The organism is Aquitalea sp. FJL05 (genome assembly GCF_003852595.1).
In the GTDB taxonomy this organism is placed as follows: Bacteria; Pseudomonadota; Gammaproteobacteria; order Burkholderiales; family Chromobacteriaceae; genus Aquitalea; species Aquitalea aquatilis.
The window spans coordinates 55067-99041 of record NZ_QAJS01000019.1; the positions used below are offsets into that span (position 1 = coordinate 55067).

Genomic DNA, 43975 nt, shown 5'->3' on the forward strand with positions numbered 1-43975 from the left:
GTTTTCAAGAAAAGACCACTCAATTGAGTGGTCTTTTCTTGTGTGTACTGTGGTGCACGGTAGTACATACGTTCGGTTTGTTGTTCAGAACGTATTCCCTCGAGTCATCTATTTAGGGCCGCATTCTTTGGAATGTGGCCCATTCTTTTGCACTTCGTAAACGCCGGATAAAGAAAAAGCCGCCCTTGGGCGGCTTTTCATTGCAGTGCTGATCAAATGCGCTTTGCCAGTTCGGCAGCTTTGCCAACATAAGCAATCGGCGTCAGCTCCAGCAGGCGAGATTTTTCTGCTTCGGGAATTTCCAGCCCTTTGATGAAGGCAGACAGTGTCTCGCGCGTAATGCCGTCCTTGCCGCGGGTCAGCTCTTTCAGCTGCTCGTAGGGATTGGGCACACCGTAGCGACGCATCACGGTCTGGATCGGTTCTGCCAGCAATTCCCAGCTGCGGCCCAGTTCGTCAGTGATGGCCGCCGGATTGATTTCCAGCTTGTTCAGGCCCTTCAGGCAGGCTTTGAAGCCGAGCATGGTATAGCCGAAACCGACACCCATATTGCGCAGTACGGTGGAGTCGGTCAGGTCGCGCTGCCAGCGTGACAGCGGCAGCTTTTCTGCCAGATGGTTCAGGATGGCATTGGCCATGCCCAGATTGCCTTCGGAGTTCTCGAAGTCGATCGGGTTGACCTTGTGCGGCATGGTCGAGCTGCCAACTTCGTCCTTCTTTACCTTCTGTTTGAAGTAGCCCAGCGAGATATAGCCCCAGATGTCGCGGTTCAGGTCGATCAGGATGGTGTTGACGCGGGCCACTACCTGATACAGCTCGGCCATGTAGTCATGCGGCTCGATCTGGATGGTATAGGGATTGAAGGTAAGGCCCAGGCCGGATACGAAGCGGCCACACAGACTTTCCCAGTCAATCTGCGGATAGGCAACCAGGTGTGCATTGTAATTGCCGACTGCACCGTTGATTTTGCCGAGGATTTCCTGGGCGACCAGCTGTTCGCGCTGGCGTTTCAGGCGATATACGGCATTGGCCATTTCCTTGCCCATGGTGGACGGCGTTGCCGGCTGGCCATGTGTGCGGCACATCATTGGCAGGTCGGCCAGTTCGTGTGCCAGTTGTTGCAGCTTGAGGATGACTTCGTCCAGTGCCGGCAATACCACGGTATTGCGTGCGGTTTTCAGCATCAACGCATGCGACAGATTATTGATGTCTTCTGATGTGCAGGCAAAATGGATGAACTCGCTGGCAGCCATGACTTCGGTGTTGCCCGACAAGCGCTCTTTCAGCCAGTATTCAATGGCCTTGACGTCGTGGTTGGTGCGCGCTTCGATGGCTTTTACTTCTTCGCCGTGCTGCACAGTGAAGTTGCTAATGACATCATCGATTTCGCGGATGGTTGCCTCAGAGAAGGGCTTCACTTCCTCGATGCCTGGCTCGGCAGCCAGCATTTTCAGCCATTCCAGTTCTACCTTGATACGAAACTTCATCAAGCCATATTCGGAGAACAGGTTGCGCAAGCCTTCAACCTGGGCGGCATAGCGGCCATCCAGCGGGCTCAGGGCGGTCAGCGGGTTCAGATTCATGACGAGGTATTTCCAAGCGTGGTTTGCCAGTCGGGCTGGCAGGTTTCAGTACAAAACAAATCGTTTGGGTCAGGCTGGTATGCCAGCCTGCGTGCTAGTCCGGCAGCCAGTTTGTCGGCGGCTTCCGGTTTGAAGCGGAAAAACAGTTCGGGCTCGATCATCTCGACTTCCATCAAGGCAAGCTGCCCGTGGTTATCGCGAATGATATCGACACGGGCATATAGCACATCAAAAGGCAGTGCAGCCACGGTGGCTTCGGCGAAAGTGCGTTCTTCAGCAGTGGCTTGATGGGAATGGACGCTGCCACCATGGTCATCCTGCACCCGGAAGTCGCCTGCTTGTGGCAGCTTGCGGATGGCATGACTGAAAGCGCCATCGATAACCATCAGTGACAACTCGCCCTGACTCAGTATGTGCTGCTGGAATGGTTGCAGCATCATGGCTTCTTGCTGGATCAGCTCGGCAAAAGTACATTCCAGCGCCGTGCTGCTTCCTTCATCCAGCCGGTAGGTGTGGCGGGCAGAGCCCGACACTACCGGCTTGAGAATGGCATGCTCCCATGCGCAGTCCTGCAGGCACTGCTCCAGCGTACGGGTATCACCCTTCTCAATGTAGTGACTACTGACCGTGTTGATACCCTTTTCTGCCAGTATCGCCAGATAATGTTTGTCGATATTCCAGTTGATCAAGTCGGCACTATTGAACAGCGTGGTTTGCCGGGCGACCCGGCTGAGCCAAGGACTAAACTCGCCAAAGCGGTCAAAATAGTCCCAGGTGGTGCGAAACAGTATGCTGCGCGTCTGCGTCCAGTCGAAATCCGGGTCGTCCCAGGCCTTGCGCGCAACGCGTAGTCCTCGAGCTGACAGGGCTGCCATGACAAGGCCGTCTTCGTGATGAACCTGACGGCTATACCAGTCGGCCTCATTCAGCTGGAGTAGGGATTGCTTGGTTAGTACGACTACATCAAACTGCATGCATTTCCTTCACGTCAAGAAAAACGGGTGCCAGGCACCCGTTTCGCTTACATCCCGGGCATCATGCCCTTCATGCCTCGCATCATTTTCATCAACCCGCCCTTGGCGGAGAACTGCTTCATCATTTTCTGCGTCTGTTCAAACTGGTTGAGCAGGCGATTGACCTCCTGCACGGTCACGCCGGAGCCGGCGGCAATACGGCGCTTGCGGCTGGCTTTCAGTAGCTCAGGTTTGCGGCGCTCTTCCATGGTCATCGCGTTGATGATGCCCTCGATGCGGCGCATGGATTTTTCGGCTTCTGCGCCTTGGATACCCTTGGCCATCTGGCCTAGTTGGCCGGGCATTTTTTCCAGCAGATTGGACATGCCACCCATTTTTTTCATCTGCTGCATTTGCGCCTTGAAATCTTCAAGATCGAAGCCCTTGCCGGACTTCAATTTCTTGGCCATGGTGGCTGCTTCGTCCTGATCGATGCCCTTCTGGACTTCTTCAATCAGCGACAGCACGTCGCCCATGCCCAGAATGCGGCTGGCGATACGGTCAGGGTGGAAGGCTTCCAGTCCGCTGACTTTTTCACCTACACCGATAAACTTGATCGGCTTGCCAGTAATGTGGCGTACGGAAAGCGCAGCACCGCCACGCGAGTCACCATCCATTTTCGTCAGAATGACGCCAGTCAGCGGCAGGGCTTCATTGAAAGCCTGCGCGGTATTGACGGCATCCTGGCCCTGCATGGCATCAACAACAAACAGCGTTTCCACCGGATTGATCGCTGCGTGTACCGCCTTGATTTCCGCCATCATGGCTTCGTCAATGGCCAGGCGACCAGCAGTATCGACCATCAGCACATCAAAGAAATGGCGCTTGGCATGATCTACGGCGGCACGGGCGATCTCGACAGGTTGCTGCTGGCTATCGGAGGGGAACCACTCAACGTCTACTTGCTCGGCCAGCAGCTTCAACTGTTCAATAGCAGCGGGGCGGTATACGTCGGCGGATACCACCAATATCTTTTTCTTCTGCGTTTCTTTCAGCAATTTGGCCAGCTTGCCCACCGTGGTGGTTTTACCGGCACCCTGCAAACCTGCCATCAGTACGATGGCGGGCGGAACGGCGGCCAGATTGAGGGCGTCGTTTTTCTCCCCCATCAATTTGACGAGTTCGTCGTTGACAACACCAACCAGGGCCTGGCCTGGTGTCAGGCTACCCATGACCTCCTGGCCAAGGGCGCGCTCCTTGATCTGGGCGATAAAGGATTTGACGACAGGTAGTGCAACGTCGGCCTCCAGCAAGGCCATGCGAACTTCGCGCAAGGCGTCCTGGATATTGCTTTCGGTCAGGCGGGCATTGCCGCGCAGATTCTTGATGACGCCGGACAGGCGGTTGGTCAGGTTGTCTAGCATGCTGAGTCCTTCTGTCTGCCAACGAGGGACAGGTTGGTGTAGACTTTCAAACTGTCGATTTTACCACGAGCTGCCGGGTTGACGCCCGCAAATGATGGCGCTAACACCATGACTGCTTTTATTTTTGTTCTGACAATCCTGCTCATCTTCGCCTATGGCGGCCTTTCCTGGCACTTTATCGGTAACTGGAAAGGTGTTGCCAGTTTGCCGCGCAACCCCCGGTTCGAGCACACTCTGCTGGGTGTCATCTTGCTGTTGCATGCTTATGCTGTCATGTCGCCGCTGTCCGAAGGCAGCATGATTTCACTGGGGGTGGGGCGTGCCTTGTCGGTGGTGGTGTGGATGATGTTGGTGATCTACTGGACCTGCAGTTTTTTTTATCGGGTTGAAGGGCTGCAATTGTTCATGATGCCCCTGGCCATGACGACACTGGGATTTGCGCTGGTTTTTCCGGGTGAGCACATCATGCACGATCTGGGCAACCCGGCTTTCGCCCTGCATGTATTGGTCTCAATAGTGGCTTACAGTCTGTTTGCCATCGCAGCCTTGCTGGCAGTGCTGATGCTGTTTCTGGAAAAAGCATTGCATGACAAGCGCTGGTTGTCTCTGGTGCGGCAATTGCCACCATTGCTGTCGCTGGAAAAAATGATGTTTCAGGTGATTGGTATTGGATTCATGTTGCTCACTGTATCTTTGCTGACGGGCGTGGTCTTTTCGGAAGAAGTGTTTGGCAAGGTTGTGGCTCTTAGCCATAAGACAGTTTTTTCTGTTATTTCCTGGCTGTTGTTTGCAGGACTGCTGCTGGGGCGTCACTTCAAAGGGTGGCGTGGCAAGGTGGCCATACGCTGGACATTGGCTGGCTTCGCTGCTTTGCTATTGGCTTATATCGGCAGCAAAATGGTATTGGAGTTGTTGTTGCATCGTGCATGATCCAGTTGTTGTAGCGGGTTATATTTTTTGTCATCACTTTCATTAGTAATGAGGAGCTGCTTCATGAAAAAACTGTTTGCCATGATTTTTGGCCTGTTGTTTATCTGCGCTTCTGCCTTTGCTGCAGTCAATATCAACACGGCAACTCAGCAACAGCTGGAGTCGCTTAATGGTATCGGGCCAGTCAAAGCCAAGGCGATCGTCGACTACCGCACCAAGAACGGTGCCTTCAAGTCGGTGGATGACTTGAAGAAGGTGTCTGGTATCGGCGACAAGACGCTGGAAAAGCTGCGTAAGGATATTGCCGTTAGTGGGAGCAGCACCGTACCGGCAGCAGCGCCAGCCAAGGCGGCTGCACCAGCAGGCAAGGCTGTAGCAGGTAAGAAAGAAGCCTCCAAACCAGCGGCAAAGAAATAAGTATTGATCGCAAACAGCAAAGCGCCCCGTGGGGCGCTTTGTTTTTACCTAGCTCTTGTTCTTGCCGAATAATTGCAAGGCACGTTGTCGCTGTATTGCGTGGTCCACGATGGGGGCAGGGTAGTCGCGTTTCAATTTGAAGCCCAGTGGTGGATTTTTAGCCAGCCAGGGTGCATGAATGTCTTTGTTGTTAAGTGATGCCAGTTCTGGCACGTAACGACGGATGAACTTGGCTTCCGGATCGAATTTTTCTGACTGTGTTACCGGATTGAAAATCCGGAAGTAAGGCTGGGCGTCACAACCTGTCGATGCAGCCCACTGCCAGCCGCCGTTATTGGCAGCCAGGTCAAAGTCTAGCAAGGTCTCGGCAAAGTAGGCTTCACCCCAGCGCCAGTCAATCAGCAAGTCTTTGACCAGGAAGCTGGCTGCTATCATGCGCAGACGGTTATGCATATAACCAGTCTGCTTCAATTGCCGCATGGCGGCATCGACGATGGGATAGCCGGTTTGCCCTTCCTTCCAAGCTGTAAACCATTCCTGCGAATTTTCAAACTCAAGCTGGCGGTATTCTTCCTTGAAGCTGCTGCCCACCACTAGCGGGAAGTGCCATAGCAGCTGTTGGTAAAAGTCGCGCCAGATCAGTTCTCCCAGCCAGCACTCCGCCCCCTCTCCACCTTGCTGCCAGGCAAATTGCGCCAATTTCCGGACGGAAATGGTGCCAAAGCGTAAATGCGTGGACAGATAAGAGACGCCCTTTGTTGCCGGAAAGTCACGCCAATTCTTGTAATGACTAATGCGAAGCATGAAGTCGGCAAACAGTTGCTCTGCTGCTTCACCGCCTCCTTGCAAAACAGTGTGTGTGTGCGTGAAGCCGAGGGTTTCAAGTGATGGTGATGGCGGAGTTTGCCAGTCGCGGTCCAGCTGCTCCAGATGGTCTTGACTGAGGTAGGACTGCAGGGTGATCGGGGCCAGCCGCTTGAGCCAAGCATTCTTATAAGGTGTGAACACGGTATAAGGGCGGCCAGCCGCAGTTAACAGCTCATCTGTTTCGAAAATCACTTGATCCTTGAATAGCTCAAGTTGCCCCGATTGTTGTGCCAGCTTCTCGGCCACCAGTTTGTCGCGCACTATCGCCGCCGGCTCGTAGTCCCGGTTGGCGAAAACCCTATGGGCTCCCCATTGTTGTGCCAGGTTCGGAATGATGTCCTGTGCCCGGCCATGTGCCACATACAAATCACTGCTTGCAGCCGCAAGTCTTTGTTGCAGGGCTGCGACGCACTCCCAGATGAAGGCAATGCGCCGGTCAGTTGCCGGCAGTGTGGCAAGTATGTCGGTATCAAACACAAAAACACAGCGCACTGCTGCGCCAGACTTTAGGGCATGAAAGAGGCCGGCATTGTCATCAATACGCAAGTCTCGGCGAAACCAGAAAATATGTGTTTGAGGCATGGGTATGCGCGGCCTTGTTGATATGTTTAAGGGTGGATCATCCAATTTTTCATCATTTTTGCAACACATTCGAGGGGGTGTTGTATTTTTGGTTTGATGATTTTCATTGCTTTTTCTTTGTTATTTTCAATAAAAATCAATTGCTTACGATGTTTTTTTTCTCGCTGGTACGGGGGTAATCCTGAATCGCCTGCTGCGATGTTTTGTATTTTTGCAACGAGCGCTTTATATTTCAGCCAGCAACTCGCCGATCAATCGGCAGTGAAAAAATGTCCGGGGGCCTCAGATGTAAGGGGCAATCTAACAGGACTACATTAAACTGACTTCGAAAGGAATTAGCGATGAACAAGAAGCTGATCGCCCTGGCTCTGGCCGCTCTGCCGGTAGCCCACGCAATGGCTGATGTAACCATTTACGGCACCATCGAAGCCGACATGGAAAGCAGCAAGGCTTACTCCAACAGTGCTACTAGCGGTGGCAAGCTGAAGTCTACTACCCGTATCGACGACACCGGCTCCCTGATTGGTTTCAAGGGTAACGAAGATCTGGGCAATGGCCTGAAAGCTATCTGGCAGGTTGAGCAAGGTCTGAGCATTGACGGTACATCCAAGCCTACGACCGGTGCTAATGCCAGCAACACGTTTGCTACCCGTGACTCCTTTATTGGTCTGCAAGGTTCTTTTGGTAAGGTTCGTCTGGGTAATCTCAGCTCCTTCCTGAATTCCGATGCTGGTGCTCCGGACGCTTGGATCTATGGTAGTGGCGTGAATGGCCTGACCTATAGCTCGATCAATCAGTTGGATGATCGTTACAAGAATTCCATCCGCTACGATATTCCGGAATTTGTAGCTGGCCTGAGCGGTGCTATTCAGTATGGCGTTGATGAAACCAACGCTAACAACAAGCAGAATGTATGGAGCATTGGTTCTACCTACACCAACTCCGGCTACTTCGGCACTTTTGGCTACGTTCGTAAAGCTAACGCTATTGGTACCGACAAGGCTGCTAACTACTGGCGCGTTGAAGGCGGTTACAACGCCAATAACATCCTGGCTGCTGCTTACTACGGTCATTCCAAGCTGGATTCTGATGTTATTTCTAATAACTTTGCAGGGTCGACTGCTGTTGGTACTTCCGGCGTATCCCATAAGGAAGCTGGCCTGACCCTGGGTTACACCATTGGCGCTATCACCCCGAAATTCTCCTACGGTCGCGTATGGGGTGCTTCGGTTGAAGGTGGTTCCGATATCAAGGGTCACCTGAACCAGTACGTACTGGGTGCTGACTATGCTCTGAGCAAGCGTACCACTGCTTACGCTTCCTACGGCTACGTTCAAAACACCTATCGTGATTCCACCAACGACAAGTACTCCAACGAGCACACTGTTGCTGTTGGCGTTCAGCACAAGTTCTAATTCTCGCTTCGAGAGTTAAACTTAAGAAAAAGGACTGCTTCGGCAGTCCTTTTTTTATGTCTGTGTCGGCGTTGTGATCAGTAGCGATTTATGCCGAATCCACCTGGCTTGTAGGTGCTGACGGTGCTGCCACTTTGTGCCACCTGCGCATATAATGCCTGCAGGGTAGTGCAATGCTCTGTGCTACGGGCGCTGAGAATAGACAAAGGGATTTTATGGAAGCTTCTGCGGGGATATCTGGCCTGGGGCGGGCACTTGTTCAGAATAATGCCTTGCTGTTGCAGGATGCAGAGGCGATTCAACGTCTGGCGCAGGCTTCCGGTATCAGCTTTGTCGAGCAATTGATCGCCAGCAAGAAGATGTCGGCCGTGGAGGTGACGACCTTTGCCTCTGGCGTGTTTGGCTACCCTTTGCTGGATATGGGCGCGATTGATCCTGCCCTGTTACCCAAGGGTATGGTTGATGAAGAATTGATCGGCAGTCGCCGTCTGGTTCCCTTGTTCAAGCGTGGCAATAGACTTTATATCGGCACTTCCGACCCTACCCAGACCTCGGCCTTTCATGCCATTACCTTCAAGACCGGCCTGACGGTTGAAGTGGTGGTGGTTGAGGATGACAAGCTGTCCAAGGTGATCGGCAAGTACACCGAGGATGCTACTGCTGCCATCAAGGCCCTTGAAAACGAGGATTTTGGTGATCTGGAGTTTGTCGATCCGGATGCACCTACCGCACACAGCGAAACCAATCAGCCAGATGTCGATGATGCGCCGGTGGTCAAGTTCATCCATAAGGTGTTGCTGGATGCGATTACGGGTGGTGCTTCCGACGTTCACTTTGAACCGTATGAAAAATTTTATCGTATTCGTTACCGGGTCGATGGCCAACTCAAGGAAATTGCCCAGCCGCCCTTGCTGCTGAAAGAAAAAATCGCCTCTCGCATCAAGGTGATTTCCCGCCTGGATATTTCAGAAAAGCGAGTTCCTCAGGATGGCCGCTTGAAGCTGGTTCTTTCCAAGACCCACTCGATTGATTTTCGCGTGAGTACCTTGCCGACCTTGTATGGCGAGAAGATCGTGATGCGTATTCTTGATGCCTCCGCGGCATCGCTGGATATCGAGCAGCTGGGGTTCGAGCCGGAACAGAAAAAATTGCTGCTAGAGGCAATTGGTCGCCCGTATGGCATGGTGCTGGTTACCGGGCCAACCGGTAGTGGTAAAACAGTGTCGCTTTACACCTGCCTGAATCTCCTGAATAAGCCCGATATCAATATTTCCACGGCAGAAGACCCGGTCGAAATCAACTTGCCGGGCATCAATCAGGTCAACGTCAACGAAAAGGCAGGTCTGACTTTTTCTTCGGCCTTGAAAGCCTTTTTGCGGCAAGATCCCGATGTGATCATGGTGGGTGAAATCCGTGACTTCGAGACGGCGGATATTTCCATCAAGGCCGCGCAGACTGGTCACATGGTATTCTCCACGCTGCATACCAATAATGCTCCGGCCACATTGACGCGTTTGCTCAACATGGGGGTGGCGCCATTTAACGTGGCCAGCTCCGTACTGCTTATCATGGCGCAGCGTCTGGCGCGTCGTTTGTGCGGCCATTGCAAGGCCCCAGTGGATATACCTGATACGGCCTTGCTGAGGGCTGGGTTCCGGCAGGAAGAATTGGATGGCAGCTGGAAACCCTATGGCCCGGTCGGTTGCGATGAGTGCCGCGGTTCCGGCTATAAGGGTCGTACCGGTATTTATGAGGTGATGCCGATTACCGATGCGATGACCCGACTGATCATGCAAAATGGCACGGCGATTGATATCAATGATCTGGCCTTGAAAGAGGGCATGGTCGATCTGCGGCATGCAGGCCTGCTCAAGGTCAAGCGAGGGCTGACCTCGCTGGCTGAAATTGAGGCAGTGACCAACGACTAGATACAAGAAAGACAAGCATGGCGACCGTGGCGAAAAAGACAAATCCGGGGTTTATCTGGGAGTGGGAAGGCAAGGACCGGTCCGGCAAGGTCATCCGTGGCGAGCTGCGTGCGGAAACCGAGGCTGTTGCCAAGACGCAATTGCGGCGGCAGGGGATCAATGTACTCAAGGTAAAGCGCCGGCGCAGCGGTTTTGGTCGCAAGATCACCGAAAAAGACATCACGCTGTTTACCCGTCAGCTCTCCACCATGATGCGAGCTGGCGTGCCCTTGCTGCAGGCTTTTGATATCACGGCCAAGGGGCACAGTAATCCCGCCGTCACCAAGATGCTGCTGGAGGTCCGTGCTGATGTGGAGACGGGTCTGTCACTGGCGGAGGCCTTCCGCAAGAAGCCGCTGTATTTCGACAAATTATTCTGCAATCTGATCGCGGCTGGCGAAACCGGTGGTGTGCTGGACTCCTTGCTCGACAAGCTGGCCACCTACAAAGAAAAAGTGATGGCGATCAAGGGTAAGATCAAATCCGCCATGATCTACCCGACGGCGATTATTGCCACGGCCTTCATTATTACTGCAGTGATCATGATTTACGTGATCCCGGCGTTCAAAGACTTGTTCTCGAGCTTTGGCGCCGACCTGCCGGCACCGACGCTAGTCGTAATCTGGTTGTCAGATTTCTTCGTTCACTGGTGGTGGCTGATTTTCGGTTCCATTTTCGGTGGCATTTTTTCTTTTTTCTATGCCTTCAAGCGCACGCCCAAGCTGCAAGAGCAGTTTGATCGCATCTTGCTGAAGCTGCCCGTGCTTGGCGACATCATCCGCAAAGCGACCATTGCCCGCTGGTCTCGTACCCTGTCCACCTTGTTTGCTGCCGGTGTGCCGCTGGTCGAAGCGCTGGATTCGGTTGGTGGTGCCTCGGGTAATCAGGTGTATAGCGAAGCGACCAAGCTGATTCAGAATGATGTCAGTGCCGGTTCCAGCCTCAGCTATTCCATGCAGCGCACCGGGCTGTTTCCCAATATGGTGTTGCAGATGACTTCGATTGGTGAGGAGTCCGGCTCGCTTGACCAGATGCTCGACAAGATTGCCGATTTCTATGAAGAAGAAGTCGACAACGCGGTGGCCTCGCTGTCCAGTCTGCTGGAGCCGGCCATCATGGTGATTCTGGGTGTACTGATTGGCGGTCTGGTCATCGCCATGTACATGCCGATTTTCAAGATGGGTCAGGTGGTAGGTTAAGCATGACTGAAATGGCAAGTGTATTCGCTGGCAATGCCGGCTTGCTGGTGGTGGTGGTATTGCTGTTTGGTCTGCTGGTCGGCAGCTTTCTCAATGTGGTGATTCATCGTTTGCCCAAGATGATGGAGCTGGGTTGGCAGCAGGAGTGTGATGCTTACCTGGGACGGGAGCAGACGGTGCAGCCCAAGTACAACCTGCTGGTGCCCGCATCACATTGCCCGGTGTGCCGGCAGGAAGTCCGCCCCTGGCAGAATATTCCCTTGTTGAGTTATGCCTTGCTGCGTGGCCGCTGTCATGGTTGCAGTACGGCGATCAGCCTGCGTTATCCGGCTGTTGAGTTGCTGACCGGAGGCCTGTTTGCGCTGCTGGCCTGGCATTATGGCTGGAGTGTGCAGTTGCCTGCTTACCTGGCGCTGACTGCGGTGCTGGTGGCACTCGCGTTCATTGATGCCGATACCCAGTTGCTGCCGGACAGCTTGACGCTGCCCTTGTTGTGGGCAGGCCTGCTGTTCAATCTACTGACCGGTACTGTTGCACTGTCCGATGCTGTGCTGGGCGCGATGGCTGGCTATCTGAGCTTGTGGCTGGTGTACTGGCTGTTCAAGCTGGCTACCGGCAAGGAGGGCATGGGTTATGGTGATTTCAAATTGCTGGCAGCCTTTGGTGCCTGGCTGGGTTGGAGCATGTTGCCGCTTATCATCCTGCTGTCTTCTCTAGTGGGGGCGGTGGTCGGTATCGTACTGATCCTGCTGGCACGCATGGGCCGTGGCCAGGCCTTGCCATTTGGCCCATATCTGGCCGCTGCCGGCTGGATTGCCTTGCTATGGGGTCAAGACATTGTTGCTTGGTATCTAGGCATGTATGCCCATTAATATTGTTGGCCTGACCGGTGGTATCGGTTCCGGTAAAAGCGCCGCCGCTGCGCAGTTCGCTGAACTGGGCGTGCCGGTGGTGGATACGGATGTCATTGCGCATGCACTGACTGCGGCTGATGGTGCTGCCATGCCGCTGCTCGCCGCAGAATTCGGTAGCCAGGTGGTCGCGGAGAATGGCGCTCTTGATCGGGCGGCGATGCGGGCCTTAGCCTTTGCCGATCCGGATAGCCGCCGCCGGCTGGAGTCCATCCTGCATCCGCTGATCCGCGCCGAATCTGTCCGCCAGTTGGATGCCGCTCGCGGGCCCTATGTCTTGCTGGTGGTGCCCTTGTTGTTTGAAAATCCGGATTATCTGGCACTGGTGCGGCGTAGCCTGCTGGTGGATTGTGCGGAAGAGGTGCAGTTGGCGCGGGTGCAAGCCCGCAGTGGTTTGACCGCCGAAGCGGTACGCGCCATCATGGCGGCGCAGATGCCGCGTGTGCAAAGATTGGCACGGGCGGACGATGTCATTGATAATGACGGCTCGCTTGCGGCATTGCAGCTTCAAGTCGAGGCCAAACACCAGTATTATCTTGCAAACCTTGCCCACGGCCAGTGACAAGGCATTTTCCAAGCCACCAAGAAGGGCAAACGTCTTGTGATCAGTTTTGAGTTTCCTGTCACCGAGCGCACCCGTACCCTGCTTCGACTGGAGCAGCTGTATGACCGGCTGGCTTATTTTCTTGGCAAGGATCATCCGCTGGATCATCATGCCGGCCTGCTGGTGTTGTTCGAATTGCTGGAAACGGCGTCACGTGCCGATTTGAAGGCTGATCTGCTGCAGGAGCTCGAGCGGCAGAAACAGGTGCTGGAAGCGCTGCGTGAAAATCCCAATGTGGCGGAAGAAACGCTGGAAAAAGTTCTGGACGAAATCGAGCTGTCCTCCAGCCAGTTGCTCGGTGTGACGGGCAAGTTTGGCCAGCACCTGCGTGAAAACGAGTGGCTGATGGCCATCAAGCAGCGTGCAGGCATTCCCGGTGGTACCTGCCAGTTTGATTTGCCGTCTTATCACCTGTGGCAGCAGAAGCCTGCTGAGGAACGGCGGCGCGACATGCGGCGCTGGGCTGCACCGCTGATGCCGACTGCAGAGGCCGCGCGCATCCTGTTGCATCTGCTGCGCGATAGTGGCAAGACGCATCATTATGTTGCCCGCAATGGTGCTTTTCAGCAGATGTCCGGCGGTAAGGTGGTGCAGATGATTCGCATCGCTTATGACCCCAGCCTGAATGTATTGCCGGAATTGTCTGCCAACAAATATGCGATCAATGTCCGCTTCGTCAGTGCCGTTACCGGTGAAAGCCGGCCACGGCAGACAGAGTGTGATGTCGAATTTACCCTGACCAACTGCAAGTTCTGAGCCATGTCCCAAGCTGTTCGTACCGTACCTTGTCCTACCTGTGGCGCTGCCGTGCGCTGGGAGCCAGCCAGCCAGTTTCGTCCGTTTTGTAGCGAGCGCTGCAAGATGATCGATCTGGGCGAGTGGGCCAGCGAGACTTACCGTGTGCCGGCGCAGGAGGAAAGCCCGGACAGCGAGATCGATCCATCGCGCTACTCTTGAGCCATTTCGGCGATACCAATAACAAGGCCCGCAATTGCGGGCCTTGATCATTGCTGGAGGCACACTCAGGCGCGGGCGGCCAGTGCGGCTCCCTGAGTGAAGTAGGATTTGACGCCACTGAGGATGGAGCCAGCCATTTGCTGCTGGAAATCGCCATCCAGCAGGCGCTGCTCTTCTTCCGGATTACTGATGAAGGCGGTCTCGACCAGGATGGATGGGATGTCCGGGGCCTTGAGTACGGCAAATCCTGCTTGCTCCACCTGGGCGCTATGCAGCTTGTTCAAGCCACCCACCTTGCCCAGCATGATCTTGCCCAGCTTCAGGCTGTCGTTGATGGTGGCGGTCTGCGTGAGATCGAGCAGCGTGTGCGCCAGGAATTTATCCTTGCTGGCGATCTTCACCCCACCAATCAGGTCCGAGCTGTTTTCCGATTGCGCCATGGTCTTGGCAAAGGCACTGGATGCACCTTTTTCCGACAGGGCGAATACCGATGAGCCACGTGCACTGCGATTGGGTGCCGCGTCGGCATGGATGGAGATGAACAGGTCGGCATTCAGTTTACGTGCCTTGGCGACGCGCACACCCAGCGGAATGAAGATGTCTTCTTCGCGGGTCATGAAGGCTTTCATATTGCGTTCGGCATCAATCATGCGCTTGAGCTGCTTGCCAATGCGCAACACGATATCCTTTTCGCGGGTGCCATTCATGCCGATGGCGCCCGGATCCTCGCCGCCATGGCCCGGGTCCAGCATCACCACGATCGGCCGGTTCGCATCATTCTTCTTCGGTTTGACCTGGGGTGGCGGCTCGGTCAGCTTGCCCTTGTTGTAGTCGTCCAGCAGTGCCATCAACGGATCGTCTTGCGTGCCAGTGGCAGGGTAGAGGTCGACCACCAGCCGGTGCTTGTATTCGGCGACCGGATTGAGGGTGAAGGCCTGCGGCTTGACGTCGGTCTTGAGCTCCAGCACCAGTCGTACCGTGTCCGGGCTGAACTGGCCGGCGCGGGCGGTCTTGATGTAGGGGTCGGCGTCGGCGATCTGGCTGCTGATGTCTTTCAATACGCTGTTGAGCTGCACACCTTCCAGGTCAATCACCAGCCGGTTGGGATTGCTGATGGTGAACTGTTTGAACTTGATGGCATCGCTGGCTTCCAGCGTGATGCGGGTATAGCTGGAGGCCGGCCAGATACGGATGGCGACTACCTGGCTGCTGCCAGCGAAGCCAAGCTTGCTGACGCTGAGCAGGAAGGTGGCGGCAGCCGCGCCAATCAGGCGGCGGCGGGTGGGGTCGAAAGTCGAGTCAGGCATGACTGTCCGGTTTCTGTGCTTGCGGTTAAACGATACGTGCGACCCTGTCCGCTGACCTCTAGTTCCAGCGTCAGGTCAGCAATGGGCAATAAGTCCCCAGCTTTATCCGGCCACTCCACCAGGCAGACGGTGTCCTGGCCGAAGTAGTCGCGAAAGCCGGCGTCGTCCCACTCTTCCGGGTCGGCAAAGCGGTACAGGTCGAAATGGTGCACGGTCAGGTCGGCCAGCGGGTAGCTTTCAACCAGAGTATAGGTCGGGCTTTTCACCCTGCCTTGATGGCCCAGGCCGGCCAGCAGGCCACGGCTGAAAGTGGTTTTGCCGGCACCCAGATCGCCCTGCAGGAAAATTACCACGCCGGCTTGCAAGGCGCGCGCCAGCGCACCGCCCAGGGCGAGGGTGGCGGTTTCATCGGGCAGGCTGCCGCAGTGAACGCTGGTATCATCCATGGCCATATGACTGAGAAATCCTATCAAAACATGGATTATCCCGAATTGGCGCGCCAAATCAAAGCCTGGGCACGAGAATTGGGCTTTGCCGATGCCAGAATCGGCCATGCCCGGCTGCCCGCAGAGGCTGAGCACAAGCTGCAAGCCTGGCTGGATGAGGGCTGCCATGGCGAAATGGACTATATGGCGCGGCACGGTGCGCTGCGGGTGAAACCGGCCGAACTGCTGCCCGGCACCCTGACCATCATCAGCGTGCGCATGCACTACTGGCCGGCAGACGCGCAGGCAAGCGAGTCGGTGTTGCAGGATGGCCGGCTGGCCTATCTGTCGCGTTATGCGCTGGGGCGGGACTATCACAAGGTGATACGTGCCCGTTTGCAGAAGCTGGCCGATCAGATCCGTCAGGCCATCGGTGACTTCGGTTATCGGGTGTTCACCGACAGCGCACCGGTGGCCGAAGTGGCGCTAGCCGCCCAGTCCGGCCTTGGCTGGCGCGGCAAGCATACCTTGCTGCTGAACCGGAAGCAGGGTTCGCTGTTCTTTCTGGGCGAACTGTTTACCGACCTGCCCTTGCCGGTGAATGAGGAGGAGGATGGGCACTGCGGCCGCTGCACACGCTGTATTGATATCTGCCCGACCCAGGCCATCACCGCGCCTTACAAGGTGGATGCCCGCCGCTGTATTTCCTATCTGACCATCGAGCTGAAATCAGCCATTCCGCTGGAGCTACGGCCTTTGATCGGCAATCGGGTCTATGGCTGTGATGATTGCCAGCTGGTTTGCCCGTGGAACCGCTTTGCCGTCAATACCGCCGAGGCTGACTTTGCCGTGCGCCATGGTCTGGATCACGTCAGCCTGCTTGAGCTGTTTGGCTGGAGCGAAGCCATGTTCAAGGAAAAACTGGCGGGCAGTCCGATCTACCGTATCGGTTACCCCAAATGGCTGTCCAATCTGGCGGTGGGGCTGGGCAATGCGCCATACGATCCGGCTATCGTTGCTGCACTGGAAGGGCATCAGCATGCTGATGAAGCACTGGTGGCCGAGCCCGTGCGCTGGGCTTTGCAACAACAACGGCTGCGTGCTGCAGACAGCCAATGAAAAAGGGAGCCTTGCGGCTCCCCGGTGCATCACTGCGGCCAGCTCAGTTGAGCGGCTTGGTAAAGTGAAACGAGCTAATGCTGAATCCCTTGCGGAAATACAGGCGGTGCGCTTCGGTGCGCCAGGTGCCGGAATCCAGCACTTGAAAGCCGCAACCCAGCCGGCGGGCTTCGTCGGCACACCAGTCCAGCAACTGGCTGCCTATGCCTTGCGAGCGATGGGCTTCATCGCTGACCAGGTCATCGATATACAGCCGCAGGTCTTCATAGGTGTTTTCGTATACCCGGTACAGGGCGAGTCCCAGCGGCTTGCCGTCACCATCCAGCGCCGCCACCATGCGTGCGCCAAACGAGCAGACGCGTTGCATTTTTGCCGCATAGCTGTGGCCGTGCTCCGGCAGCATGGGGCGCAGCTGGCGGTGCAGGCTGCTGCACAGGGCCAGTAATTCCGGCTCGGTGACCTTGCCGGTTTCGTCAGTCAGCGGCACGATGCGCAAAGACAGGGCCATTTCAGTCGCCACGTGACGGTGCAATCACCAGTGATTCGCCATCCAGAATCACCTTGCCCTGCACCAGACACTGCGTTGCCAGCTTGACGCGCTTCTTCTCCGGGAAAATTTCCACTACGGTAGCGCGGGCGGTAACGGTCTGGCCGATACGTACCGGAGCCTTGAAGCGGGTGGATTGCGACAGGTAGATGGTGCCGTTGCCCGGCAGGCGGGTGCCGACCACGGTGGAGATCAGGCTGGCGGTCAGCATGCCGTGAGCGATACGCGTTTCAAACGGCGTGGTTTCGGCGTATTCCTGATTGATGTGCACCGGATTGTCATCGCCGGAAACAGCAGCAAACAGCAGGATATCGGCTTCGGTAATGGTTTTGGCGTATTCGGCAGAATCGCCGACCTTGATATCTTCAAAGTAGACTGTCATGAGGGAGCCTCCGGCTATGACGTTGAAATTGCTGCACTGCATTGTGCCATGCAGCAGACGAAATGCAAATTAAGCGGAAATGACGTAGTATCTGCAATCAGTTGTTTTTTTGCTACGTGCCACACACTAAAATTCAACCAAACGCTCGTTTGAAATGGCGTTGGGGCATAATTCGGGAAACACCACGGTAGCAAGTCCCTTCCGAGTTCGATTAACCCAGAGAGCTATTCGCTGGAGGAATATGAAAGTTCTAGTCGCTGTTAAACGCGTTGTCGATTACAACGTGAAGGTTCGGGTGAAGGCTGACGGGTCTGATGTCGATGTCGCCAACGTCAAGATGTCGATGAATCCCTTTGACGAAATCGCGGTGGAAGAAGCCGTGCGTCTGAAGGAAGCCGGCAAGGCCACCGAGATTGTTGTTGTTTCCATGGGCGTGAAGCAGTGCGAGGAAACCCTGCGCACCGCTCTGGCCATGGGCGCTGACCGTGCCATCCTGGTGGAAACCGATACCGAACTGCAGCCGCTGGCCGTGGCCAAGCTGCTCAAGGCCGTGGCGGACAAGGAACAGCCGCAACTGCTGATCGTCGGCAAGCAGGCCATTGATGATGATGCCAACCAGACCGGCCAAATGGCTGCGGCTTTGCTGGGCTGGGCCCAGGGCGCATTCGCTTCCAAGGTGGATGTTGCTGCCGAAACCGTCGACGTTACTCGTGAGATCGACGGTGGCCTGGAAACCCTGAAGCTGCGCCTGCCGGCCGTGGTCACTGCCGACCTGCGCCTGAACGAGCCGCGCTTCATCAAGCTGCCCAATATCATGGCCGCCAAGAAAAAGCCGCTGGAAAAGACCAGCCCGGCCGATCTGGGCGTCGATGTCACTCCGCGTCTGAAAACGCTGAAAGTGGCCGAGCCTTCCAAGCGCTCTGCCGGCATCAAGGTAGCCAATGCTGCCGAGCTGGTAGCCAAACTGAAAAACGACGCAAAGGTGCTGTAAGCCATGGCCATTCTCGTTATCGCTGAACACGACAACCAGGGCCTGAAAGCAGGCACCCTGAATACCGTAACTGCCGCCGCCAAGCTGGGCGAAGTGCATGTACTGGTGGCCGGCCACAATGCCGCAGCTGCTGCCGACGCCGCCAAGAGCGTGGTTGGTGTCAGCAAGGTGCTGCTGGCTGATGCGGCCCAATACGCCCACGGTCTGGCCGAATCGCTGTCCGCCCTGGTAGTGGACGTGGCCAAGAGCTACAGCCATGTGCTGGCTCCGGCTACTTCTTTTGGCAAGAACCTGCTGCCGCGCGTGGCTGCCTTGCTGGATGTGGCGCAGATTTCCGAAATCACTGCCATCGAATCGGCTGATACCTTTGTGCGCCCGGTATACGCCGGCAACGTGCTGGCCACTGTGCAATCGGCTGATGCCATCAAGGTGATCACCGTGCGTACCACGGCTTTCGATGCTGCGGCAGCTCAAGGTGGTTCCGCTGCGGTGGAAAGCGTCGCCGTGGCGGCTGATCCGCAACTGTCCAGCTTTATTGGCCAGGAGCTGACCAAATCTGACCGTCCGGAACTGGGCGCTGCCAAGATCATCGTTTCCGGTGGTCGTGCGCTGGGTTCGGAAGAGCAATTCAAGGCCGTGATCGAACCGCTGGCCGACAAGCTGGGAGCTGCCGTTGGTGCTTCGCGTGCCGCAGTTGACGCGGGCTACGCCCCGAACGACTACCAGGTTGGCCAAACCGGCAAGGTAGTGGCACCGCAGCTGTACTTCGCTGTGGGTATTTCCGGTGCCATCCAGCATCTGGCCGGTATGAAAGATTCCAAGGTGATCGTGGCGATCAACAAGGACGAAGAAGCGCCGATCTTCCAGGTGGCTGACTACGGCATTGTGGGTGACCTGTTCACCGTGGTGCCGGAATTGCTGGCCGAACTGGCCAAGTAAAGGTGTGTGGGGAGGGGCAGCCCTCCCCATCCGAGCAGGCAGCATAGCCGCCGGAATCAAAAAATAAAAACCGGCTACGACCGGTCTGCTTCATGGAGGAGCAAGCTTTCCCGCCGCAGCTCGCGGTGGGTAGGCATGCTCATGCATCAGGTGGACGGCGAGCCGGTTTTTTCATATCTACGACGATTGTAGTGCAGCAAGAATAAGGAGAGGCTGATGATTTATAACGCGCCAGTTAAAGAAATTCGCTTTGTTCTCAATGAATTGGCCGAGCTGACCTCGGTGTGCAGCCTGCCTGGTTATGAAGACTGCTCGGTGGAGCTGGTCGATGCCATTCTGGAAGAAGCCGCCAAGTTTGCCGAAGGGGTGCTGGCTCCCATCAACAAGCAGGGTGACAAAGGGGCCACGCTGAAAGACGGCGAAGTGACCGCCGCGCCGGGCTTCAAGGACGCCTGGCAGCAATATGTCGAATCCGGCTGGGTGGGCCTGCGTGCGCCGGCTGATTTTGGCGGGCAGGGCATGCCGGCGCTGGTGGCGATTGCCGCCGAAGAAATGTGGTGTTCGGCCAATCTGGCCTTTTCACTGGCACCGCTGTTGACGTTGGGTGCGGTGGAAGCCATTCACCATCATGCCTCGGAAGAACTCAAGGCCATTTATCTGCCGCGCATGTCCAGTGGTGAGTGGACTGGTACCATGAACCTGACCGAGCCGCAGGCCGGTTCCGACCTGGCTCAGGTACGCTCGCGTGCCGTGCCGCAGGCCGATGGCAGCTATCGCATCAGTGGGCAGAAAATCTTCATCACCTGGGGTGAGCACGATATGGCCGACAATATCGTCCATCTGGTGCTGGCCCGTCTGCCGGACGCTCCGGCCGGGGTGAAGGGTATTTCCCTGTTCATCGTGCCCAAGTTCCTGGTGAGTGCTGATGGCAGCCTGGGTGCGCGTAACGACGTACGTTGCGTATCGCTGGAACACAAGCTGGGCATCCACGGCAGCCCGACGGCGGTGATGAGTTTTGGTGATAACGATGGTGCCATCGGCTATCTGGTGGGCGAGGCCAACAAGGGTCTGGGCTATATGTTCACCATGATGAACCACGCCCGCCTTGGGGTGGGGGTGGAGGGCATGTCGGTATCCGAGCGCGCCTACCAGAAGGCAGTGGAATATGCCCGCGACCGCGTGCAAAGCCGGGCTGTCGGTTCGCCCGACCCGGCTGGTGTGGCCATCATCAAGCATCCCGACATCCGTCGCATGCTGATGACCATGCGCGCCCAGATCGAAGCCCAGCGCGCGCTGGCCTTCTACACCGCTGCGGCGCTGGATCGTGCCTCGCGCCATCCGGTGGCCAGCGAAGCAGCGCGCAATCAGGCGCTGGTGAATTTCCTCATTCCCATCGTCAAGGGTTGGAATACCGAGCAGGCCAATGAACTGACCAGCCTGGCGGTGCAAGTGCATGGCGGCATGGGCTTTATCGAAGAAACCGGCGTGGCGCAGTACTACCGTGATGCGCGCATCACCGCCATTTACGAAGGCACTACCGGCATTCAGGCGCTGGACCTTATTGGCCGCAAGACCTTCAGCGAAGGCGGCGCGACGGCCCGTGCGCTGTTGGATGAAGCGCGTGCCACGGCTGGCAAGCTGGAAGCCGCCGGTTACGCCAGTATCGCCGCCAATCTGCAGCAGGCTGCGGCCGAGGCCGAACGCTGCGTTGCTTTCATTCTCGATAGCTTCGGTAGTCAGCCGCAGCTGGCAGCCGCCGGTTCGGTACCTTTCCTCAAGCTGATGGGTATTGTGCTGGGTGGCTGGCAACTGGGCCGCGCCGCGCTGATCGCCCGCGAAAAACTGGGGGAAGACGGTGTGGATGAGGATTTCCTCAAGGCCAAAATCATCACCGCCCGCTTCTTTGCCGAGCATATGTTGCCGCAGGTCGGCGGCCTGGCCGCGGCCATTGTGGATGGTGCCGACAGCGTGCTGGAACTGGACGACAGCCTGTTCTAAGCTGAAGTCCTGCCAGCCGAAACAGCCACCTGCGGGTGGCTGTTTCTTTAAGTAAAGCTATTGGAAATTGTGCAGGGAAAATCAGGAAGTGATGCAAAAACAGGTGCTTGTGACTTGTTTCAACTGGCCGAAAGCGGTATGATTGAAAGGTTTAACCAAACGGGACAGGCGCAAAACGTCGTGTCCCGTTATTCACATAAAAATCCGCAAAAACATACAAGCGAAACGCAACAGGAGCTAGTCAGTGTCAACCGTACCAGCGATCCTCGTCTTGGCTGACGGTACCCTCTTCAAGGGCAGTGCCATCGGAGCCACCGGCCATACGGTCGGCGAAGTGGTATTCAATACCGCCATGACCGGGTATCAGGAAATCCTCACCGATCCCTCCTACACCAAACAAATCGTCACCCTGACTTATCCCCATATCGGTAATGTCGGCGCGAATTCGGAAGATACCGAATCACGCGCCGTTTTTGCATCCGGTCTGATCATTCGCGATCTGCCGCTGTTGCACAGCAACTTCCGTGCGGAAGATTCGTTGTCCGACTATCTGGCCAAGAACAATGTCGTGGCCATCGCCGATATCGATACCCGTCGCCTGACTCGCATTCTGCGCGAGAAGGGTGCCCAGCCTGGCTGCATCATGGCTGGTGCCGATCTGGACGAAGCCCGCGCGCTGGAACTGGCACGTGGTTTCGGCTCCATGGCTGGCCAGGATCTGGCCAAGGTGGTCAGCTGTGCCGAGTCCTACCAGTGGAAACTGGGCGAATGGAAGCTGGGTGCCGGCTATAGCGAACAGGCCGAAACCCCCTTCCATGTCGTTGCCTACGACTTCGGTGTCAAGCACAACATCCTGCGCATGCTGGCCGAACGTGGCTGCAAGCTGACCGTGGTTCCGGCGCAGACGCCGGCCAAGGATGTGCTGGCGCTGAATCCGGATGGCGTGTTCCTGTCCAACGGCCCGGGCGATCCGGAACCGTGCGACTACGCCATCGCCGCCATCCGCGACATCCTGGAAACCCGCCTGCCGGTATTCGGTATCTGCCTGGGTCACCAGTTGTTGGGTCTGGCCTCCGGTGCCAAGACCAGCAAGATGAAGTTTGGCCACCACGGTGCCAACCACCCGGTGCAGGATCTGGACAGCGGCCGCGTGATGATCACCAGCCAGAACCACGGCTTCCAGGTGGATGAGTCCACCCTGCCGGCCAATGTGCGCGTGACCCATCGCAGCCTGTTCGACCAGACCGTACAGGGCATTGCGCTGACCGACCGCCCGGCATTCTCCTTCCAGGGACACCCGGAAGCCAGCCCCGGTCCGGAAGACGTGGCCTATCTGTTTGACCGCTTCATCACGGCGATGAGCCAGGCGAAGTAAACGGACCAGAACGGAGAACAAGCATGCTGGGCATTACCGATATCACCACCTACCTGATTGGCACCATCATCATCGTGTTGCTGCCAGGCCCCAACTCCATGTATGTGCTGTCGGTGGCGGCACAGCGCGGCATCCGCCGCGGCTTTGTGGGGGCCTGCGGGGTATTTGCCGGTGATGCAATCCTGATGACGCTGGCCGCCACGGGGGCGGCAGGGGTGCTCAAGGCCAATCCGGCCCTGTTTGCCGTGGTCAAGTATGCCGGTGGTGCTTACCTGACCTGGCTGGGCCTGCAGATGCTGCGTGGCGCCTGGCGTGCCTGGCGCAGTGCTTCCCGTACGGAAGACGCTGCGCCGCAAGCACAGCGCGAAGTGGACGCCAGCCGTCCCTTCGTCAAGGCGCTGGTCATCAGCCTGATGAACCCCAAGGCCATCTTGTTCTTCGTGTCCTTCTTCGTGCAATTCGTCGACCCGGCCTATCCGCACCCGGTGCTGACCTTTCTTGTGCTGGGCGGCTTGCTGCAGTGCTGCAGCGCCCTCTATCTGGCCACCATCATCGTGTCCGGAGCAAGACTGGCCGAAGCCTTCCGCCGCCGCCGCAAACTGTCCTCCGCCATGTCTGGCGGGGTGGGCGCGCTGTTTCTGGGCTTCGGGGCCAAACTGGCGGCAGCCAGCCTGAACTGAACAATTGAAATTGACTGAGCGATAACATGCCGAAACGTACCGACCTCAAGAGTATTCTCATCATCGGCGCCGGCCCCATTGTCATTGGCCAGGCCTGCGAGTTTGACTACTCCGGCGCCCAGGCCTGCAAGGCCCTGCGTGAAGAAGGTTACAAAGTCATCTTGGTGAACTCCAATCCGGCCACCATCATGACTGACCCGAACATGGCCGATGTCACCTACATCGAACCGATCACCTGGCCTGTTCTGGAAAAAATCATTGCCAAGGAACGTCCGGACGCCATCTTGCCCACCATGGGCGGCCAGACCGCACTGAACTGTGCGCTGGACCTGGCCAAGCATGGCGTGCTGGAAAAGTACAATGTCGAGCTGATCGGTGCCACCGAAGACGCCATCGACAAGGCAGAAGACCGTGGCCGCTTCAAGGAAGCCATGGCCAAGATCGGCCTGTCCTGCCCGCTGTCCTTTGTCTGCCACAGCATGGAAGAGTCGCTGGAAGCGCAGTCCAAGGTGGGTTACCCCACGCTGATCCGCCCGTCCTTCACCATGGGCGGCTCCGGTGGCGGCATCGCCTACAACAAGGAAGAATTCCTGGCGATCTGCGAGCGCGGCTTTGAAGCGTCTCCCACCCATGAACTGCTGATCGAGCAGTCCGTACTCGGCTGGAAAGAGTACGAAATGGAAGTGGTGCGCGACAAAAAAGACAACTGCATCATCATCTGCTCCATCGAGAACTTCGACCCGATGGGCGTGCATACCGGTGACTCCATCACCGTGGCTCCGGCACAGACCCTCACCGACAAGGAATACCAGATCATGCGTAATGCATCGATCGCGGTACTCCGTGAAATCGGCGTGGATACCGGTGGCTCCAACGTGCAGTTCGCCACCAATCCGGTCAACGGCGAAATGATCGTGATCGAGATGAACCCGCGTGTATCGCGTTCGTCGGCACTGGCTTCCAAGGCCACCGGCTTCCCGATTGCCAAGGTGGCTGCCAAGCTGGCCGTGGGCTACACCCTGGACGAACTGAAAAACGACATCACCGGCGGCGCAACCCCGGCTTCGTTCGAACCGTCCATCGACTACGTGGTCACCAAGATCCCGCGTTTTGCCTTCGAAAAATTCCCGCAGGCCGACAACCGCCTGACCACCCAGATGAAGTCGGTGGGCGAAGTGATGGCCATGGGCCGCACCCTGCAGGAATCCATGCACAAGGCGCTGCGTGGCCTGGAAACCGGTCTGTCCGGTTTCAACTCGGTGACCAGCAACGAAGAAACCATCCGTCACGAAGTCAGCACCCCGGGACCGGAACGCATCCTGTACGTGGCCGACGCCTTCCGCGTGGGCATGAGCCGCGACGATGTGTTTGCCTTGAGCAAGATCGACCCGTGGTTCCTGGCGCAGATTGAAGACATCGTGGGCGAAGAAAAAGCCCTGGCCGGCCGCAAGGTGGAAGAGTTGAGCTTTGACGAACTGCGTCGTCTGAAGCGCAAGGGCTTCTCCGACCGTCGTCTGGGTGAACTGCTGAATACCGACCAGGCTGTCGTGCGCGCCAAGCGCTGGGCATTGGGTCTGCACCCGGTCTACAAGCGTGTGGATACCTGCGCGGCCGAGTTCGCCACTTCCACCGCCTATATGTATTCCAGCTACGAAGAAGAGTGCGAAGCCAACCCGTCCGACCGCAAGAAGGTCATGGTACTGGGTGGCGGCCCCAACCGTATCGGTCAGGGCATCGAATTCGACTACTGCTGCGTGCATGCGGCGCTGGCGCTGCGTGAATCCGGTTTCGAGACCATCATGGTCAACTGCAACCCGGAAACCGTCTCCACCGACTACGACACCTCCGACCGTCTGTACTTCGAGCCGCTGACGCTGGAAGACGTGCTGGAAATCTGCCGTATCGAAAAGCCGTTTGGTGTCATCGTGCAGTACGGTGGCCAGACCCCGCTGAAGCTGGCGCGCGCGCTGGAAGCCAATGGTGTGCCCATCATCGGGACCAGCCCGGACATGATCGACGCCGCGGAAGACCGCGAGCGCTTCCAGAAGCTGCTGCACGACCTGGGCCTGAAACAGCCGCCGAACCGCACTGCGCGTACTCCGGCCGATGCCATGAAGCTGGCCGAAGAAATCGGCTATCCGCTGGTGGTGCGCCCGTCTTACGTACTGGGTGGCCGTGCGATGGAAATCGTGCACGAGCCGGCCGACCTCGAGCGCTACATGCGCGAAGCGGTCAAGGTATCCAACGACAGCCCGGTACTGCTGGATCACTTCCTCAATGACGCCATCGAAGTCGACGTGGATTGCATCTCTGACGGCACCTCGGTGGTGATCGGCGGCATCATGCAGCATATCGAACAGGCTGGTGTGCACTCCGGTGACTCCGCCTGCTCGCTGCCGCCGTACAGCCTGTTCCCGGCGGTGCAGGACGAAATCCGTCGCCAGACCGAAGCCATGGCGCGTGCGCTGAATGTGGTTGGCCTGATGAACGTACAGTTCGCCATCCAGGGTGACACCATCTACGTGCTGGAAGTCAACCCGCGTGCCTCGCGTACCGTGCCGTTTGTTTCCAAGGTAACCGGCGCATCGCTGGCCAAGATTGCCGCTCGTGCCATGGCTGGTATCAGCCTGATCGAGCAAGGCTTTACCCAGGAAGTCATCCCGCCGTATTACGCGGTGAAGGAAGCCGTATTCCCCTTCATCAAGTTCCCTGGTGTCGATACCATCCTTGGGCCGGAAATGAAGTCCACCGGTGAAGTGATGGGTGTGGGCAAGAGCTTTGCGGAAGCCTTCGTCAAGAGCCAGCTGGCTGCCGGCGACAAGCTGCCGCGCACCGGCAAGGTGTTCCTGTCGGTACGCCAGTCCGACAAGAACGGTGCGGTAGACGTGGCACGTGAGCTGCAGCGTCTGGGCTTTGGCGTGTGTGCCACCCGTGGCACGGCCAAGACCCTGGCCGAAGCCGGCATCGTGGTGCAGGTGGTCAACAAGGTAAACGAAGGTCGCCCGCACATCGTCGACATGATCAAGAACGGCGAAATCGACGTGCTGGTCAATACCGTGGATGAAAAGCGCCAGGCCATTCAGGACAGCCACTCCATCCGTCGCAGCGCGCTGCAGGCCCGTATTCCGCAATACACTACCCTGGCTGGTGCCAAGGCCGTGTGTGTGGGCATGGCGCATGTGGAAGAGTTTGATGTTTACAGCGTTCAGGAACTGCACGCCTCCATCAAGCACTAATCTTGCTGCCAGCTGGAAGCTAAGGGACAAGTTGTGCGTTGAAGCTTTGAACCACAAGCGATTTGCCGTTACAATCTAGCTATTGAACCCGCAACACCCAAGCCGCCGTCTCGTACGGCGGCTTGTGTTTTTGATGACGGCGGGGTACCGCCTCAGGAGAACACCCGAATGAACAAAGTCCCGTTGACTCTGCGTGGCGCCGAGCTTCTCAAAGAAGAACTGCAACGCCTGAAGAGCGTGGAACGTCCGGCGGTTATCGAAGCGATCGCCGAGGCGCGTTCGCATGGCGACCTGTCGGAAAACGCCGAATACGATGCAGCCAAGGAACGCCAAGGCTTCGTCGAAGGCCGCATTGCCGATCTCGAAGGCAAGATTTCCAATGCCATCATCATTAATCCGGCCGAGCTGGATGCCGATGGTCGCGTGGTGTTTGGTGCTACTGTCGAACTGATGGATCTGGAAACCGAAGACAAAGTCACCTACCAGATCGTGGGCGACGATGAAGCCGACATCAAGGTCTGCAAGGTTTCGGTCAATTCGCCGATTGCGCGTGCGCTGATCGGCAAGGAAGCCGGCGATGTGGCCGAGGTGGTGGCACCGGGCGGCATCCGCGAATACGAAGTGCTAGACGTCAAGTACATCTAAAACTGTCAGATCAAACGCGCGGCTATCGCGCGTTTTTGCTGTGTTTCAGGGAGAGCGCGCATGGATGGGTTGCGAGCGATTACCAGAACCTTCTGGATAGGCGGGCTGTGGGTCATTGGCCTGATTGTCACGCCGGTATTGTTCAAGATGCTGGATACGGTGACCGCAGGCATGGTGGCTGGCAAGCTGTTTGCCGGCATTGCCTGGGTTGGTCTGGTCTGCGGTGTATTTTTGCTGGTGGACAATGTCTGGCGCAATGGCGTGCGCGGCATGAAGGAGAGCAGCTTCTGGCTGATCGTCGGCATGCTGCTGTGCACCGTCATCAACCACTTTGCGGTCACCCCCATCATCGCCGAGCTGAAGTTGCAGATGAACCATGCGGCGGAAGGGCTGTTTGGCGGTGGCTTTGCCACCTGGCACGCCATTTCCAGCCTGATTTATCTGGTGCAAAGCCTGATGGGCCTGGCCTACATCCTGCGCCGTGACTGAGCAGGTCTGAGCACCAGCAGGGCCGGGACAAAATAAAAGCGGTGGAGTCCCACCGCTTTTGCTATACCGGCCAAGAGCTGGCTCAGGATTGCGACGCCAGCTTCAGTGCCTTTTTGTTCTTCGGCAGTACGATGCGCTGTTTGTCGCTGGGACGCCACAGCACCAGCAGTTTGCCGATATGCTGTACCGGAGCAGCACTGAGATCATCGCAGATTTGCTCGTACAGCGCGATGCGGGCAGCGCGGTCATCACCTTGTACGCGGATTTTGATCAGCTCGTGGGCATCCAGGCTGATGGCGATTTCGCGCAGTACGGAGTCGCTCAGGCCATTATTGCCGATCATCACGACCGGGTTGAGCGTCTGGGCCAGACCCTTGAGGTGTTGGCGCTGGAAAGGTTGCAGTTCGATTTTCATTGGACAGGCTTGGTTTCAAAGCAAAACCGGATTCTACTAGAGTTTGGCCCTTTGCCCAAACTCTGGCCACAAACAGACTGAAAAACAACAGGATAGCCCACCGGCTATGCTGGACGAGATTGGCAGAAAGCTACCCATGGCAAGAAGTACCAGCAGCAATATCTGGCTGCGCGAACATGTTAACGACCAGTATGTACAGATGGCCAAGAAAGACGGCTACCGGGCAAGGGCAGCGTACAAGCTGCTGGAAATCAACGAAAAAGACAAACTGATACGCCCCGGTACCGTGCTGGCCGACCTGGGGAGCGCCCCAGGCAGCTGGTCGCAAGTAGCCGCCCGTATCGTCGGTGAGCAGGGCAAGGTGTTTGCGCTGGATATTCTGCCGATGAATCCGATTGCCGATGTGGAATTCATCCAGGGCGATTTTCGTGAAGAAGAAATTCTGCAGCAGTTTGTCGACCTGCTGGATGGTCGTGCGCTGGACCTTGTAATTTCCGATATGGCACCCAATATCTCAGGAATGAGCGCCATGGATCAGGCCAGAAGTTTTCTCCTGTGTGAGCTGGCGCTGGAATTTGCGCGCGATCACCTGAAACCCGGCGGCAGTTTTCTCGTCAAAGTGTTCCAGGGCAGTGATTTCCAGTCCTACCTCCAGGCCATGCGCGAGCTGTTCGAAGAGGTGGTCACCCGCAAACCCAAGGCCTCGCGCGATCGTTCCAGTGAAATTTACTTGCTGGGCAAGGGCCGACGCTGACATACAACCCCTCGGGGTTTACAATCCATACCAATGAAATACGCAACCGCAAAGTCAGGGCACAGAGGAGTCCGCTACTCGTGAACAATATCGGCAAAAACATAGCCATCTGGGTCATCATCGGTTTGGTACTGATGACAGTATTCAATCAGTTCAACAAACGCCAGGACGCCCAGAACCAGATCGAGTACTCGCAATTCATCAGCGATGTCGAATCCGGCAAGGTGCAATCCCTGAGCATTGAGGGCCATCCCCTGCGTGGCCAGTGGCTGAAGGGTAAGCGGACAGACGGTTCGGCATTTGCCACCTACGCTCCGTACGACCCGCAACTGGTCGAAGACCTGATCAAGAACAACGTACGCTTCTCCGCCAAGCCGGAAGAAGAACCGTCCATGCTGATGAGCATCTTCATCAGCTGGTTCCCGATGCTGTTGCTGATTGGCGTGTGGGTTTTCTTCATGCGTCAGATGCAGGGCGGCGGCAAGGGCGGTGCTTTCTCCTTCGGCAAGAGCAAGGCGCGCATGCTGGATCAGGACACCAATACCGTGACCTTTGCGGATGTGGCCGGCTGCGATGAAGCCAAGGAAGAAGTAAAGGAAATCGTCGATTACCTGCGCGATCCGTCCCGCTACCAGAGTCTGGGTGGGCGCATTCCGCGCGGCATCTTGCTGTGTGGCTCCCCGGGTACCGGTAAAACGCTGTTGGCCAAGGCCATCGCTGGCGAAGCCAAGGTGCCGTTCTTCAGCATCTCTGGTTCCGACTTTGTGGAAATGTTTGTCGGCGTGGGTGCTGCCCGTGTCCGCGACATGTTCGAGCAGGCGAAAAAGAACTCGCCTTGCATCATCTTCATCGATGAAATCGATGCTGTCGGCCGCCAGCGTGGTGCTGGTCTGGGCGGTGGCAACGACGAACGCGAACAGACGCTGAACCAGCTGCTGGTGGAAATGGATGGTTTCGAAACCAACACCACCGTTATCGTGATCGCCGCGACCAACCGTCCTGACGTACTCGACCCAGCCCTGCAACGTCCGGGCCGTTTCGACCGCCAGGTGGTGGTGCCGCTGCCGGATATCCGTGGTCGCGAACAGATTCTGTCCGTGCACATGCGCAAAGTCCCGATTGCTGCCGATGTGGAACCTTCGGTCATCGCTCGTGGCACGCCGGGTTTCTCCGGTGCTGATCTGGCCAACCTGGTGAACGAGGCTGCGCTGTTTGCTGCCCGTCGCGCCAAGCGCCTGGTGGACATGGTGGATTTCGAGTCGGCCAAGGACAAGATCATGATGGGTGCCGAGCGCCGCAGCATGGTGATGTCGGAGGAAGAAAAGCGTAATACCGCTTATCACGAATCCGGCCATGCCGTTGTTGCCAAGCTCTTGCCCAAGTCGGATCCGGTGCACAAGGTCACCATCATTCCGCGCGGACGTGCGCTGGGTGTGACCATGCAGCTGCCGGAACAGGACCGCTTTGCCTATGATCGCGGCTACCTGATGGACCGTCTGGCCATTCTGTTCGGCGGTCGTATTGCCGAAGAGCTGTTCATGAACCAGATGACCACCGGTGCTTCCAACGACTTCGAACGTGCCACACAAATGGCGCGCGACATGGTGACCCGCTACGGCATGTCCGACAAGCTCGGTCCGATGGTGTATGGCGACAACGAAGGTGAAGTCTTCCTGGGTCGTTCCATCACCACGCACAAGAACCTGTCCGAAGCCACGATGCAGCAAGTGGATATGGAAATCCGCCGCATTATCGACGAGCAGTACGGGCTGGCCCGCCGTCTGCTGGAAGATAACCGCGACAAGGTGGAAGCCATGACCGCAGCCCTGCTGGAATGGGAAACCATCGATGCCGAGCAGATTAACGACATCATGGATGGCAAGCCGCCGCGTCCGCCCAAACCGGGCAGCGGTTTCCCGGCCAAGCCGGAAGACAAGCCGGCTGAAGCCAGCCCGGCAGCAGCAACATCTACGCCGGCTCAGGAACTCTGATCACCGGTTTTTGCAGGGCGGCAGCTTAGGCTGTCGCCCTGTTTTGCATTTATCAGGCAGATATTTCCCATGCAATTGCTTGAATGCGGGCGTTTCCAGCTCGATCTGACCCAGCCCATGATCATGGGCATCCTCAATGTCACGCCGGATTCGTTTTCCGATGGCGGTCGCTTCAACTCCCTGGATAGTGCGCTGCAACGTGCCGAAAGCATGCTGGCAGACGGTGCGGCCATTCTGGATATCGGTGGTGAATCCACCCGTCCCGGTGCGCCGGAAGTCAGTGTGCAGCAGGAGCTGGACCGGGTGATGCCGGTGCTGGAACAGTTGAAGGGCATCGGCGCGCCCTTGTCGCTGGATACCCGCCGTACTGCGGTGATGCGTGCCGCCTTGCAATTGGGGGCGGTGGATCTGATCAATGATGTTTCTGCGCTGGAGGATGATGGTGCGGTGGACGCGGTGGCTGCATCGAATGTGGCGCTCTGCCTGATGCACAAGCAGGGTAATCCGGACTCCATGCAGCAGGCCCCGCACTATCTGGATGTGGTGGATGAAGTGGGCCATTATCTGTTGCGCCGGGTACAGCTGTGCCGCGATGCCGGTATTGCCGATGCCCGTCTGCTGATCGATCCCGGTTTCGGCTTTGGAAAAACTCTGCAGCACAATCTGCAATTGCTGGCCGGACTGCGCCGTATCGAGGCCATCAGCGGCCTTCCCTTGCTAGTGGGGCTGTCGCGCAAATCCATGCTCGGTGCCATTACCGGCGAGGCCATTCCCTGCGAGCGGCTGGGGGCCAGCCTGGCCGTGGCGCTGTTGTCCTTGCAGCAGGGCGCCAGGATAGTACGGGTACACGATGTCAAGGCCAGCCATCAGGCCTTGCAGGTGTGGGGCGCGATGCAGGCCTATGCCGACTGACGCCGTTATAGCCGCAGAGTTTTGCTGTGCGACTTGGCGCACAGGTACAATGCATGACTCCCGCAGGGGCCATTTTGCTGTTATGCGTTGCCAGCCATGCTGCGGCAACGTGATTAGGATGATGAGATGAGTCGCAAATATTTTGGAACGGATGGTGTGCGTGGCGAAGTAGGGCAGTTCCCCATTACGCCGGATTTTGTTCTCAAGCTGGGCCATGCTGCTGGCCGGGTGCTGGTCGATCATGACAAGGTGCATCGCCCCACGGTGTTGATCGGCAAGGACACCCGGATTTCCGGCTATATGCTGGAGGCGGCGCTGCAGGCCGGCTTTACTGCTGCCGGTGTCAATGTACTGCTGACCGGGCCTTTGCCGACTCCGGGCATCGCCTATCTGACGCGTGCGTTGCGGCTGGAGGCCGGGGTGGTGATTTCTGCCTCGCACAACCCGTATCAGGATAATGGCATCAAGTTCTTTGCCGAAGGTGGCAAAAAACTGGATGACACGCTGGAGCTGGAAATCGAGGCCATGCTTGAGCAGCCGATGACCACCAACAGCTCGGTGGAGCTGGGGCGCGCCCGTCGTATTTCCGGTGCCGCCGAACGCTATATCGAATTCTGCAAGAGTACCTTCCCCGGCGAGCGCGATCTCAAACAGCTCAAACTGGTGGTGGATTGCGCGAATGGTGCCACCTACCATATCGCGCCCAAGGTATTTCACGAACTGGGTGCCGAAGTGGTGGTCATTGGCGGGGAGCCGGATGGCTACAACATCAATGACAAGGTGGGCGCGACCTACCCCAAGACCCTGCAAGTCGCCGTGCTGGAACACCATGCCGATTTCGGCATTTCGCTGGATGGCGACGGCGACCGGCTGATCATGGTGGATCGCAATGGCAAGGTGTATGACGGCGACCAGCTGATTTACATCATTGCCAGGGCCCGTGCCGCGCGCGGCGACCTGCGGGGCGGCGTAGTGGGGACCGTGATGACCAATATGGCGATGGAACTGGCCCTGAACAAGCTGGGTGTGGCTTTTGGTCGTGCCAAGGTGGGTGACCGCTACGTCCTGGAAATGCTGCACGCCAATGGCTGGCAGGTGGGGGGCGAGGCCTCTGGCCATATCCTGTGTCTGGACAAGCACACCACAGGGGACGGCATCATCTCCAGTCTGCAGGTATTGGCCAGTCTGGCCGAAATGGGCATCAGCATGGAAGAAGCCTGTCACGACTGGACGCCATTCCCGCAAACCATGATCAATGTCCGTCACAATGGTTGCGACTGGAAAGCGGCTTCTGCCGAGGCATTGGCCGCTGCCGAGGCTGCGCTGGTTGGCGTGGGGCGCGTGGTATTGCGTCCTTCCGGTACCGAGCCGGTGGTACGGGTGATGGTGGAAGCGAGCGACCGTGGCTTATCGGAAAAGTGGGCCAGAGAAATTGCTGCCACCATAGAGCGGGTCGCCTGAGCGGGTTTTTCTGTTTGGCAGTAAAAATGATAAGGCCACTACCTTATAGGTAGTGGCCTTTTGCATGGAGCAGGGGTGTCAGCAATACTTGCGCGGCACCCGTGGTGCCACGGCACACATCAGCTCGTAGCCGATGGTGCCGGCTGCCGCAGCCACTTCTTCAATCGCTACATTGGGCCCCCACAGCTCTACTTGGCTGCCGATATCGGCCGCAGGGATGTGGCTGAGGTCGATGGCCAGCATGTCCATGGATACCCGGCCCACTGTGGCGCTGCGCTGGCCAGCCACCATCACCGGTGTGCCATTGGCGGCAATACGCGGATAGCCATCCGCATACCCGCAGGCGACGATGCCGATGCGCATGGCCTGTTCCGCTCGGAAGTTCAGCCCATAGCCCACCGTATCACCAGCTTGTAGTTGCTGGATGGCGATGATGTCGGCACTCAGTGTCATGGTGGTTTGCAGGCCCAGCGCGGTACCGTGGCATTCGGCAAACGGCGAGCAGCCGTACAGGGTGATGCCCGGCCGCACCACATCGCCATGGGTCTGTGGATGGCGGAATACCGCAGCGGAGTTGGCGGCGCTGACCGCCAGGCCACTGGCTGCGGCCACTGGAGCAAAGGCCTGCCATTGTGCCGCGACGCCACGGGCATCATCGGCGGTGGCAAAGTGGGTCATGATGGTGCTGGTACGGACCTGGGGCAGGGACTGCAGATTGGCCAGAGTCGCTGCAACTTGCTCCGGGCGAAAGCCCAGCCGGTTCATGCCGCTGTTCACCTTGAGCCAGACCTCCACCGTTTGTGGCAGGGAACCTTCGCGCAGCCAGGCAATCTGGTGAGGGGAGTGAATGGCACCGCCAATGCGATAAGTGGCCATGGCTTCGACTTCGGCACGGTCGAAAGGGCCTTCCAGCAGGACGATGTCTTGCTGGATGCCGGCCTGGCGCAGGGCGATGGCGTCTTCGATGTTGAGCAAGGCAAATCCGTCGGCGCTGTCGGCCAGGGCTAGTGCACAGCCCAGACTGCCATGACCATAGGCATCAGCCTTGATCACGGCCAGCGCGCGGCGGCCTGCGGTTTGCTTGCGGGATTGTAAATAATTATGGCGCAGGGCGGAATGATTGATTTCCACCCGTATAGGGCGTGTCATGTCAAGAAAGGATAAGGTCGAGGTGTGCTATTATAAGCGCCCGATCATGCACTCGGACAATCAGCCCGCGGCCAAATCTTGTGTCAGGACAAGACCGCGCCGGTCGGCGGAGCACTATGGACATACTGCAGATACTTCTCGATTTCTTTACCGGTTACGGTTATGTGGCTGTCTTTACCGTATTGCTGGTGTGTGGGTTCGGCATTCCGATTCCGGAGGACATCACTCTGGTCGCCGGTGGCATCATCTCCGGTCTGGGTTATGCCGATGTGGATGTAATGTTTCTGGTCGGAATGGCCGGGGTGCTGGCGGGCGATGGCATCATGTTTGCAGCCGGCCGCTTTTATGGGCACAAGGTGCAGCGCTTCCGGCCCATTGCACGCATCCTGACCCAGGAGCGTTTCGAAGCGGTACAGGAAAAGTTTGAAAAGTACGGCACCTGGGTGTTGTTTGTTGCCCGTTTTCTGCCTGGCCTGCGCTCGCCCATCTTCATTACTGCCGGCATGACCCGTCGCGTCCCGTATTGGCGCTTTCTGTTGATGGACGGTTTTGCCGCGCTGATTTCCGTACCCGTTTGGGTGTATCTGGGCCACTACGGCGCAACCCAGCGCGAGTGGCTGATGCACATGGTGCATCGCGGCCAGGTGGGCATTCTGTCGGCTGTCGGCGTGCTGCTGACGGTGCTGCTCATCGTCTATCTGTGCCGCCGTAAAAAGTGCTGTGCTGCTTCCGAGCTGAAAAAATAGATTGCCAAGCGTGAAAAAAGCCACCAGACGGTGGCTTTTTTTTCGGGCCAGACTCAACCCACCTGCAGTAATTCCACTTCAAACACCAGGGTGGCATTCGGCGGAATCACCCCGCCGGCACCCCGTGCACCATAGCCCAGTTCCGGCGGGATGGTCAGCTTGCGCTTGCCACCTACCTTCATGCCGACCACGCCCTGATCCCAGCCTTTGATGACATGGCCGGCACCCAGCGGGAAGCTGAAGGGCTGATAACGATCCTTGCTGGAGTCGAACTTGCTGCCATTGGTCAGCCAGCCGGTGTAGTGCACGGTGACTTCTTCACCAGCAACGGCTTCGGCACCTTCGCCGACGGTCAGATCTTCAATGATCAATGCGCTCATCTTCTCGTAGTCCTTGTATCTGGTTCAAGCAAGGCGGAATTGTACCATCCGCCAGCTGGTGTGGCTGCTGGAGGTTCATGTTGTATTTGTATTTTGCAATCAATAGCTTATAAAGAAATTAACTGTCTGGTTTACCCACCCACCACCAGAAGGGGATTCGTCATGGACATTACCCACGGCACGTCCCGGGAACACCCGGTTGTTCACCATGTCTCTGTTACCCAACCACTGCTCTGGCTCAGGCAGGGCCTGAAAGACCTGCGCAAAGCCCCGGCTGATGCCATGTTTTACGGTGCAGCCTTTGTGCTGATGGGCTATTTGCTGATCAGCTATTTCGACAGCGCCCCACAGTTTGTGCTGACGCTCAGCACGCTGTTCTTGCTCGGTGGACCTTTTCTCGCCATCGGCCTGTATGATCTGGCGCGCCAGCATGAGGAGATCCGCGCGCCGCAGCGCGTCAGCCTGTGGCACAGCATGAGCGCCTGGAAGGCCAACCTGCCGGGTTTCACCCTGTTTGCCGCGTTGCTGGCGGTGCTGGTGTTTGGCTGGTTCCGTGTGTCCTTGCTGCTGTTTGCCTTGTTCTACGATACGGCAGCCTTGCCGAGTCTGGACGAGCTACTGGCCAATGCCATGCTGCCCGCCAACCTACCTTTCCTGCTGGCCTATTTTGGCGTCGGTTTCCTGTTTGCGGCGACAGTGTTCGCGCTTAGTGTGGTGGCCATTCCCATGCTGCTGGACAAGGAGGTCGATACGGTGACCGCCATGGTCAACAGCCTGCAGGCGGTATACAAGAATCTGCTGACGATGACCGTATGGGCCGCTATGATTGTGATCCTTACTGCCGTGGGTTTTGCCACCTATTTCATCGGCCTGATCATCATCATGCCGGTGCTTGGACTGGCCAGCTGGCATGCCTACCGCGCCATGATCACTTATGAAAGCTGATGCCTGACCGATGACCCACCCCTCCATCGTATTCCTCGACCGGGACAGCCTGCCTGTCCCGGTTCCCGTTTTCCCGTTTGAGCATGCCTACCGCGAAATCGCCGCCACTACTCCGGAGCAGATTGTCCGGCATGTTGGCGACGCCGACATCGTGATCACCAATAAGGTGGCTTTCACCCGCGAAACCCTGCTGCAACTGCCAGGCGTGAAAATGCTGGCCATTGCGGCGACCGGCTACAACCATGTCGACCTGGCATGCTGTCGTGAGCAGGGGATCGCCGTGGCCAATATTCGCCACTATGGCGATGAAACCGTGGCCGAGCATGCTTTCACGCTGATGCTGGCGCTGGTGAAAAACCTGCCGGCCTATCAGCGCGATGTGGCTGCCGGGGTATGGGAGCAGGCCCAGCAATTCTGTCATTTCGGTGCACCGATTCGCGATCTGAAAGGGGCTACGCTGGGCATTTTCGGCTCTGGCGGCATCGGTCAGGCGCTGGCCGAGCGCGCCCGTGCCTTTGGCATGCGGGTGCAGTTTGGTGAGCGCAAGGGAGCGAGCGTGGTGCGTGATGGCTATGTCAGCTTTGCCGACCTGCTGGCGACGTCCGACGTGCTGTCACTGCACTGTCCACTCAACGATGACACCCGCAACATGATTGCCCAGGACGAATTGATGGCCATGAAGCCGGGGGCCATCCTGATCAATACCGCGCGCGGCGGGCTGGTGGATGAACAGGCGCTTGTTGCCGCCTTGAAGTACGGTCAGCTGGGTGGTGCCGGTTTTGATGTGCTCAGTACCGAGCCGCCTACGGCAGGTAATCCGCTGCTCAAGGCCCGTCTGCCGCATTTGATTGTGACACCGCATATTGGCTGGGCCAGTCAGCAGGCCATGCAGCGGCTGGCGCAGCAGCTGGTCGACAATATCGCCGCCTATGTGGCGGGCAGAGCAGAAAACCGGCTGGCCTGAGCCTGGCGCAGGCGGCTGGCCAAACGCAGTTTTTGTTAAACATTGTTTAATCAGAAAAAATACTTAATGAGCAATGTCGGTATTGGGCAATAATGCCAATTGGATTGCTTTAAATATTGTTAATGATTGAATTAAGGCATAGTATTAAATGGTCTGGGCCCGTAACGGGTTCAGGCTGCCCCGCTTGATCCGCCGTGGTTGCTCTGTCTTCCACGGCGCTTTTTTTGTCTGCTCCAGACTTAGGCTGCAGCCCAGCTGCCAGACCAGGGGACTGCAAGGACGGGCTGTTCAGTCCGGAATATCGTTGGGATTGATGCGCGGGCGTTCTTCCTCGCCCATGCCCAGCTTGCCCCGTACACAGGAAATGTAGCGGTTCACATCCGGGCCGCCGCCATAGCGCTGCGCATGCCAGATCATCTCTCCCAGGCACTCCATCATCTCGTGCTGGGCGCGATGCTCGTCGCCATGGCGCAGGGCGAGTTGCGCGTACAGTGAGCGGATGCCGAAGGGCTGGTCAATCGAGCGTTGTTCCTCAATGGCCACGTGCAGGCCAAGATGCAGGAAGGGATTGGTCTCGCCCATTTCCGGCGTCCATTCCTGTTCCAGGTATTTTTCTGGATGATTCAGGATGGAGTGGTACTCAGGGTGGTCTATAAGAATGGAAAGCACGATCTTTTCCAGATCGGTCAATACCACACCATTCTGGTGTTTTTTCCAGGTGTCGAAGAAGAAGCCGCGTGCATCCTGGCGGCTGGGTGAAAACAGCATGTGCAATACCTGAGTACGTTTCTCGGATAAGCCAGGATTATACGGAAGGGAGATAGCCATGACCACGCTTTACGCATTCTCGGCCCTGACTGCCACAGGCAGTCAATTGCCCCTGGCCAGCCTGCAAGGCCGGGTGGTTTTGCTGGTGAACACCGCCAGTGAATGTGGCTATACCCGGCAATATGCCGGACTGCAGCAGCTGCATGAACAGCTGTCATCCGCAGGCTTGAGCGTACTGGCCTTTCCCTGCAACCAGTTTGGCGGGCAGGAACCAGGTAGCGATCAGGATATTGCCGCTTTTTGCAGCAGCCGTTTTGCCGTTGGCTTTCCGGTACTGGCCAAGGTCGAGGTAAACGGTGCGCAGGCCGATCCCTTGTGGCGCTGGCTGACCCAGGCGGATACACCGCACCCGCATCCGGTGAAGTGGAATTTCACCAAGTTTCTGGTGGATGCAGAGGGCAGGGTGGTGAAGCGCTACGAGCCGGCGGTGGAGCCGCATGAACTGCAGGAGGATATCGAGAACTTGCTGAAACGGGCAGCAGCCAGCGGCTGATGCCCGCCATGGTTTATTTACGACTGAAGATGATGTCCCACACGCCGTGCCCCAGCTTGATGCCGCGGGCTTCGAACTTGGTGAGCGGACGATAGTCCGGGCGCGGTGCATAGCCGTCAGCGGTATTGGCCAGATCACCATTGGCGCTGAATACTTCCATGATCTGGATGGCGTAGTCTTCCCAGTCAGTGGCTGCGTGCAGATAGCCACCCGGCTTCAGCTTTTTCACCAGCTTTTCCACCAGCGGGGCCTGGATCAGCCGGCGCTTGTTGTGGCGCTTCTTGTGCCAGGGGTCGGGAAAGAAAATATGCACCCCGTCCAGGCAGCCATCAGCCAGCATGTGGTCCAGCACTTCCACCGCATCGTGGCGGATGATGCGCAGATTGCTCAGCTCTTTTTCGGCAATCAGCTTGCACAGATTACCCACGCCTGGCGAATGCACTTCCACGCCCAGATAGTCGCGCTCGGGGTTGGCGGCAGCGATTTCCGCTGTTGCTCCACCCATGCCAAAGCCGATTTCCAGAATCTTGGGAGCCTGGCGACCAAAAGCCTGCTGCAGATCGATGGCTTCAGCCTGATATTCGATGCCCCATTTGGGCATGCCTTCGTCCATGGCGCGCTGCTGGCCTGCCGAGAGATGTCCCTGACGCAGCACAAAGCTTCTGATGGCGCGCCCGAATGCCGGATTTTCCATGTGATTCAAACAGATAATTGCGGGAAGACGCGCATGTTACCGAATCTTGCCGGCCTTAGCGAGTGCCACGGCTTGCCAGGCGGGATTTGCCGCCAGTTGCGCGACAAATTGGCGGGCTGTGGGATAGCGCAGTGTGACGCCCAGCTCCGCCAGGCGCGCATTGCGGATGCGCCGCGACTCCGCCATATACGACCACAAGGCCGGGCTCACCTGCTGGCGGACTTCGGCGCGGCTCAGCTGTGGTGGCATGGGCAGCGAAAGTGCCCCAGCCAGCATGGCATACCAGTCGGTGGTGGTTAGCGGTTCGTCATCGCAGGCATTGAATACCCGGATGCCACCTCGCTGCTGCTGCAGGCTGGCGATGCACAAGCGCGCCAGATCATCGGCATGGATGTGATTGCTATAGCTGTCTTCCGCCGGCAGGATCAGGGGCGTGCCTTGTAACAAGCGGGTCAGTGGCAGGCGTTCCAGCGCGTAAATGCCCGGTGCGCGCAAGATATTCAGCTGGCAGCCATGGCGGCCGGCAAAGCCGCGCAATGCGGTTTCGGCATCGGCCCGGCGTTGGGCGCGCCCGGTCTGGGCTTGCAGTGGCGAGCACTCGTCCAGCCAGGCTCCATCCCCATTTCCATACACGCCAGTAGTGCTGATATAGCTAAGACGCTGTGGTATCCTGTCGGCTTTTGCCAGTGCGTACAACAACTTGCGCGTGCGATTGTCCCGTACGCCGCTGCCGGGAGGCGGCGCGGTAATCCATACGTCATCGGCCAGCCCCGCGATTCTGTGCAGGCTATCCTGGCAGTCCAGATTGGCCATGATGGGTAGGGCGCCGCCCTGGCGTGCTGCCTCGGCTGCGGCCGGATGGTGGGCAATGGCGAAAACGCGCCAGTGCCGGACCAGCTCGGGCAGGGCGCGCCGGGCGACATCGCCCAGACCTGCAATCAATAAAGTACGCATAGGCAGCATATTACCCAGATTTGGAATAAAGGTACCCAATGAGTTCCCAGGTCAAAGTGCTCCCGAGTGGGCATACGTTCAGTGTTGAAGCGCATGAAACCATTCTGGAAGCGGCTTTGCGCCAGAATGTCGGCCTGCCTTATGGCTGCCGTGACGGTGCCTGTGGCGCCTGCAAGGGCAAGGTAGTGGAAGGCGAAGTATGCCAGGATGGCTATCAGGACAAAGCGCTGCCGGAAAGCGAACGCGTCCAGGGTATGACCCTGTTCTGCTGTGCCCGCCCACAGGGCGATGTCACCATCGAAGCCCGTGAAGTGGCCGGTGCCGGTGATATCCAGATCAAGACCCTGCCGTGCCGCGTGGAAAGCATGGTGAAAATGCATGATGTGGCTGTGCTCAAGCTCAAGCTACCGGTATCGGAACGCTTGCAATTCCGCGCCGGCCAGTACATCGACATTCTGATGAAGGACGGCAAGAAGCGCAGCTTCTCCATCGCCAATGCACCGCATGACGATGCCTTCCTGGAATTGCACATTCGCCATCAGCCGGGTGGCAGCTTCTCGGAATATGTCTTCAGCCAGATGAAAGAGCGCGAGATCATGCGCTTCAAGGGTCCGCTGGGTTCTTTCTTCCTGCGCGAAGAGTCGGACAAGCCGATTATTCTGGTGGCCAGTGGCACCGGCTTTGCACCGGTCAAGGGCATTATCGAGCATGCCATCCATCATGGCATCCAGCGCCAGATGGTGCTGTACTGGGGCGCACGTACCAAGGCCGACTTGTACATGGCTGAACTGGCTGCCAGCTGGCAGGCAGAGCATGCCAACATCACCGTGATCCCGGTGTTGTCCGAAGCCTTGCCGGAAGATGCATGGCAGGGGCGCACCGGCTTTGTGCACCAGGCGGTGCTGGATGACTTTGATGATCTGTCCGGCTATCAGGTGTATGCCTGTGGCGCACCGGTGATGGTGGAGTCTGCCCATCGCAGCTTTATTCAGGAGCGCCAGCTGCCGGAAGACGAATTCTTCTCCGATGCCTTCTTCCTGTCCAAGGACATGGGTGGCAGCAAGTAATCGCACCTAGCCGTACCAAGACAAAACCCCTGCATGCAGGGGTTTTTCATTTGCAATCCCGCTCTGTGCTGATGGCAGCATGCTGCCTGTCATCATCTGCTTTGCCACATTGACGGTCAGCAATCTGCCCGGCATGCGTATTTTTGACCTGCATCAACATCCCTGTTTTGAGTATGGCTATTATGACTATCGACTAATCAATCAAGGCGGCATACCGCCAGCTAGAGGAGTGGAAGATGGAACTGCTGGGACAACTTCTATCCGACGATGTCGGTGTATTGGGATTGGCCACCATTGTCTTTGCCACAGTGGTTGTTGTGGGAGTGATCGTAGTGATTACACGCAAAGTGAAAAACGCCGGCCCGAATGACTGAGCTGGCCTGATTGTGATTGGTGTCTAGATTTCCTCTTGATGTGTGTGTTGGTGGATACGGTGGTGGGCCGTATCCATTTTTTTTGCCTGCGATAATTTGTAAAAACAATTTAACGTTGTCTTTGTGAATGATTGCGCATTTTGAATTTAAAAATTCTATTGGGATATCTTCCCGCTTCCTCCTATAACGCCCTCGTTACCCCTAGTGTCAATCAGAAGTTGCCTGCCCTGCCTATTTGATCTTGATCAAACATGTGTTTGACGTTTCTGGAATCAGATCGGTCTCGCCATTATCATTACATCAACGAATAAGAAATTAATAATATACAGATAGTTTTCAGGTAAATGTATTTCACGGAGAACGAAAATGTCCACTGAAACTGAAGCACAAGGTGGCGGAGCACCCAAACTGAAACTGGGTGCACTCACCGCACTGGTAGTGGGGTCCATGATTGGCGGCGGCATCTTCTCGCTACCGCAGAACATGGCGGCAGGCGCAGGAGCAGGCGCCATCATCATTGGTTGGGCCATTACCTTTCTGGGCATGCTGACGCTGGCATTTGCCTTCCAGATGCTGGCCAACCGCAAACCGGAAGTAGAAGGCGGGGTATATGGTTATGCCCGAGCCGGTTTCGGTGACTACATGGGCTTCAACTCGGCCTGGGGTTACTGGATTTCGGCCTGGATCGGTAATGTTTCCTACTTTGTCGTGATGTTCTCGGCATTGGGCTTCTGGTTCCATGCCTTTGGCGACGGCAACACGCCGACGGCCATCATCTGTGCCTCGGTAGTGCTGTGGGCCTTGCATTTCCTGGTATTGCGCGGTGTGCATGGTGCGGCTTTCATCAACACCATCACCACCATTGCCAAGCTGGTACCGCTGGCGCTGTTCATCGTCCTGGTGGTGTTTGCCTTCAAGATTGACACCTTCAATCTCGACTTCTGGGGTAATCCGAAGCTGGGTTCCATCGTCGATCAGGTGAAGAGCACCATGCTGGTGACCGTGTGGGTGTTCATCGGTATCGAAGGTGCCTCGATGTTCTCTGGCCGTGCCGAGAAGATGAGTGATGTGGGCAAGGCGACCGTAGTGGGTTTCCTGCTGACCATTGCCCTGCTGGTTGCTGTATCGGTACTGGCACTGGGTGTGATGACCCAGCCGGAACTGGCCGCACTGAAGAACCCGTCCACCGCTTATGTGCTGGAAAAGGCGATTGGTCCCTGGGGTGCCAACATCATGAATGCTGGTCTGGTGATCTCTGTCGGTGGTGCGCTGCTGGCCTGGACCCTGCTGGCTGCTGAAGCACCTTACCTGGCCGGTAAAGATGGCGTGATGCCGCGCATTTTCGGTACCACCAATGCCAACGGTTCGCCTGCTGCCTCGCTGTGGCTGACCAACGGCCTGATCCAACTGTTCCTGGTCATCACTCTGTTCAGCTCGGCCGGTTATCTGGCACTGCTGTCGCTGGCGACCTCGATGATCCTGATTCCTTACCTGCTGTGTTCTGTGTATTCCTTCATGGTGGCCCAGCGTGGCGAAGGCTACCAGGCAGGTGAAGGCAAGGGCCGTGACCTGAGTATTGCCGGTATTGCCAGTGTGTACGGTGTATGGCTGATCTACGCCGCTGGTGTGAAGTATCTGTTCCTGTCGATGGTGCTGTATGCCCCGGGCCTGCTGTTCTACCTGTGGGCCAAGAAAGAACATGGCGAGAAGCCGTTCAAGGGTGCTGAAGCCGCACTGGCCGCCATCATCGTCGTACTGGGTGCCATTGCCACCTACGAACTGATTACCGGTCAGCTCTCCCTCTAAGACAACAACTGTTTAATGAGGAGCGCCCACCAGGCGCTCCCCGACTCCCTTACCACACATTGAAGGAGTTTGATCATGACTAAATTTGGTGTTCATTCCG

The 43975-nt window shown here is 57.3% G+C and carries 43 protein-coding genes; 29 read left to right on the top strand and 14 right to left on the bottom strand.

Annotation, left to right across the window (positions count from 1 at the left end):
• Positions 1–212 precede the first annotated feature (212 nt).
• From purB to ffh, 3 genes are read right to left on the bottom strand one after another with little or no spacing between them, the layout of a single operon-like run.
• On the bottom strand, positions 213–1583 hold the full coding sequence (gene purB, locus DBR44_RS18295; protein WP_124645428.1) for an adenylosuccinate lyase: 1371 nt from the start codon (positions 1581–1583) through the stop codon (positions 213–215).
• Positions 1580–2557: a RimK family alpha-L-glutamate ligase gene (locus DBR44_RS18300; protein WP_124645429.1), complete on the bottom strand. Its 978-nt coding sequence runs from the start codon at positions 2555–2557 to the stop codon at positions 1580–1582. Before DBR44_RS18300 ends, purB begins: the two co-directional genes overlap by 4 nt.
• Before the next feature lie 47 nt (positions 2558–2604).
• Entirely contained in the window at positions 2605–3960 is a 1356-nt protein-coding gene (ffh, locus tag DBR44_RS18305) for a signal recognition particle protein (protein WP_124645430.1), read from the bottom strand.
• A 108-nt stretch (positions 3961–4068) separates the two neighbouring features.
• Between ffh and DBR44_RS18310 the strand changes: the two genes are divergently transcribed.
• On the top strand, positions 4069–4890 hold the full coding sequence (locus DBR44_RS18310; protein WP_124645431.1) for an inner membrane protein YpjD: 822 nt from the start codon (positions 4069–4071) through the stop codon (positions 4888–4890).
• Positions 4891–4953: 63 nt separating this feature from the next.
• Positions 4954–5307 (top strand): ComEA family DNA-binding protein, encoded by a 354-nt coding sequence (locus DBR44_RS18315; RefSeq protein WP_124645432.1) that lies wholly within the window; start codon positions 4954–4956, stop codon positions 5305–5307.
• A gap of 48 nt (positions 5308–5355) precedes the next feature.
• Here DBR44_RS18315 and DBR44_RS18320 read toward each other — a convergent pair whose 3' ends face one another.
• Positions 5356–6756, bottom strand: coding sequence for a deoxyribodipyrimidine photo-lyase (locus tag DBR44_RS18320; RefSeq protein ID WP_124645433.1), 1401 nt, complete (start codon positions 6754–6756; stop codon positions 5356–5358).
• Positions 6757–7097: 341 nt separating this feature from the next.
• Here DBR44_RS18320 and DBR44_RS18325 point away from each other — a divergent pair, with 341 nt between their 5' ends.
• From DBR44_RS18325 to yacG, 7 genes are all read left to right on the top strand, one after another.
• A complete protein-coding gene (locus DBR44_RS18325; protein WP_124645434.1) occupies positions 7098–8171 on the top strand; it encodes a porin in 1074 nt (357 codons plus the stop codon).
• A 215-nt stretch (positions 8172–8386) separates the two neighbouring features.
• Positions 8387–10099, top strand: coding sequence for a type IV-A pilus assembly ATPase PilB (gene pilB, locus DBR44_RS18330; RefSeq protein WP_124645435.1), 1713 nt, complete (start codon positions 8387–8389; stop codon positions 10097–10099).
• Between the two features lie 17 nt (positions 10100–10116).
• Positions 10117–11337, top strand: coding sequence for a type II secretion system F family protein (locus DBR44_RS18335; protein ID WP_124645436.1), 1221 nt, complete (start codon positions 10117–10119; stop codon positions 11335–11337).
• Between the two features lie 2 nt (positions 11338–11339).
• On the top strand, positions 11340–12209 hold the full coding sequence (locus DBR44_RS18340; RefSeq protein WP_124645437.1) for an A24 family peptidase: 870 nt from the start codon (positions 11340–11342) through the stop codon (positions 12207–12209).
• Positions 12199–12810, top strand: a complete 612-nt coding sequence (gene coaE, locus DBR44_RS18345) for a dephospho-CoA kinase (protein WP_124645438.1) — start codon at positions 12199–12201, stop codon at positions 12808–12810. The genes DBR44_RS18340 and coaE overlap by 11 nt, the downstream gene beginning before the upstream one ends.
• A gap of 39 nt (positions 12811–12849) precedes the next feature.
• A complete protein-coding gene (zapD, locus tag DBR44_RS18350) occupies positions 12850–13608 on the top strand; it encodes a cell division protein ZapD (protein ID WP_059284846.1) in 759 nt (252 codons plus the stop codon).
• 3 nt (positions 13609–13611) lie between these two features.
• A complete protein-coding gene (yacG, locus tag DBR44_RS18355; protein WP_103524355.1) occupies positions 13612–13809 on the top strand; it encodes a DNA gyrase inhibitor YacG in 198 nt (65 codons plus the stop codon).
• 65 nt (positions 13810–13874) lie between these two features.
• Here the strand turns inward: yacG and DBR44_RS18360 are convergent, their stop codons facing one another.
• Positions 13875–15116, bottom strand: coding sequence for an N-acetylmuramoyl-L-alanine amidase (locus DBR44_RS18360; RefSeq protein ID WP_124645439.1), 1242 nt, complete (start codon positions 15114–15116; stop codon positions 13875–13877).
• The gene (gene tsaE, locus DBR44_RS18365) at positions 15077–15562 is read right to left on the bottom strand and encodes a tRNA (adenosine(37)-N6)-threonylcarbamoyltransferase complex ATPase subunit type 1 TsaE (RefSeq protein ID WP_233578663.1); all 486 of its coding nucleotides are present in this window, start codon (positions 15560–15562) and stop codon (positions 15077–15079) included. The genes DBR44_RS18360 and tsaE overlap by 40 nt, the downstream gene beginning before the upstream one ends.
• A gap of 30 nt (positions 15563–15592) precedes the next feature.
• Between tsaE and queG the strand changes: the two genes are divergently transcribed.
• Complete coding sequence (queG, locus tag DBR44_RS18370) at positions 15593–16660, top strand: tRNA epoxyqueuosine(34) reductase QueG (protein ID WP_233578667.1); 1068 nt, start codon at positions 15593–15595, stop codon at positions 16658–16660.
• A gap of 43 nt (positions 16661–16703) precedes the next feature.
• Here the strand turns inward: queG and DBR44_RS18375 are convergent, their stop codons facing one another.
• Positions 16704–17168 (bottom strand): GNAT family N-acetyltransferase, encoded by a 465-nt coding sequence (locus tag DBR44_RS18375; protein ID WP_124645442.1) that lies wholly within the window; start codon positions 17166–17168, stop codon positions 16704–16706.
• Position 17169: 1 nt separating this feature from the next.
• Positions 17170–17589 (bottom strand): MaoC family dehydratase, encoded by a 420-nt coding sequence (locus DBR44_RS18380; protein ID WP_124645443.1) that lies wholly within the window; start codon positions 17587–17589, stop codon positions 17170–17172.
• A 241-nt stretch (positions 17590–17830) separates the two neighbouring features.
• Here DBR44_RS18380 and DBR44_RS18385 point away from each other — a divergent pair, with 241 nt between their 5' ends.
• The 8 genes from DBR44_RS18385 (at position 17831) to DBR44_RS18425 (ending at position 27942) form a co-directional block, all read left to right on the top strand.
• Complete coding sequence (locus tag DBR44_RS18385) at positions 17831–18580, top strand: electron transfer flavoprotein subunit beta/FixA family protein (protein WP_124645444.1); 750 nt, start codon at positions 17831–17833, stop codon at positions 18578–18580.
• A gap of 3 nt (positions 18581–18583) precedes the next feature.
• Positions 18584–19519, top strand: coding sequence for an electron transfer flavoprotein subunit alpha/FixB family protein (locus DBR44_RS18390; protein WP_124645445.1), 936 nt, complete (start codon positions 18584–18586; stop codon positions 19517–19519).
• A 216-nt stretch (positions 19520–19735) separates the two neighbouring features.
• The gene (locus DBR44_RS18395) at positions 19736–21517 is read left to right on the top strand and encodes an acyl-CoA dehydrogenase (protein ID WP_124645446.1); all 1782 of its coding nucleotides are present in this window, start codon (positions 19736–19738) and stop codon (positions 21515–21517) included.
• A gap of 244 nt (positions 21518–21761) precedes the next feature.
• A complete protein-coding gene (gene carA, locus DBR44_RS18405; protein WP_124645448.1) occupies positions 21762–22892 on the top strand; it encodes a glutamine-hydrolyzing carbamoyl-phosphate synthase small subunit in 1131 nt (376 codons plus the stop codon).
• A gap of 23 nt (positions 22893–22915) precedes the next feature.
• Complete coding sequence (gene leuE / locus DBR44_RS18410; protein WP_124645449.1) at positions 22916–23572, top strand: leucine efflux protein LeuE; 657 nt, start codon at positions 22916–22918, stop codon at positions 23570–23572.
• A gap of 26 nt (positions 23573–23598) precedes the next feature.
• Positions 23599–26808 carry a carbamoyl-phosphate synthase large subunit gene (carB, locus tag DBR44_RS18415; protein ID WP_124645450.1) on the top strand — a complete coding sequence of 1070 codons (3210 nt, stop codon included), beginning with the start codon at positions 23599–23601 and terminating at the stop codon, positions 26806–26808.
• Between the two features lie 168 nt (positions 26809–26976).
• Positions 26977–27453 (top strand): transcription elongation factor GreA, encoded by a 477-nt coding sequence (gene greA, locus DBR44_RS18420; protein WP_124645451.1) that lies wholly within the window; start codon positions 26977–26979, stop codon positions 27451–27453.
• A 60-nt stretch (positions 27454–27513) separates the two neighbouring features.
• The gene (locus tag DBR44_RS18425; protein WP_124645452.1) at positions 27514–27942 is read left to right on the top strand and encodes a DUF4149 domain-containing protein; all 429 of its coding nucleotides are present in this window, start codon (positions 27514–27516) and stop codon (positions 27940–27942) included.
• 82 nt (positions 27943–28024) lie between these two features.
• Here the strand turns inward: DBR44_RS18425 and DBR44_RS18430 are convergent, their stop codons facing one another.
• Positions 28025–28357: a YhbY family RNA-binding protein gene (locus DBR44_RS18430; protein WP_124645453.1), complete on the bottom strand. Its 333-nt coding sequence runs from the start codon at positions 28355–28357 to the stop codon at positions 28025–28027.
• A gap of 136 nt (positions 28358–28493) precedes the next feature.
• On the opposite strand from DBR44_RS18430, the gene rlmE reads away from it, so the two are divergent.
• The 4 genes from rlmE (at position 28494) to glmM (ending at position 33475) form a co-directional block, all read left to right on the top strand.
• On the top strand, positions 28494–29111 hold the full coding sequence (gene rlmE / locus DBR44_RS18435) for a 23S rRNA (uridine(2552)-2'-O)-methyltransferase RlmE (protein ID WP_124645454.1): 618 nt from the start codon (positions 28494–28496) through the stop codon (positions 29109–29111).
• A gap of 80 nt (positions 29112–29191) precedes the next feature.
• Positions 29192–31102 carry an ATP-dependent zinc metalloprotease FtsH gene (gene ftsH, locus DBR44_RS18440; RefSeq protein ID WP_103524369.1) on the top strand — a complete coding sequence of 637 codons (1911 nt, stop codon included), beginning with the start codon at positions 29192–29194 and terminating at the stop codon, positions 31100–31102.
• A 69-nt stretch (positions 31103–31171) separates the two neighbouring features.
• The gene (folP, locus tag DBR44_RS18445) at positions 31172–32014 is read left to right on the top strand and encodes a dihydropteroate synthase (protein WP_124645455.1); all 843 of its coding nucleotides are present in this window, start codon (positions 31172–31174) and stop codon (positions 32012–32014) included.
• A 126-nt stretch (positions 32015–32140) separates the two neighbouring features.
• The gene (gene glmM, locus DBR44_RS18450; protein WP_124645456.1) at positions 32141–33475 is read left to right on the top strand and encodes a phosphoglucosamine mutase; all 1335 of its coding nucleotides are present in this window, start codon (positions 32141–32143) and stop codon (positions 33473–33475) included.
• A gap of 78 nt (positions 33476–33553) precedes the next feature.
• On the opposite strand, the gene alr is transcribed toward glmM, so the two are convergent.
• Positions 33554–34624 (bottom strand): alanine racemase, encoded by a 1071-nt coding sequence (alr, locus tag DBR44_RS18455; RefSeq protein WP_124645457.1) that lies wholly within the window; start codon positions 34622–34624, stop codon positions 33554–33556.
• Between the two features lie 116 nt (positions 34625–34740).
• Here alr and DBR44_RS18460 point away from each other — a divergent pair, with 116 nt between their 5' ends.
• Positions 34741–35370 carry a DedA family protein gene (locus tag DBR44_RS18460; RefSeq protein WP_124645458.1) on the top strand — a complete coding sequence of 210 codons (630 nt, stop codon included), beginning with the start codon at positions 34741–34743 and terminating at the stop codon, positions 35368–35370.
• A gap of 53 nt (positions 35371–35423) precedes the next feature.
• On the opposite strand, the gene DBR44_RS18465 is transcribed toward DBR44_RS18460, so the two are convergent.
• Positions 35424–35750 carry an FKBP-type peptidyl-prolyl cis-trans isomerase gene (locus DBR44_RS18465; protein ID WP_059286051.1) on the bottom strand — a complete coding sequence of 109 codons (327 nt, stop codon included), beginning with the start codon at positions 35748–35750 and terminating at the stop codon, positions 35424–35426.
• A gap of 162 nt (positions 35751–35912) precedes the next feature.
• On the opposite strand from DBR44_RS18465, the gene DBR44_RS18470 reads away from it, so the two are divergent.
• Both DBR44_RS18470 and DBR44_RS18475 read left to right on the top strand, forming a co-directional pair.
• Positions 35913–36695 carry a DUF2189 domain-containing protein gene (locus tag DBR44_RS18470; protein WP_124645459.1) on the top strand — a complete coding sequence of 261 codons (783 nt, stop codon included), beginning with the start codon at positions 35913–35915 and terminating at the stop codon, positions 36693–36695.
• 10 nt (positions 36696–36705) lie between these two features.
• Positions 36706–37659 (top strand): D-2-hydroxyacid dehydrogenase, encoded by a 954-nt coding sequence (locus tag DBR44_RS18475; protein ID WP_124645460.1) that lies wholly within the window; start codon positions 36706–36708, stop codon positions 37657–37659.
• 288 nt (positions 37660–37947) lie between these two features.
• On the opposite strand, the gene DBR44_RS18480 is transcribed toward DBR44_RS18475, so the two are convergent.
• Positions 37948–38427 carry a DUF1841 family protein gene (locus DBR44_RS18480; RefSeq protein WP_199106928.1) on the bottom strand — a complete coding sequence of 160 codons (480 nt, stop codon included), beginning with the start codon at positions 38425–38427 and terminating at the stop codon, positions 37948–37950.
• A gap of 58 nt (positions 38428–38485) precedes the next feature.
• On the opposite strand from DBR44_RS18480, the gene DBR44_RS18485 reads away from it, so the two are divergent.
• The gene (locus DBR44_RS18485) at positions 38486–38980 is read left to right on the top strand and encodes a glutathione peroxidase (protein WP_124645461.1); all 495 of its coding nucleotides are present in this window, start codon (positions 38486–38488) and stop codon (positions 38978–38980) included.
• A 13-nt stretch (positions 38981–38993) separates the two neighbouring features.
• Here DBR44_RS18485 and trmB read toward each other — a convergent pair whose 3' ends face one another.
• Positions 38994–39674: a tRNA (guanosine(46)-N7)-methyltransferase TrmB gene (trmB, locus tag DBR44_RS18490; RefSeq protein WP_124645462.1), complete on the bottom strand. Its 681-nt coding sequence runs from the start codon at positions 39672–39674 to the stop codon at positions 38994–38996.
• A 36-nt stretch (positions 39675–39710) separates the two neighbouring features.
• A complete protein-coding gene (locus DBR44_RS18495; protein WP_124645463.1) occupies positions 39711–40628 on the bottom strand; it encodes an NAD(P)H-binding protein in 918 nt (305 codons plus the stop codon).
• A 38-nt stretch (positions 40629–40666) separates the two neighbouring features.
• On the opposite strand from DBR44_RS18495, the gene DBR44_RS18500 reads away from it, so the two are divergent.
• The 3 genes from DBR44_RS18500 to arcD all read left to right on the top strand — a co-directional run bounded on the left by DBR44_RS18500 (position 40667) and on the right by arcD (position 43875).
• Positions 40667–41695: a CDP-6-deoxy-delta-3,4-glucoseen reductase gene (locus tag DBR44_RS18500; protein WP_124645464.1), complete on the top strand. Its 1029-nt coding sequence runs from the start codon at positions 40667–40669 to the stop codon at positions 41693–41695.
• A 236-nt stretch (positions 41696–41931) separates the two neighbouring features.
• A complete protein-coding gene (locus DBR44_RS18505; protein ID WP_124645465.1) occupies positions 41932–42069 on the top strand; it encodes a DUF3149 domain-containing protein in 138 nt (45 codons plus the stop codon).
• Between the two features lie 366 nt (positions 42070–42435).
• Positions 42436–43875 carry an arginine-ornithine antiporter gene (gene arcD / locus DBR44_RS18510; protein WP_124645466.1) on the top strand — a complete coding sequence of 480 codons (1440 nt, stop codon included), beginning with the start codon at positions 42436–42438 and terminating at the stop codon, positions 43873–43875.
• The last annotated feature ends 100 nt before the right edge of the window (positions 43876–43975 follow it).

Bases quoted from the DNA above. Each gene is read 5' to 3' on its own strand.
- purB (WP_124645428.1), bottom strand. From the start codon at position 1,583: ATGAATCTGAACCCGCTGACCGCCCTGAGCCCGCTGGATGGCCGCTAT.
- DBR44_RS18300 (WP_124645429.1), bottom strand. From the start codon at position 2,557: ATGCAGTTTGATGTAGTCGTACTAACCAAGCAATCCCTACTCCAGCTG.
- ffh (WP_124645430.1), bottom strand. From the start codon at position 3,960: ATGCTAGACAACCTGACCAACCGCCTGTCCGGCGTCATCAAGAATCTG.
- DBR44_RS18310 (WP_124645431.1), top strand. From the start codon at position 4,069: ATGACTGCTTTTATTTTTGTTCTGACAATCCTGCTCATCTTCGCCTAT.
- DBR44_RS18315 (WP_124645432.1), top strand. From the start codon at position 4,954: ATGAAAAAACTGTTTGCCATGATTTTTGGCCTGTTGTTTATCTGCGCT.
- DBR44_RS18320 (WP_124645433.1), bottom strand. From the start codon at position 6,756: ATGCCTCAAACACATATTTTCTGGTTTCGCCGAGACTTGCGTATTGAT.
- DBR44_RS18325 (WP_124645434.1), top strand. From the start codon at position 7,098: ATGAACAAGAAGCTGATCGCCCTGGCTCTGGCCGCTCTGCCGGTAGCC.
- pilB (WP_124645435.1), top strand. From the start codon at position 8,387: ATGGAAGCTTCTGCGGGGATATCTGGCCTGGGGCGGGCACTTGTTCAG.
- DBR44_RS18335 (WP_124645436.1), top strand. From the start codon at position 10,117: ATGGCGACCGTGGCGAAAAAGACAAATCCGGGGTTTATCTGGGAGTGG.
- DBR44_RS18340 (WP_124645437.1), top strand. From the start codon at position 11,340: ATGACTGAAATGGCAAGTGTATTCGCTGGCAATGCCGGCTTGCTGGTG.
- coaE (WP_124645438.1), top strand. From the start codon at position 12,199: ATGCCCATTAATATTGTTGGCCTGACCGGTGGTATCGGTTCCGGTAAA.
- yacG (WP_103524355.1), top strand. From the start codon at position 13,612: ATGTCCCAAGCTGTTCGTACCGTACCTTGTCCTACCTGTGGCGCTGCC.
- DBR44_RS18360 (WP_124645439.1), bottom strand. From the start codon at position 15,116: ATGCCTGACTCGACTTTCGACCCCACCCGCCGCCGCCTGATTGGCGCG.
- tsaE (WP_233578663.1), bottom strand. From the start codon at position 15,562: ATGGATGATACCAGCGTTCACTGCGGCAGCCTGCCCGATGAAACCGCC.
- queG (WP_233578667.1), top strand. From the start codon at position 15,593: ATGGATTATCCCGAATTGGCGCGCCAAATCAAAGCCTGGGCACGAGAA.
- DBR44_RS18375 (WP_124645442.1), bottom strand. From the start codon at position 17,168: ATGGCCCTGTCTTTGCGCATCGTGCCGCTGACTGACGAAACCGGCAAG.
- DBR44_RS18380 (WP_124645443.1), bottom strand. From the start codon at position 17,589: ATGACAGTCTACTTTGAAGATATCAAGGTCGGCGATTCTGCCGAATAC.
- DBR44_RS18385 (WP_124645444.1), top strand. From the start codon at position 17,831: ATGAAAGTTCTAGTCGCTGTTAAACGCGTTGTCGATTACAACGTGAAG.
- DBR44_RS18390 (WP_124645445.1), top strand. From the start codon at position 18,584: ATGGCCATTCTCGTTATCGCTGAACACGACAACCAGGGCCTGAAAGCA.
- DBR44_RS18395 (WP_124645446.1), top strand. From the start codon at position 19,736: ATGATTTATAACGCGCCAGTTAAAGAAATTCGCTTTGTTCTCAATGAA.
- leuE (WP_124645449.1), top strand. From the start codon at position 22,916: ATGCTGGGCATTACCGATATCACCACCTACCTGATTGGCACCATCATC.
- carB (WP_124645450.1), top strand. From the start codon at position 23,599: ATGCCGAAACGTACCGACCTCAAGAGTATTCTCATCATCGGCGCCGGC.
- greA (WP_124645451.1), top strand. From the start codon at position 26,977: ATGAACAAAGTCCCGTTGACTCTGCGTGGCGCCGAGCTTCTCAAAGAA.
- DBR44_RS18425 (WP_124645452.1), top strand. From the start codon at position 27,514: ATGGATGGGTTGCGAGCGATTACCAGAACCTTCTGGATAGGCGGGCTG.
- DBR44_RS18430 (WP_124645453.1), bottom strand. From the start codon at position 28,357: ATGAAAATCGAACTGCAACCTTTCCAGCGCCAACACCTCAAGGGTCTG.
- rlmE (WP_124645454.1), top strand. From the start codon at position 28,494: ATGGCAAGAAGTACCAGCAGCAATATCTGGCTGCGCGAACATGTTAAC.
- folP (WP_124645455.1), top strand. From the start codon at position 31,172: ATGCAATTGCTTGAATGCGGGCGTTTCCAGCTCGATCTGACCCAGCCC.
- glmM (WP_124645456.1), top strand. From the start codon at position 32,141: ATGAGTCGCAAATATTTTGGAACGGATGGTGTGCGTGGCGAAGTAGGG.
- alr (WP_124645457.1), bottom strand. From the start codon at position 34,624: ATGACACGCCCTATACGGGTGGAAATCAATCATTCCGCCCTGCGCCAT.
- DBR44_RS18460 (WP_124645458.1), top strand. From the start codon at position 34,741: ATGGACATACTGCAGATACTTCTCGATTTCTTTACCGGTTACGGTTAT.
- DBR44_RS18465 (WP_059286051.1), bottom strand. From the start codon at position 35,750: ATGAGCGCATTGATCATTGAAGATCTGACCGTCGGCGAAGGTGCCGAA.
- DBR44_RS18470 (WP_124645459.1), top strand. From the start codon at position 35,913: ATGGACATTACCCACGGCACGTCCCGGGAACACCCGGTTGTTCACCAT.
- DBR44_RS18475 (WP_124645460.1), top strand. From the start codon at position 36,706: ATGACCCACCCCTCCATCGTATTCCTCGACCGGGACAGCCTGCCTGTC.
- DBR44_RS18480 (WP_199106928.1), bottom strand. From the start codon at position 38,427: ATGCTGTTTTCACCCAGCCGCCAGGATGCACGCGGCTTCTTCTTCGAC.
- DBR44_RS18485 (WP_124645461.1), top strand. From the start codon at position 38,486: ATGACCACGCTTTACGCATTCTCGGCCCTGACTGCCACAGGCAGTCAA.
- trmB (WP_124645462.1), bottom strand. From the start codon at position 39,674: ATGGAAAATCCGGCATTCGGGCGCGCCATCAGAAGCTTTGTGCTGCGT.
- DBR44_RS18495 (WP_124645463.1), bottom strand. From the start codon at position 40,628: ATGCGTACTTTATTGATTGCAGGTCTGGGCGATGTCGCCCGGCGCGCC.
- DBR44_RS18500 (WP_124645464.1), top strand. From the start codon at position 40,667: ATGAGTTCCCAGGTCAAAGTGCTCCCGAGTGGGCATACGTTCAGTGTT.
- DBR44_RS18505 (WP_124645465.1), top strand. From the start codon at position 41,932: ATGGAACTGCTGGGACAACTTCTATCCGACGATGTCGGTGTATTGGGA.
- arcD (WP_124645466.1), top strand. From the start codon at position 42,436: ATGTCCACTGAAACTGAAGCACAAGGTGGCGGAGCACCCAAACTGAAA.